Consider the following 57,376-nt stretch of genomic DNA (forward strand, 5'->3'; position numbering starts at 1 on the left):
CACTGGATATTAGATGTGAGTATGCGAGAAGATGCTTGTCAGATTTACCGAGAAAACGCGGCTGAAAACCTAGCGGGGTTAAGGCACATGGCACTGAACATGCTCAGAGCGGAGCCAACCAAGATTAGCGTGCCGATGAAACAGAAACGTTGCATGATGAAACCCGCCTTTTTGGAGCAAGTCCTTGTGGCTGGGTTTACGTCAATGGCTAAACCTTAACCATTCATGCGGACGCCCTGGAGAAGATGGCTGTTCAAAAGGAAATTACGGATGTTATTGCTTTAGAACAGACGGCTAAGTTTTATAAAGATAAAAAAGGGCGTTGTCCAAGTTCAGTATCTGCTCTAGTCGGTATTGCGATAAAACGTGAACCTGAAGATAGGGTCGGGCTTTGAGTATAAAACCGATGGAAATTGCTCATTTCAGTCGTTCAAAGGCATTACGTCTAATAGCATATAAAGCATTCAACAATAACCTGTTGACTCTCAACGCTTTGCATTAAACTTAACACCCGTTTGTTGTGTTTCGCTAAAGGAGCAGAGATGAGAAAATGTATCGCAAATTAGCATTAACAAACTGTGAATGAGCTTTAGCACTAACGTGCAAAGGGGCAAAAAACCGTCACACATTCCCTCCAGTCAATGACTTACTTTAACTTTTCTGGTTGTATTCTGGGACGTCACCTCGACCATCCTGGAGGTGTTTTTATTTTAATATCAAATGCTTAAGTCGTCATTCCCGCGAAGGCGGGAATCCATGTGGCTCGGTGCTGAGGCAATCGAAGAGGGGATGTATTCATCCAACCCTCATTTATGTTCTCCACCGTCACTGGATCCCCGCCTTCGCGGGGGATGACGGGGAGAGGCGGGATGACATTTTCTAGCTTTATATCGATGCGTTAATCAAAAAGTCACCGCAAAAAACGGATTCCATACGACTCACAATCCAAAGCTGGCATCTAAGCCAGCTTGAATCGCTGAATCATCTTCATCAGATCCGCCGACACATGCAGCAGTTCATCGCTGGCTTGGGCCATCTGGCCGGATTCGGTGGCGACCGACAGGGACATGTCCTTCAGGCTGACCACATTGCAGTTGATGTCGTTCAGGGTCAGGGTCTGTTGCTCTGTGGCGGTGGCGATATGCTGGTTCATGGCCTGAATGGTCTGGACTTCGCCATTGATGATATTCAGGGCTTCACCGGCTTCGATGGAGATTTTCGACGCGTTACTGGCTTTTTCTGTGCCCGTTTCCATCACTTTCACCGCATTTCCGGCGCCGTGCTGGAGTTGCTCTACAATTTTCTGGATTTCCAGTGTCGATTCCTGAGTGCGCTGCGACAGCGTCCGGACTTCATCGGCAACCACGGCAAAGCCGCGGCCTGCTTCTCCTGCACGGGCGGCTTCAATCGCGGCGTTCAGGGCCAGCAGGTTGGTCTGTTCGGCGATGCCCCGGATGACTTCCAGGACGGTATCCACGTTGCGGCTGTCGGTTGCCAATTGCTCGACCACCTGACTGGCCTGCGCGATGTTGTCAGCCAGCAGATTCGCTTCTTCGACATTCCGGTCCACAATCAGCTTTCCGTTCTTTGTGCCATTGGCCGCCGATAAACTGGCGTCGTTGGCCTCCACTGTGCGACGGCTGACTTCTTCAACCGTCGCCAGCATTTCCGTCATGGCTGCGGCCAGTTGCTCAACGTCATTCTGCTGCTGATTCAGATTATGGTCGACGGTATGAATCGACGATGAAACCTGATTCGCGGCCGCAGCCACCTGAGTCCCGGAAGTATTGATCTGCTGCAATATCGACTGGATTGAGGCGACAAACTGGTTGAAATACTTCGATAACGCCGCCAGCTCATCCCGGCCAGACTCATTCAGGCGTTGTGTCAGATCCCCCTCACCACAGGATAGCGCTTTCATTGCTTCAACGGTTTGTTTCAGGGGTGAGGTAATCGACCGGATCATCAGCGCTATCAGGACAGACAGCACAGCCAGCATGATCCCGGCATTTGTCAGTGAGATCATTTCGGCTTTCCGCACATCCGTCTGCAGCGCCTGCATATTCATGCCACTGCCCACCAGCCATTGCCACGGGCCGAACTCCAGAACATAACTGGTTTTCGGCTCTGATGTGCTGGTACTCTGGCCGCTGTGCCAGGCATAATCGACAAAGCCTCCGCCGTTTCTCGCTTCAACATACAGCTGGCGCACAAACCGGAAGCCTTCCGCATCTTCCAGATCCATCGTATTGGTGCCAATCAGCGTCTTCACACCTGCCAGCTGAATGCCGTTTCGATCATTGACAAAGATATAGTTCCCCTGATCAAAGCGCATCGCAGCAATGGCCGCAATGGCGTCTGATTTGGCCTGAGATTCGGTCAGAACACCGGACTGACTGAGTCCGTGGTAGTGTTCAATCACGCCGACAGCACTCTCGACCAGATTCACCACCCCCCGCTCATAATTTTCCCGCATGAACTCACGCGATTTGCTGGCATTTAGCACCGTATTCACCACGAGCCCGACGGCAAATAAAGCCAGCAACGTCCATATCCGAGCAGCAATACTGAAACCAGAAAACCAGGTCTTCATTTTATTTCTCCTATGGGTGTAACCAATCGCAGTCAATCACTGGTCATCCTAGCTTGTTCAAATGCTCGATAACTGCGTTAGATTTTTTGATGGTAGAAACACGACTGATCTAAAAAGTCTGCCTTGTTCTCAAACATTTCCCCTGCGCTATTTCTGATCATTGACTGACTTTGATTGGTATAACTGTCGTCTTTTTACGACCGGGAAGTCTTTAGAAACACATGAGATTGTTCTTGTCTCACCACACAGGCTGCTGTCACTCTTGGGCTTGCTGAACAGCGTCATTTGCCAGTCATCGGGCGTTTTTTGTGAATCTCATCCAATCTATGCATAGATGAGCATGGCGGGAATGAAACTCAGCGAACATGAATTTATGAGAGCGTTCAAAATTTATACAAATCATCGGATAAAATACCCCGAAAATCTGGCAATTTTCAGAACTGCTGCAAGGTAGAAAATGTCAACAAATTGACGGATATAGCCATAAAGAAGCCAGCTGTTCGACGACACAGCTGGCATGTAAAACCGCTTGAACGGCTTGTCGCGTTGGTTCTCTGCGAAACCTTGCTTTGGGCGTGTAGGTACTGCCGATTCTTTTACAGAGGCATGGGGAAATCAGGTGGCAACCTCAACCCACACCATGTCTTGTTCAATTTTCACCGGCCAGACTTTCAGGCGGACTTCAGGGATTTCCAGGCACTGCCCCGAGTGCAGACTGAAATGTTGTTTATATAGCGGCGATGCCACACAAGGCTGGCCCTGAATATCTCCCAGAATTCCCCGTGCCATCACATAGGCCTTCCCGACCGGGTCCCAGTTATCCAGCGCAAACACTTCCGGCGTCAGAGCGGTCAGGTAAAAGAGGGCAATTTGCTGGTTGCCCGCCCATGCGCCCATGCCGGATTGCGCGACCAGATCGTCGATATGACAGATTTTTTGCCAACTCATAAGCCCTCCTTCTCTGTTTCCGGCAGCCTTTGTGGTTGTGCTTCGACCCACTGGACCGGTATACGCTGACCGCGTTCACGCACCGTTATCGGAACCGTTATCGGAACCGTTACCGGAACCGTTACCGATTCCGTCTCCGACGGATTGTCATTCACAAATCGGCGAAAGCGCGCCAGTTTTTCCGGCGTCGACAAGGTGGTTTTCCATTCGCACTGATACGTGTCCACCACATGCTGCATCTGCTGTTCCAAGGCTGCATTGATGCCCAGACTATCCGCCACGACCACGCTGCGCAGATAGTCCAGTCCGCCTTCCAGATTCTGTAACCACACTGAAGTGCGCTGTAGTTTGTCGGCTGTCCGGACATAGAACATCAGCACCCGGTCGATCATGGTCACCAGGGCCTCGGTCGAGAGATCAGACACCAGCAGATCCGCATGACGCGGACGCATCCCGCCATTACCGCACACATAAAGATTCCAGCCGTTTTCGGTCGCAATCACGCCAATATCTTTGCTCTGCGCTTCGGCGCATTCCCGTGTACAGCCGGAAACAGCAAACTTGAGCTTATGCGGTGAACGCAATCCTTTGTATCGGTTCTCCAGCAGAATCGCCAGCGCCATGGAATCGTCGACACCATAACGACACCAGGTCGACCCCACGCAGGATTTTACGGTTCGCAGCGATTTCCCATAGGCATGACCGGTTTCAAACCCGGCATCAATCAGGGCCTGCCAGATATCCGGCAGCTGTTCCAGTTGCGCCCCGAACAAATCCACCCGCTGACCGCCGGTGATCTTGGTATAGAGATCGAATTGTTTAGCCACTTCCCCTAATACAATCAGTTTGTCCGGCGTAATTTCACCGCCGGGAATCCGGGGAACCACCGAGTAGCTGCCATCTTTCTGGATGTTGGCCAGAAAGGCATCGTTGGTGTCCTGCAACGGCTGATGCTGTGGGGCCAGAATGTGCTCATTCCACAGCGAGGCAAAGATCGACGCCGCGGCGGGTTTACAGACATCGCATCCAAGTCCCCGGCCATGGCGGCTGATCAGATCCGTAAAGCTTTTGATCTCTTCTACCTGAATCAGGTGAAAGAGTTCCTGACGGGTGTGGGCAAAGTGCTCACATAAGTGATGATTCACTGCCATGCCCAGAGCGGCCAATTCTTCATCCAGCACAGATTTCACCAGCGCACTGCATCCGCCACAGCCCGTGCCGGCCTTGGTGCAGCTTTTCAGTTCAGACAACGCATGCGCCCCGGCCTTGGTGCAGCTTTTCAGTTCAGACAACGCATGCGCCCCGGCCTGAACCGCCGCTGCGATATCCCCCCGGCTCACATTGTGGCAGGAGCATATCATCGCGCCGGCATCTTTGCTGCCCTGCAAAGAAGAGCAGTCGAACAGCAGTTCTGCCGGATGCGATGGCAGTGGCATTTCATTCAGATAACACTGCAGCAGGGCGGCATAGTCCTGATTATCTCCAATCAGAATCGCCCCCAGCAGTTTGTCGCCGGTCTCATTCACCACCAGTTTTTTGTAGACCCCGGCGCGCATATCCTGCAACACCATTTCCTGACAGCTTTCACCCTGCCCCAGTGAATCGCCGATGGCAGAAACATCAACCCCCATGAGTTTGAGTTTGGTGCTCATATCCGCGCCGTCAAAGGTCGCCTCCCCACCCAGAATCTGATCGGCTGCAATGCGCGCCATCCGGTAACCCGGTGCAACCAGGCCAAAAATCCGCTGCTGCCAAAGTGCACATTCACCAATGGCATAAATCGCCGGATCACTGGTCTGACAGGCATCGTTGATCACAATCCCGCCCCGCTCACCGATGGCCAGTCCGCATTGCCGGGCCAGTGTGTCCTGCGGGCGGATCCCGGCAGAAAACACGATCACATCAACTTCAAGCGGCGGATGATCCTGAAAGTTCATCCGGTGATAGGCCGTCTCGCCATCGGTGATCGCTGTGGTTGCGCGGCTGGTGTGAACCCGAACGCCCAGTTCACTCACTTTCTGTTTCAGCAATGCACTGCCCGCATCATCAATCTGAACCGGCATCAGCCGCGGCGCAAACTCCACGACGTGCGTCTCCAGCCCCAGTAAACGCAATGCGTTGGCCGCTTCGAGTCCCAGCAGTCCGCCACCGACCACAGCACCGGTTTTCGCGCCTTCACAGGCCGTTTTAATGGCAGATAAATCATCCAGCGTTCTGTAAACAAAACAGTTCGCGCGATCATTCCCCGAAACCGGCGGCACAAAAGGGTAAGACCCGGTCGCCAGCACGAGTTTGTCGTATGCAAGCTGACTGTCACTGGCCAGCGTGACACGCTGTCTGTCACGATCAATCGCGACAACCTGCTCCCCCAGCAGCAACTCAATTCCCTGCTCCTGATACCATGCCTCCTGACTCAGGAAGAGATCCTGATGATCACTGCCGGAAAACAGCGAAGACAAATGGACCCGGTCATAAGCGACAAACCGCTCCTCACCCAACACAGTGATCTGATATCGCTGCTGTGCATTTTGTGCCACCAGCTGTTCAATAAAGTGATGGCCGACCATGCCGTTTCCCACCACCAGTAATTTTTCCCGTTGCATCAACATCCTTGCTCTCCTGAATTCTGTTGTTTATCACCTGGCTCAGGCCACTTTGGGGTTCTTTTTCTGCGGGGTGATGGGCTCGACCTAGCGCTGCTTCTCATACAGGAAGCGCAACACCCGCTGGCGAAGCTGCTGATACACCGGATCATCCGCCAGTGCGACCCGGTTCCGGGGCCGCGCCAGAGGAATCTCCAGCACCTCACCAATGGTGGCCGCCGGGCCGTTACTCATCATCACAATACGATCCGAAAGCAGCACCGCTTCATCTACGTCATGGGTAATCATGATCACCGTGTTGTTCAGCTCCGACTGGATCGCCATGAGCGCATCCTGCAAATGAGCCCGGGTCAGGGCGTCCAGCGCACCGAAGGGCTCATCCATCAGCAGCACTTTGGGCTTCATCGCCAAAGCCCGGGCAATCCCGACCCGCTGCTTCATCCCGCCGGAAATTTCATCGGGCCGTTTATCATGGGCATGATCCATCTGGACCAACCGGAGGTAATGCATCACCGCATCCCGGATGGCAGCCGATGCCTTCCCCTTCTCGACCTGTTTCACGGCGAGTTCCACGTTCTGATACACCGTCAGCCAGGGCAGCAGTGCATGGTTCTGAAAAACCACCGCGCGCTCCGGGCCGGGGCCGTCGATCTCACGTCCTTCCAGAATCACCCCGCCATCGGTTGCATCATGCAACCCGGCAACCAGATTCAGCACCGTGGATTTCCCGCAGCCGGAATGGCCAATCAGCGAAATAAACTCCCCCTGCCGGATGGCAAAATTGACATCTTTCAGCGCAACAAAGTCGCCCTGTGGCGTTGGAAACCGCATCCCCAGATAACTGAGCAGGAGATAATCCCGGGACTTGGCTTGCGACGGTGGGGGATGAGCGGCTGTCTCTGCCGACGTTACAGCATTGAGTGTCACGGCTTTGGTAAACTTGGTTTTCAACAACATTGCTTTCTCCTTCACCTGAACCGCTTAACGCTGGCTCAGTTGTTGATTCCATGAAAAATGACGTTGCAGACTGAGCATCCCGCGATCCAGCAACAGTCCGATGAAGCCGATGGTCACAACGGCCACCATAATGCGTCCCAGTGAAGCCGAACTGCCATTCTGAAATTCATCCCACACGAATTTGCCCAGCCCCGGATTCTGCGCCAGCATCTCTGCCGCAATCAGCACCATCCAGGCCACCCCGAGCGACAGCCGCAATCCGGTGAACACCATAGGAATCGCCGACGGCAGAACAATGGTGCGCACATGCTGCCAGCGAGACAGCCTGAGCACGCGACTGACATTGAGCAGATCCTTGTCCACCCCGGTCACACCGACGGCGGTGTTGATCAGGGTGGGCCACAGACTGCACATCGCGACAGTCAGCAGGGAATTTAAGAAGGATTTCGCCACCAGCGGGTCATCGCTGACATACAGCGCGCTGACCACCATGGTGACAATCGGCAGCCAGGCCAGTGGAGAGACAGGTTTAAGGAGCTGAATGATCGGGTTCAGCGCCGCATAGAGATTCTGATTCAGCCCCAGCAAAATCCCGGCCGGAATTGCAATCAGTGTCCCCAGCAGAAAGCCAGCACCGACCGTCAGCAAACTGGTGCCGATCTGGTCAAAAAAAGTGGGTTTTCCGGTGTAATCGCGAACCCGGATCTCAGCCTGAGGATTCTGCGCCAGCCGTTCGGCATTCCGCGCTGCCTGACGTGCATCAAAGGCTGTTTCGCGAGCCCGTTCACGCTGATGTTCAGCCACCAGACTGGTGAACTGCTGCCAGGTCTGAACTGGTCCCGGCAGGGTGCCTAAAGACGTCTGAACCTGACTGGCCGCCAGGTGCCAGATCAGAAGAAAAATGACGATTCCTGAGGCCGGTAAGGCCAGGTTCCGGCAGTGCTGTATCACCTGTGCCGGTTTCGGCAGCACGCGAGCATTGATCATCGAAGCTATCATCTGTTGTCCTCCTTACAAGCGGTCATCGCCCTTCAGACCAATGGCGAATTTGTCGAGATACGCATTGGGCTGACGGCCGTCAAAAGTGATCTGATCAATGAAGCCATTCTGCGGGGGCCGGAACCCGTCTTCGCGGTCAAAATCCGGAAAATCCGAGGGGTTCATTTTGCCTTCGGCAATCAGGGCTTCGGCAGCCTGACGATAGATCTCCGGACGGTAAACACGCTTCGCAACAGACAGATACCAGTCATCCGGTCTGGCCTGCGGGATCTGGCCCCAGCGCCGCATTTGCGTCAGCGTCCAGACGGCATCGCTGTAATAGGGATAAGTGGCGTGATACCGAAAGAACACATTGAAATCCGGCGCCGGACGCCGATCGCCTTTTTCATACTCAAAGGTGCCTGTCATGCTGTTGGCGATCACTTTGGCATCCGCTCCGACATACTGACTGCGCGCCAGCATCTGGACAGCCTTCGACCGGTTGGCATTGTCATCGTCATCCAGCCAGTGGGCCGCGCGGATCAAGGCTTTCACCACCCGGATATGCGTGTTGGGATGGGCCTCTGCCCAGCTTTTGCTGACCCCGAACACTTTCTCCGGGTTATTACGCCAGATATCGTGATCCGTAATCACGGGCACACCAATGCCTTTCATCACCGCTTGCTGGTTCCAGGGTTCACCCACGCTGTAGCCCTGAATGGTGGCAGCCTCCAGCGTGGCGGGCATTTGCGGCGGCGGGGTGACACTCAGCAGCACATCGGCCTGACGCTGCCCGCTGTTATCTCCGTGCGCCGGATCATAAAAGCCGGGATGAATTCCGCCGGCAGCCAGCCAGTAACGCAGCTCGTAGTTATGCGTTGACACCGGGAACACCATGCCCATATTGAAGGACTTCCCTTCCGCCTGATACGACGCGATCACCGGCTTGAGCAGATCTGCCGTCACCGGATGCCGGACGCTGCCATCCGCCTGACGCTGAACATTCGGCTTCATCGCTTCCCAGACGTGATTCGCCACCGTGATCGCGTTGCCGTTGAGATCCATGCTGAAAGCGGTGATTACGTCGGCCTGAGTCCCAATGCCAATGGTGGCGCCGATAGGCTGTCCGGCGAGCATGTGCGCACCGTCCAGCTCGCCGTCAATCACCCGATCCAGTAAAACTTTCCAGTTCGCCTGTGCTTCCAAAGTGACGTACAGGCCCTCGTCTTCAAAAAAGAAGTTTTCATAGGCCACGGCCAGCGGCGCCATGTCGGTGAGTTTGATAAACCCAAACTTCAGTTCATCTTTCTCCGGTGGCCCCACGTCGGCCTGCGCCGACAGCGAGAACAGGCTGAGCGCCACCGCAACGGTAAATCCCTTTCGTTTCCCTCGTTCCATGTCTAATCCTCTTCATCAAGTCGAAACCAATGCCTGAACCCATAAAAAAACGCTGCCCTTCCCAAAGGAAGCAGCAGCGTTGCTGTGTGATTCATGGATGTCTGATTTTTGGGCCGAAAAGTCAGGTGTCGTTGCCTCACCTTTCAGCCATGTTCATTCTGCTCGTCCGGTCCTTTTAACCACGCGTCAGCCGGAACAACACGTTCTTCGCAATCTGGCCCAGCGGCTGACTGTGCTGCATCGCTGCGTTGCGAAGCATCTGATAAGCTTCGGCTTCCGCCAGACCATGCTGCTTCATCAGCAAACCTTTGGCCTGCTCCACCAGCCGCCGGTCTTCCAGGCGACGATTCAGCGTCTGAAACTCTCGCTCAATCTTGCGTTGCCGCGCCCTGACCTGTTCAGCCCTTTCCACCCAGACGCGCAGCGCCGTTGCCGAGTCGCCGGGGAGAAGGACATAACCGTCCGGTGCGGGTAAACGCTCGATATCGTGAATGTCCAGTTGCCGGATCATCACCACCAGCGGCCATTGCTGACTGCCCGCCTGAGTCACCAGCAAACGAAGTTCGGCATCCGCCCTGGCCCAGCTGATCACCAGCACCCGCGATGATGCCTGTGGGATCACCCCGGACAGCTGGCTGAACGGGCAACCAATCACATCGTCGTAATGCGCTGCCAGTTCTCGGGTCAGCCTCGCCTGTTCGCGGGTGCAGTCACTGCACACCAGGATCTGTCGGGAGGCTGCCGCCTGCTGATCACTCTGTCGCGCATCTGATTTTGTCATCCCTGTCGACTTCCCTGTCCCTGACCGTTCACGCACAACACCATCACTCAAGCAAGGAAACAGCCACAGCGGCCAGTTCAGCCAAAAAATACCTCTTTGGGGGTATCCATCGGATCAGCATCTGACGTAAGTAATTGATTCAGCGTCTCGCGGAGGCGCACCACGTCGCCAATCACCAGCAGCGCCGGTGACTGTCCCTTGAAGAGTTGCCCCAGTTTGGTGAGCTTGCCCAATGTCGACACATGCACCACTTCGTCCGGCGTGCTGCCTTTGATGACGACAGCCAGCGGGGTATCGGTGCTCAGCCCGCCCAGTGTCAGGCCGCTTTGAATTTCCCGCGCCTGTTCCAGCCCCATATAAAAAACAATGGTCTGCCCGGCGCCGATCAACTGCGCCCACGCCGGTAAAGCCCCTGACACCACATGCCCGGTCACCAGCGTGACCGAACGGGACATTTCGCGATGGGTGAGCGGAATAGATGCCGACGCCGCGCAGCCAATTGCCGCGGTGATGCCCGGCACAAACTCAAAAGGAATCCCGGCAGCGGCCAGCGCCAGCCCTTCTTCACCGCCCCGGCCAAAGATCAGCGGATCGCCCCCTTTCAAGCGCACAACATATTGCCCCGTGCCCGCCTGCTCAATCAGGAGCTGATTGATGGCTTCCTGCTTCATACTGGGCTCACCGCAGCGTTTGCCGACATGAATCCATACCGCGTTTGGATTCGCCAGCTTCAGAATCGCTTCACTGACCAGCCGGTCGTAAACCAGCACGTCTGCCCGTTCAATGGCCTTCAGTGCTTTGATCGTCAGTAATTCTGGATCCCCCGGTCCGGCTCCCACCAGACTGACTGCGGGCCGCTGCGCCATCGGTCTGATCGCTGGCATCACCGTCACCGTCTTTTCCGCAGTGTCTTTGAACGGATTCATCTCACTCATCCCTGTACTCCTTGTACTGAAGGCAAAGACTGCGCCACCCTGACCTCGGCCTTGGCGTCGCTTTCTATCCTCTGCTTTTCCTGAACATCTGGCGTCTGATTCGCCACCAGCACTGTGCGCACTTCTGCCAGACAAGACCCGCAATTGGTGCCGCATTTCAGCTGTGCCTGAAGTCCACCAAGTGTATTGATGCCGTCTTCTTCAATGGCTTTGATGATTTGCCGGTCCGTCACTCGGAAGCAACTGCACACCAGTTTTGATGGTGCCTGTCCCCGCAACATCAGCGCCAGAAATGCGGAAATTGAAAAGTCCTGCCCGAATAAGGCCGCCAGTGCCATGGCATCTGCCGTAAGTGGCTGCTGACTGACCAGACAAACTGCACCCAGTGTACTGCCCTGTTGTATCAGCCCGGCCCAGCTGTTCGGAGCCGGACACATCCCATCCAGCATCAGTGTCCGTGCCGCTTGTGGCGTCTGCGCTGTGTCGGCCCATGCTTGTTTGGACAAGGGACGCCGGGTCGTAAACCGCCAGAGACCCACGGCCTCTGTGGTCTGAAAACTCAGGTACTCGGTTGCAAATGGTGGCGGTTGATCCCCGAGCCAGAGGCCATAAGACCCGACAGGTTCAGGGGCGATCGCAACGGAAGCGGACTTGAGTGCAGGCTGGCCGGAAACCGGATCCGCATCAGCAGGAACGAGCCCATTGACCCGGCTGTCGAAGCCAAACCTGCCAGCCCAGTGCATCGACATAAACAGCTGACCCGGTGACAAGCCATCATCCAGCCCCAGCTTCGCCAGCAGTGTCTGTCCCGACTGTGGTGCCTGTCCCGACAGTGCCGTTGCGGGTTGGACATCGACTGCAGACAGCCGAATCAATTGTCCCTCATCCAACTCAAGTTGCTGCGCGGCATGCGGATGCATGTAAACGGTGGGTTCAGGTTCGCTTTCGGCCAGCCGGGCGATGTGGCCGGTGCGGGTCATGGTGTGCCATTGATCCCGTTGACGGCCGGTATTGAGCCACCAGACAGGCAAACGGCCATCTGATCCGTGGGGTTCAGCAGTCTGCCCGACAAACGTTTCGGCCGACACCGCCATGAAACGGGCACGTCCGTCATCCGTCGGAAACACGCCGTCACGGAACAGATGGGATGTCTGACCCAGCGGCCAGCGCTGTGGCTGCCAGTGTGCATAGTCCGCGTCGGACAGGTCTGCCAACGCAGACAAATCAAACAGCAGAGGCGTGCCGCGATTGATCCCACTCAATGCAGCGTGCTCGCGAAAAACATCCGCTGCACTGGGAAAATCGAACCCCGGATATCCCATCCGCTGCGCGACCTCGCACAAGGCCTGCCAGTCTGCACATGCCTGTCCCGGTGGCGGCAGAAAAGCGCGCTGACGGCTGATCATCCGCTCCGAGTTGGTCACCATGCCTTCTTTTTCTCCCCAGCCAGCGGCGGGCAGCAACACATCGGCAAAGGCGGCAGTATCGGCATCCGGTGAAATGTCCGACACCACGACAAAATCGCAGCGCGACAAAGCCGCCGCGATTCGGGCGCTGTCTGGCATCGACACAACCGGATTCGTCGCCATGATCCAGATGAACTTTATTTTGCCAGCATGCATGGCTTCAAAAAGATCGACCGCTTTGAGGCCTGGCTGAGTTGCCATGTTCGGCGCCTGCCAGAATTCCCCGACCGCAGCCACAGATTCGGCATCAAACCCGCGATGCACCGCCAGCTGATTCGCCAGCCCACCCACTTCCCGGCCCCCCATCGCATTGGGCTGACCGGTCAGCGAGAAAGGTCCAGCCCCGGGCTGACCAATACGTCCGGTCGCCAGATGGCAATTGATGATGGCGTTGGCTTTATCCGTTCCGTTGGCCGACTGATTGATCCCCTGACAAAACAGTGTCAGGGTTTGGGGCGTTTCACGGAACCAGTGAAAAAAGGTCTGCAGATCGGTCCGGCTCAGGCCCAGTGCTACTGCACAGCGTTTCAATCCATACGCCTCCCGTCGGATGATCGACCGGAGGGCTTCAAATCCCTGACAGTGCTGCGCAATAAATACGTCATCCAAAGCCTGATGATCCATCAGGAATCGCAACAGTCCGTTGAACAACAGCACATCCCCATCATTGGCTATCGGCAAATGTAAATCCGCCTGCTGCGCCGTCAGAGTTCGCCGCGGATCAATCACCACCAGCTTCAGAGACGGATTCGCTTCCCGGGCCTGCTGTATCCGCCGGAACAGCACCGGATGCGTCCACGCCGTATTGGCACCAACGATCACAATCAACCCTGCTTTTTCTATATCGTCGTAATGCACCGGAACCAGATCTTCACCAAAGGCACGGCTATGTGCAGCGACCGCTGAAGACATACAGAGGCGGGAGTTAGTATCCAGATTGGCGGAGCCGACAAAACCTTTCATCAGTTTATTGGCGACGTAATAATCTTCGGTCAGCAACTGGCCGGACACATACATCGCTACACTCTCCGGCCCATGCTCGGCCAGGGTTTGTTTGAGTCTCTCTGCGATCAGCGTTGTCGCTGAAGCCCAGTTGGACTCCCGGCCCAGAATCCGCGGATAAAGCAAACGGTTGGGGATCGTCAGGCTCTCTTTCAGCGCAGAGCCTTTCACACATAACGCGCCCTGATTTGCCGGATGTCCCGCATCTCCAGTGACTTCTGGCAAAACGGTTGACGCCCCCGATCGAGGATGCGGATTGATCTGGACGCCGCACCCCACTCCGCAATACGGGCAGGCCGATTTAATCACAGATTGTTGCTGGCATCCGGAAGTCGGAGCGGCCCTGCTACTCATATGCATCTCCTACGCGGTGCTGCCACCGCCATGTCGCAGGCATAAAAAATGCCACGCCCCCGGGAGAGGACGTGGCAGCAATGCCTAATAACCAAAGTATCAAGTGTTGAATGTCGTGTACGGAATTGACTTTGCATCTTATGTGCCAAAATCACACCCAAGACATCAATCCATTTTAAATCAATTGCTTAATGAGTTTCCTTGATATGTCCCGTCTGAGTCAGAAGATGAAAAGGTTCCGCGATAGTGCATCCCTGCACTGGCTTGGGGAGCGAATCAGCTGCGACTCAGACGAGCATGTCGCTGCCGGAACCAGATCGGACCGAAGGTATTCATCAGCATAGCCAGCACAATCAGGCTGACACCGAGCACCTTATTCCAGACCAGACTCTGTTCAAAAAAGATGATCTGCCAGAGAAAAGCGAACATCAGATTGGTGAGGATCAGCGGGGCCAGTTCGGAACCGGATTCAACCAGCCGGTACGCCTTCACCCGGAAGACCTGCGTATTCACAATACAGATAGCCAGCAGCAGCAACGCGGGCAACACCATGGACTGTGAATCAGTAAGTTGCTGCCAGCTGTCGGTCAGCATGGTGTGGTTATGCGTGAACAGTACCAGCGGGACTAACATCAGGCTGGCCAGAGTAAAACACCAGGCATTGAGGCCGAACGCTGACATCGTGCCTTGACTCACCCGGTATAAGCTGACCTGAGATCCGGCGTTAAACACACCGGCAGCAACACCCACCAGTAATTCCGGCCGCATCGTCAATCCGTCACCACTGCCCGCCATCAGCATGACACCGAGAAATGTGATGATCAGATTCGCCACGGTGAGCGACTGAATCTGAGTTTTAAATAACAGTTTTTCTAACACAGGAATAAACAGCGGCCCGGTACTGAACAACACCACGGTTTCAACCAGCGATAAGTGACTGAGTGAAAAAAGAAAACACAGTTGTGCGGCCGCCACGCAAAACGCCCGGACGGCCAGCGATTGCCAGAGTTTCCGGTTGTCTGGCACGGCCCACTGCGTTAAAGACATCAGCCACATCAATAACAATGCAGGTAAGGCAAACCGTAACAGACTCAAGAGTTCAATACTGATCTGATCACTGAGCAACTTAGACACCAGGCCGTTGACAGACAGGCTGAACGTGGAAGCCAGCATAAAAAAGAGGGGGCGAAAATCTGAGGTCATGCAATACTCCTTAGCTGGCGAGGAGTCTAGCCGGGTTACAAATGATAAAAAAGCGAATAATATTAACCAAACCCGTAAGAAAAACTTACAGATGAGAAAATTCATTCCCCTGAAGTCTATTTATGCTTTTGTCGCCGTCGCGGAAACCGGCAGTATGACCGACGCTGCCGATGTGCTCAGTGTGAGCCATTCGGCCATCAGTCAGGCGATTAAGTCGCTGGAGGGGCAATTAGGCTTGCCGCTGTTCCAGCGGGTTGGCCGACGGGTTGAGCTCAACCGGAACGGTCGCAAGTATTACCGCCAGGTTGCACCGGCACTGGAACAAATTGTTGAGGCCGGTGAATCCTTACAGCAACAGAACCAGCAGCGGATCACCCTGAATATGGTGAATTCGCTGGCCCTACACTGGTGGATTCCCCGGGTGCCGGAATTCCAGGCGATGGCGCCTCAGATTGATATCCGGATCTCCACCCTGACTCATGTGTTCGATCTCGATAAAGAGGGCGTGGATGTCGCCTTGATTCATGGCCGTCCCGACGACTGGAAAAATTATCACTGTGAAAAACTGGGCGATGATGAACTGATTCTGGTGTGTTCCCCCCGCTTATTGTCAGAATCAACTGCCAATACGCCGGAACAACTCCTGCTGCACCATTCCCCGGTCTTCGTCACCAATCCCAGAAGGCAGAATGACTGGCATCTCTGGTGTCAGGCCAATCAGTACCGAGTGCCCGCACAGCAACGGAACTTATGTTTCACAACGTCGGCGCATGCTGTTCAGGCCACCCTGCGCGGGCTGGGCGTGCTGGTAACCCATCGATTATTTGTCCGGGACGATATCCGGCAAGGGTTGCTGGCCGAGGTCGGGCCTGCGGTGCTCAATCCGCAGCAGGCTTATTTTCTCGTGTGCCACCGCGACAAATTAAAACAGGAAAGTGTGATGACCCTGCGGGCCTGGCTCCGCATTGAATTCAGCCAGCTCAGTGAATAAGTCAGGATTTTTTACACCTTTCTCCGTCGAAAGACCGCGCTGGCTGCGATTCCTGAGAAAAGGTGTCAGCATTTTTTACATCTGGCGGCAGGCTCAACCAAAAGATGACGAGAAATTAATGCTTTAGCATGATGGCACCGAAATTGCTCATCCCTTACGACCAACTCAGTTGGGTGTTCACCCCCGATTCTGTCGTACGTGAGGAGTAGTTCAATGTCATTGTCGATTAAAAAAGCTTTGATTCCGGTTGCACTGGCCGCAACGCTGGGCACCAGCATGCAGGCTAACGCGGATGTTTTAGAACTGGCCCTGTTAATTGATGGTTCAGGCAGTATAGGTTCCACGGATTTTGCCAATCAAATCAGTGGCTATACCAACATTTTAAATTCAGCTGGCTTTTACAACACCTTCATCGATCCAAGCCCTTATACCGAGGTTTACGTCAGTGCATGGACCTTCTCTGGCACCGCCGTGCAGGTCGTCGACTGGACACTGCTCGACAGTGATGCCGCAGCGGCCGGCTTTGCAACCGACCTGACCAATGGCGCGACTTACGCCGGTGGGTTGACCAACACACAAGATGCGATTCTGGATGCGATGGCTGCGTTCTCAATCGGCTCACAGGATTACAAGTTCGTGATTGATATCTCCACGGACGGTGTGCCAACGTCCGACAATGATCCGGGCGATCCCAGTACGAATGCGCTGATTGCTGCCAATGCCGCCCGTGATTTGGGGATCACCATAAACGCACTGGGCGTCGGTGGCGTTGATCAGACCTTCCTTGAAGCTTTAGTCGGGATCAATCCGGCAGACACACCATTAGGTTTTTATCTGGAAGCCAGTAACTTTGGTTCAGACTTTCAGGATGCACTGGTCCGTAAGTTTGGTCGAGAGATCACTGATATGCCGGAGCCAACCTCCATGGCGTTTCTAGGACTCGGCGTTCTCGGACTGGGCCTTCTTCGCCGCCGCCAGAAACAATAACCGGTATCCCTTCTTCCTCTCCCTAGTAACAGAAAGCCCCTGACAACAGGGGCTTTCCATCATCCTCGGTGCACCATCGATTCCCGGTGACACGCATTTACAGACTTTCACCTTCAGCGATCGCGGCAGTTTTCATGGCCTGCTCTTTGGCGACGCGGATAAATTCCTCGAATTCTTGCTGCATTCCGGCAATATCCATGGGCACAACCGTTTCCCAGTGCTCTCCGAAGTCAGCCGTGCGCACAACCTGCCCCTGATCACACAAAAAATACAGCATATTTTTATCAGTCAGCTCAGGCAACATGGTTTCACAACCGGCTTTTGATGCACCATGATGCTGCCATGCCTGTTGATCACTGAGCCGATCCCTTTTTGCGGAAATCAGTTTCAGCGCACTGTCGCCATTGCTAGCAACAACACGACCCAGAGAAACCACAACGCCATCGGCTGTCATTGCAGGCAGGCTTCGCTCTGTCTTACCGTCACCCAAAAAATACAGGTGGCGCTGAATCGTCTGCCATGTATCTCCATCATTGAAGCTGATGATCTGATCCCTACACATCCCAGCCAGCAACGAACGGAAGACCTCCCGATCTCATTCCCCCAAAGGCAACAGGACATGATCGGTAAACAGAAAGTTCCCCAGTAAGGCTGTGCGTTGCTGACTGCTATCCGAATAATCGACGAGAAAACGAACCAGCAGATATCCCGGTGTGTCCCCTTGCCCCAAATCCAGAATGTTCACCGGTACTTCCAGGGCTTTCTCTCGCTCTGGCTGAATCACAACCGGATCGGCGAGAGTAACAGATTCATCAATGTCTGGCCCAAGGCTAATTCCCGGTGCTTGCAATGTGACCCGGGGCGGCAACTGCTCTCCAAGATAGCCCGCCTGCGCGGATGGGAAGACCACAAAAATCCGTTCACTGCGTACACGGGTCAGGGTTGCATCTCTGGCCCCACGATTTGAAAAGGTAAAACGCAAGGTAGGTTGCAGCGTCGGATTCACCACCTCCTCCACATAGGCGATCGGCTGAGGCATCTCACTCAACGGTCTATTGATGAGTTTGCCCGCGGTGTCGTACCGATAATAATGAGGCACACCATCGTCGTGTTCATAGATATCCAACCGGGAAATCAGGCTGCCTTCAGCCTCGGGATCTCGTTCGATCCGGTAAACAGACACCATTGACTGCAAGGCATTCGCACTGAGGCTGCCCGCTGCGATTAATTGATTAGGCGCTTTAAACTGCGCCTGTGAATCGGTATTCAGCAAATAACCGGGTGTTTCACAGAGTAACCAGGACGGCAGTACTTCCGCCCAGCGCTGGCATTCACCGGCAAGTGTCTGTTCTGCGTCTGGCGACGTTGCCGCGACCATGGCGCGGTATTCCGGCTGGCTGATCGCGAGCAGTTCAGGCTTCAGTAACCCTGATTTTTCATCTGAAAACGGGGCCAGATCCACGCCCGTCAGACTGAGCTCTGCGGGCCGTGTGTGATAGGTATAAAATTTCAGCACCACAGCCCCCAGCACCATCGCCAGCAACAGAGGCAAGATAAACCGCAACAGCAGATTCTTCTTGGTCATTGTCATTCCTCAGCGGTCAGCACTGCTGCTAAGTATAGCTGTCGCAACCCTCGCTATATTCAGTTAAAAGAGACGAGAAATCAGAATGAACCGACTTGTCATTTTTTTCATCGAATTCAATGTGTTTTAATTCTCAGGCCAATATCACAAAACAGGACTTCAACCACAAAAAATCGACCTGTCTCTATGAGTTCAAAGGCATACTCTGTCGCCCAATTGCCTTATATTAGGTTTTGTTGACCCGAGAATGGTCAATGCAGACCCGGGATAAAGACGCTTTATCCCCCGCTGTTCGCTGCGAAGCTGACCTGAAATCAGGAACTTCACAAGCAGGGATCAGTCAAATGTCTGGAAATAGCAATCTGCAGCGCTGCACGCGCTGCCGAATGACTCTTGAAATTGTTTTTTTAATCAAAGGATGCTGACTATGTGGCAACTTTCCGATCTGGCTCCCCTGCTGTCTGAGCATGACGGCTGGCAAGTCGAATTACAGGGTCAGGCACTGCTGATCCGCAATGAAGACAACATTGAAGCCTTTCTGGCGGTTTCAGGCGAACAGATTCTGGTTGAAGTCGTGTTGTTCGATGCCGCTCAGGTCAAAGATACCGATGCACTGAACCGCGAAGTTCTGCGTACACACAAGCTGTTCCCGCTGTCGACCATTGGCCTGAACACAATCAATGACAATGATTACTACATTGCCTTTGGTTCCCTGTCGTCTCAGTCCAAAGCTGAGAGTGTTGTCATTGAAGTCGCGACGCTATTCCGTAACGTTGAAGCCTTTATCGATCTGTATCAGGACCACTTCAAGGAGCAAACAGCATGAGTGTGTGGAAAAAACTGTTCACCGCAGTCCGTGGCGGTGCAAACGAAGCCGCTGAAGCCGTCGTCGACAGCCAGGCCCTGCGTATCCTTGATCAGGAAATTCGTGAAGCAAAGGAAGAGCTGCGCCGGTCAGACGAAGCGCTGGTTAAAATTGTCGCCAAGCGCAAAATGTCCCAGCAAAAAGTCGAAAGCTTTAATCTGGGCATTACCGAGTATGAAGCCTATGCCCGCAATGCGATGGACAAAGGTCAGCAGGATCTGGCGCTGGAGTGCGCTCAGAAAGTGGCAAACCTGCGGAATGAGCAGCAAACCGAACAAACGTACCTCGATCAGTTCAACAAGTCTGAGCAGAGCCTGCGTTCCAACATCGCACAGGCGAAAGACAAACTGCGTCAACTGGAACAACAGGTTGATGTGGTGAAAGCAACAGAAGCCGTGCAGAAAGCACAGTCTGCCGTTTCGGCCAGTCAGGTGGGTGCAAACACCAAGATGCACACAGCGGCGTCTTCTCTGGAACGCATCAAACAGCGTCAGGCCGAAAAAGCGGCGCAATTGGAAGCGTCTGCAGAAATGGCGGAAGAGCAGTCCGGTTCTGCGCTGGACAAAAAGCTTGCGGATGCTGGCCTCAAAAGTGGTGGCCAAGCCTCTGCTGAAGATGAACTGGCACGTATTCTCGGTCGCTAAGCAGGCGCCATGCCTCTGAAGGATTGAGGAGAAAGGCATGACAATCTGGTTGTGGGTCCGTCGCTGGGCCCATCAACAATTCAATCAGCTCAATGGCCGTAACCTGCTCATGACCCTGGTGATCTATGTCGGGTTGAGCTGGATACTGCTTGAATTGGCGGGTGAGCAAGATCTGACTCACTCAGCAAGCCGCTTCATTTATTACCTTGTGGTGACTGCCTCGACCGTCGGCTATGGTGATTTTTCACCGCAAACCATCGCCGGTCAGTGGGTCGTTTCCCTTTTTGTGATTCCGGGCGGTCTGGGATTATTCGCCATTGGGATTGGCCGTCTGGCCACCGTGTTTATCGGCTACTGGAAAAGCAGCCTGCTTGGCAAACGGAGAATCAACGTGGAGAACCATATTCTGGTACTCGGCTGGAATCACCAGCGAACCCTGCATCTGATCAAAATGCTGCAACATGAAGAGCGAACCCGTCGCCACATTGTGTTGTGTGTTCGTCCTGAGATGGAAAACCCGCTGCCGGGTGAAATCGACTTTGTGCGTGTGGTCAGTTTTACCGACACAGCAAGCATGGACAGAGCCGGGATTAGCAGTGCCAGTTGCATCATCATCGATAACGAAGAAGACGACGTGACTCTGGCTGCAGCGTTGTACTGTACCAGTCGGAATCCGCAGGCACACCTGCTGGCTTACTTTCATGATGAAGCGCTAAGCGATCTGCTGAAAAACCATTGCCCGAATGCGGAGTGCATTCCGTCTGTGGCCGTGGAAATGCTGGCCAAAGCAGCGGTTGACCCTGGCTCAAGTGGCTTACACCACGAATTACTGAGTACCCACCATGGCATGACTCAGTACGCGGTACGTTTTCCTGTCAATGGTGTGAGCACGCCGATCAGTCAGCTGTTTACGCTGTTTAAGGCTGAGCATGATGCCACATTAATCGGTATTGACCGGGGTCAGGGGATTGAACTCAACCCAGCGCTGGATCTGGAAGTCACGCCGGGCACCAATATTTTCTATATCGCGGATGAGCGAGTAGACCATTTCAACTGGCCTTCCTGAGCCAACGAGGAGCATAGATGTTTGACTGGTTTAAAAAACGCAATCAGCCGCAAGAGACGGGTCCGAAAGCTCCGGAAATCCTTGGTCTGAGACTAGGTGGAGCGTTCGAGCTGGATGATCTGAAGCTGCGTCTGACCGAACCCTCGCTGATCATCGAAGGGGCCGCGCGCACGCATCTGATTCAGGCGGTCGGAGAAGTCCTGCTGGATGAACAGACTCGCCTGATTCGGTACTACACCGACGACGACGGCTTTGTTCAGGTCCTGACTCACGGCGAATCTGATGCCGATGTCAGTGAGGTGAAACTGTTCTATTTCTACGACAGCAAACCCATTGACACGGACAGCGAGTGGCAACATCAGCTGGACCATCAGATCGTCAAAAGCCAGTGGACTCTGGAAGAATTCAGCTTCGACAAACTCTGGGATAACAGCCACCCGGTGGCGATGACGGAAACCACCTGGCTGCAAAATGGCACCACCAGCAGAACGGATCAGTTCGTCATGCTTTACGAACGGGAAGCCGCACCGTCTACGACCGAAGTACTGCTGGTTGCCGCCGAAGAAAAGATTTTCAATAACCGGGCCGAACGAAGCCTGGTCTTGAGCACCGGATTTGATCTCAGCCCAACCGATTTTAAACTCATCGGCTGAATCAGATAACACGAAAACTATCATTTTTTAGGGATTTACATGGAATTACTAACACAATCACTCGCAGGGTTAGGCTCATTTGCAATCTATTTTTCGATTTCGATTCTGTTTCTGATGCTGTTCAAGATCATTTTCGTACGGGTCACCCCTTACGATGAATGGAAATTGGTGAAAGAAGAGAAAAATACAGCAGCAGCGATCACGCTGTCCGGTTCTATCGTGGGTTACTCTCTGGCGGTTGCGGGTGCTGCAAGCAACTCTGTGAATTTCGTGGATTTCGCTATCTGGGGCGTCGTGGCTTTACTGGCACAGATGCTGGCTTATGTCATTGTACGTATTGGTTTCATGCCTAAAATTGCCGAGCGCATTGAAGCTGGCGAGATCCCTGCGGGTCTGCTGATGGCTGCAACCTCGGTATCCGTTGGCCTGCTGAACGCAGCCTGCATGACCTACTGAGGGGAAGTGCGATGAAACGGACCAAAGAAGTCAATCTGCCTGGCATGCGAAAGCAATGGCGCTCTTTTGCGGTTGCACCGGTCACCGCAGCAATTTCAGCAGGATTGCTGGCTGGGTGTAGTGAAACCAAAGAAGACGCGCGGCTTTACCATACTCTCAACGACTGTAAAAGTGATAACCCAGGCTACGCCACTCAGTGTGAAATGGCCTATGAAGATGCGTTGAAAGAGGCTGCCCGCACCGCACCCAAATTCTCAACCCGCCGTGACTGTACGGAAGAATTTGGTATGAACAGCTGTGTGGAGGCGCCGAACAACAACTGGTTTATGCCAGCCATGGCTGGTTTTATGTTTGCCCGCCTGATCGATAACCATCGTGGCTACTACAGCCAGCCCATGTTCAGTTCTTCGTATCCGAGCAGCCGCTATTATGGCCGTTGGATGACAGCCGACGGTTACGATTACGGTTCCTATCGCTATAAGAAAGCGAAAGTGCTCATCGGCAAAGAGCAGATGAAGCCCAAACCAACCGTGACCCGAACCATCTCCCGGGGTGGCTTTGGCTCCAGTGCAGCAGCGAAATCCAGTTGGAGCAGTTCTTCCAGCTCCAGCCGAAGCTGGGGTGGCTAAGCCTCAGTCGGTTTTCATGACAAAAAGAGCGCTGAATGCGCTCTTTTTATTTCTGTTCTGATGATTCAATTGCAGATTAGTGACTGGCCCACGGTCCAGCGGGAATCGATAGTCATAGGATTCGCTTTCAACAAAAGCGAACGGGTCCTCGAAAGGCATTGGTATGCAAAATCTCGTCAATCCTGCGCAAAAACTTACAACTCAAAACAATCGGGCTCAAATTTATTCCATCATCTCAGAAATGTTGATAGATGTTTAAAAACAACAAATTACCGTGATATCGACTCATTTTCACAAAAATTCTAACCAGATCACACTTTGAACACTAATCAATTTGTTGTTAATATCTTGCCGGTTTCGTGCAGGTAGAAAATGTTGAAACTCTGCCTGACAAAAGGTCAAGCTGCATAATTTTGCTTCACAAGCAGTCAACGATGCCGTCCGATTCATTGATCTGCATCAATTTTTGCTTTGACCAGCGCGATTACGATAGCGCCCCCTTAATCGGACATATTGCACCGTAAAGTTTGAAGGATTTATGGAATTTAAGTCAGATTTAAATAAACCGGTATTTTTTACCTCAGCAATTTTCATTGCTGTCTTGTCATTCATTGGCGTCGTGTGGCCACAAGCCATGGAAGCCTATTTCAAAAACATTCAAAGCTGGGTCATTACACAGGCGAGCTGGATTTACATTCTGGCCGTTGCAATCTTTCTGATCTTTCTCATCTTCGTGATGTTCAGCCGTTTGGGTGATATCAAATTAGGTCCGGATCACTCCGAACCGGACTACACCTATACCTCCTGGCTGGCCATGCTGTTCTCCGCAGGGATGGGGATTGGTCTGATGTTCTTTGGTGTCGCTGAGCCCGTGATGCACTTTACGTCACCACCGGTGGGCGATCCGCAAAGTGTCGAAGCGGCCCGGGAAGCGATGAAAATCACGTTCTTCCACTGGGGACTGCATGCCTGGGGCATTTACGCGCTGGTCGCACTGGCCATGGCGTACTTTGCTTATCGTCACAAGCTGCCTTTACTGCCGCGTTCAGCACTGTACCCGCTGATTGGTGACAAGATCTACGGCCCGATTGGTCATGTGATCGATATCTTTGCCGTCATCGGTACGCTGTTCGGTGTCGCCACCTCACTGGGTTTTGGTGTGGTTCAGGTGAACGCAGGTTTCAACTATCTGTTTGACATGCCACAAACCACAGGCGTGCAGGTTGGGTTGATTGCTGCCATTACCCTGATTGCAACCGCTTCGGTCGTGATGGGTCTGGACGGGGGCATCAAACGCCTGTCGAACATCAATATGTTCCTGGCGGTACTGCTGCTGGCTGTCGTCATCATTGCTGGCCCGACCGCATTGATCATGAAGTCTTTTGTTCAGAACACAGGCTCTTACCTGAGTGACATCGTGAACAAAACGTTCAACCTGTACGCCTACGAGCCTAAAGAAGACTGGATCGGCGGTTGGACGCTGTTGTACTGGGGCTGGTGGGTTTCCTGGTCACCGTTTGTCGGAATGTTCATTGCCCGTATTTCACGCGGCCGGACCATTCGTGAATTCCTGGTGGGTGTCTTGCTGATCCCATCCCTGTTTGGCTTCCTGTGGTTCACTGCGTTCGGTAACACCGCCATTGATGCCATCATGAACCATGGCGCAGCTTATCTGAGTCAGGCCGTCAGCGAGAATGTCCCGGTTGCCCTGTTTAAGTTCTTTGAACATATGCCAATGTCGTCAGTCTTGTCCGTCATTGGTGTGGCACTGGTTATTACCTTCTTTGTCAGCTCTTCAGATTCCGGATCGCTGGTCATTGATACCCTGACATCTGGCGGCGCTTCTGAGCCACCCGTCTGGCAGCGTGTCTTCTGGGCCGTCATTGAAGGGATTGTGGCTGCAGCATTGCTGGCGGCTGGCGGCTTGTCTGCCTTGCAGACAATGACCATCGCCAGTGCGTTCCCAATCATGATTCTGATGCTGCTGTTCTGCTACTGTCTGTTCAAAGCCCTGCGCAATGACTACATGCTGCAAAACAGTATTCAGAACCACAATACAACGCTGCAGTACACACAAACCAGTGTCAGCTGGAAAACCCGGATTTCTGCGCTGGTCAGTCATCCGAAGCAGGAAGAAGCAGAGAAGTTCATCAAGACGACCGCTTTTCCAGCACTCGAAACCCTGATGAATGAAATGAAAGCACAGGGACTGGCAGCGAAACTGGAGGTTCTGGATGATGAATCCCGTGTTCGTCTGGTGGTTGAGAAAGAAGACGTTGAAGATTTTGCCTACGGTATTCGTCTGCGTCACTTCGTCCTGCCAGCTTACGCGAATGAATCTTACGACGACTACTATCGCGCGGAAGTTTTCCTGCTTCAGGGCGGCCAGCAATATGATGTGATGGGTTACACCAAAGACCAGATTATTGCGGATGCTGTGAGCCAGTATGAGCGCCACATGCACTTCCTGCATCTGGCCACCTCGGAAAATATTGTCGAAGAAGCGGTCGTTTCATAACCTACCGTTTCCGCACACGCCAAAAGCCAGCATTCTGCTGGCTTTTTTACGTTTGAACTGAGTCACGATGAACCGGTATGGCTTCTCGCCCGGATAATAATAGCGAGGTGCTTTCATCCGTTTTTTCCGGCTGTTGCTGGTTCTTGAGCTGGTACAGCGCCACACCAATCTGATCCCCAGTAGAGAGATGCGCAATCCGAAAACGACGCCAGCCTGCGCCAAACAGGTTGGACCCGGCAAGCGATGCAGACCAGATAACCCGATACGCCCAAATCTGGAATTCACACTTACACAACAAAGCGCATATTCGCACCTATACTCCTACCGACGATGATGCTCATTCACAGGACGTACAATCTCGGCAGGAGGCACTTCTATGCAGCAATCCAATACCATACACGCACGGACACAACTGACCTTTTTAATCATTCTGCTTTTCTGCAGCTTGCAGGCTCAGGGGGCAACGGTCCAATTACCCGCCTTAAATGCAAAGGCCGATCAAACCTCGATTTCCGGCCTCTCGTCCGGTGGTTTCATGGCAGCCCAGTTTCACGTCGCTTTTTCTGAATCCCTGATGGGTGTTGGCATTGTGGCCGGGGGACCCTGGAATTGCGCCGGGAATAATCCGTTTGTGAACCCAGTCGTCAATGCCACCACAACTTGTATGAATCCCTGTGCAAACACCTTGGGTGTCTGTCCCTCAACCCTGTTTCCCAACAGCGGTTATCTTTCTGAGCTGGCGAGAGTGACCGCCAGAAACGGCCGGATTGATAATCCGGACAACCTGAAAGACGACCAAATTTATCTGTTCTCCGGTCGTCTGGACGAAACCGTCGTCACCGGCGTCGTTGATACCGCGACGACGTTTTATCAAAAGCTGGACGTGCCGGATGCGCAAATCCATTACGACAAAAGCATTGATGCCGGACACGCATTTATTACCGATGATCCGGCTGACACCGCCTGTGATATCACTCAGTCGCCTTATATCAATCACTGCGAACACCACCAGGCGCAGCGTATCCTCGAACATATTTACGGCCCATTGAAACCGGAAGCGGACAGCCTGAGCGGGGAGTTGGTGGCTTTTGATCAGGGTGAATTTTTCAGCTCGTCACTCTCCAGTATGGATGACACGGCTTATGTGTATATTCCCAAAGGCTGCCGCAGCGAATCCTGCAAAATTCACGTTGCCGTTCATGGCTGCCGTCAGGGGATATCCGTGATTGGCACCACTTTTGTGACAGAAACCGGTTATCTAGAAATTGCAGACACCAACAACATCATCGTGCTGTTTCCACAGGTGAAAAAGTCCGAATTTGTACCTTACAACCCGCGGGGTTGCTGGGATTTTTGGGGCTATGGCAGCATGGGGCAACCGCCCTTCAACTACCACACCAAAGATGCCCCGCAAATGCAGGCCATTCAACGTATGATTTCTCGCTTAACCCGCGCTGCCATTTAATGGCTTACTCCCGGCATGCGGAATCATGATTTAATCCAGAGCCGGGTTGGGTATTTTCATCACGCCGTCCATACTGAATCCATCCTGTGCCGTCCGCTGTCTGCGGCCGGTGCAGTCTCAACCTGTGATGGAGAAGTGATATGAATATTCAGGTTCGCGTGATTCCGGTTATCTCATTCGCCATAAGTCTGTGGTTCCTTCTGGGTTCTTTCGCCGCTTCTGCTGACGACATTCGAACCGAGCGGGTTCAGTTCAAACAAGGGGCCAGCAGCGCCACCGTGGAAGGAAGTATCAAAGGCTATCAGATTGTCGACTATGTACTGAATGCCAAAGAAGGCCAGCAGATGAATGTCAGCATGGTCACCCAAAATACATCTGCTTATTTCAACATCCTCGCACCGGGAGAGAATGAAGCGGCGATGTTTATCGGCTCCGTCAATGGCAATCAGTATGAAGGCCAGCTCCCGGCCAGTGGCGATTATAAAGTCCGGGTCTACATGATGCGCGCAGCCGCCCGTCGGGATGAAGTCGCAGATTATCGCCTTGAAATGAACATCGCCCCCGACAATTAAACCGCAAATCCCTTGATTCCCTTCGCTCAGTTCAAAGAGGCATGCCACTCTGGCCTGCCTCTGATTTTCATGCATTTCTATGGTCCTGCTCCACAAGTCTGTCCATCTTTTTTGGCGCGGTCGGCTCTGCCTTCTACGATAAATCGAATCCACTTGCAGTTCGTGGCACATCACCCGTTCATTTTTTACCTATTGCAGAGGGCTACAGGGATGAAATTCGCAACGTTTAACCTTTATCAATTTTTGGAACCGGGAAACTGGTGGTACGAGAAAACGGCTCAAAATACTTATTCTCAGGCACTTTGGGATCAGAAAACCGGTTGGATCCAAGACACATTGCGTGCAATTGATGCCGATGTCGTTGGATTTCAGGAGGTATTCAGTAAAAACGCGTTGCAGGCGCTGTGCAACGCGGCAGGCTTCGAGCACTTTGCCGTGGTTGGTCGTGCCGGGCAGGACGAGCAGGATCCGCAAGTCTTCACCCGGCCAGTCGTCGCGCTGGCTTCCAAACATCCGATTGTATCCCTGTCTGAAGTGGGCGTTTCCGGAGAAGTTGCGGCAAACCTGCCCCTGGCCAATGGCTTTGCATTCAGCCGGACACCCATCAAAGCGGTGTTGAATACGCCAGAATTTGGCCTGATTCAGGTATACGTCACCCACCTGAAAAGTAAGCGACCTTTATATCAAACCCAGTACTCGCCTGCAGACGATCTGGAAGATAAAGTTTTTGAGGAAGTGCTGGGGCAAGCTCAGGGGAAAATCGCGGCACTGTTACAACGTGGCGCCGAAGCCGCGTTGCTGGCCGCTGATGTCGCCAAAGACCAGCGCTATTCAAAAATGCCTTCCGTGGTTCTGGGCGACATGAACTGCGACTATACCAGCGTTGAATATGACGCCCTCAGTCCATCAAACTACATGCCGGACATTCCGAAAGCCAATGGCAGTGAAGAGGACAGACATGCTGTCAAAGCTTATGCCAATCAGCTTTGGCTGGACAGCAGCTATCTCCGGGCCGAACAAAAAGACAACGCCCCGACGTACTACTACCACGGTAAAGGCAGCTCGCTGGATTATATTTTCTTAACGGAAAGTTTCCTGAATGCTGGTGGCCGGGTCGCCCGACATCAGGTCTGGGATGACCACCTGCTCGACCGTGACACCGGTAAACCTCACGGTAATCAGGCCCAAAAGAAAGTCTCCAGTGATCACGCCATTGTCAGTGTAGAAATTATTGCTGGTTAGTGAACCTGTCATCAGCTCAGCGGGAATCCAGAATGACTCCCGCTGACCATCCAGGCAGAAACGCCACAAAACAGGGGCGACGGTACATGGCACTCCATCGATTCAAATTTGATCATTTAGCGTTTTCTTTTCTTCTTAATCACTCAAAACTCCTGAGTAAATCCATAGTTCTGTCTGGTCGCACGTCAAACTTGCCGCTTCAGCCAAAGGCCTTCTCAAACGTAAGCAATTCATAAAATTATTTTTTCTTAAAATCAATAAAAATTAAGACATCCAGTCCAAAACATCACTCAATTCAGATCAAATTTTTATATGCATTTTAAACACGTCGCCTATTCACCGTTATCATACTGTATTAAAGCATATAAACTTTCACTTAAAGTCAATAAATAAGGAAGTACGGTGACCAAATCAGAAGTGTATAAAACACCCAACATGGGTCTGTTTGTTATTCAGGGATTGATTATTTCAAATATCGCGGGTATATGTTTATTAATGAACTCAGTTTTATTTTTCGAGTTAGCTCTTGGTATAAACAATGATATGCCACCAGCCTTGGCTGCTACATTCGGAACGGGTATCATTCTCACAACATTTATCATTGAACGAAATAGAAAAGCACTTAAAACGACAAGTTTAAAAGGTCTTTTCTTGCCGACACTCCTCATGTGTGCTTCAGTGATCCATATGGAATATTTCATTTTGAGCCAATTCCATGAGCTTAGAAAAATAATTAAACACTATGTCATGGTCCAGTATATCTCAATCATAGTCGTCTTCGTTATCCAGTATTTTCACTATCAAAAAACTATCCAAAACAAATGTTACAAATAAAGAATCAAGTAATAAATCATTAAAATTCAGTTTCAAACACAGGCAGTTCTGGCAGAAAAACCCTCGGTTGCCTGTCAATCTAACAATTCAAAAATCCGTGACATTGGAACGCTAACCGAAGCATTCTACGGTAACCATGCAGTCCGATACCCAATCTCTCACGGGTCTGCCAGCGAGTCATGAGCAAACAGCGCGGCGTGTAGAATTCAGATACAAGAATGAAACACCTGCTTTCAATGACAGTAGTGGTCAATCTTGTCTTCACAAGCAGCGTTTAGTTGTTCTGACCTTCAGACAAACTGCCACAACCAATCTCTCATTTTCATTACCTGGTCATTCACAGAAAGATAAATCGACGTCCTCTAGGATCATGTTTTCAGGGTTGTTTTTCATTCGATATGTACTAAGATTTAATGAAATTTTTTCTTATTACGATAACGTATAAAAAACAATCTTCACTGGTTTATATTTATACTCTAAAAACTATCGGATTGGCACTAATGACTATATTATCTTTTTAAGCTACCAAACACTCTTGTTTTTTACTTTATTTTCTATATTTCAATCGACGAACAAATTTTAAAAAAAATCATTCCCTGGCAGAATATCACCAAATAAATATATTCATTATTGTTTTATTGCATTTTTAACAAAAAATATAAACTCAGATCCCTAACCTCACTAAATAAATCTAATCAGAAAAATTAAATTCACGTCTGTTCTATTGTTACCACTGCGAAAACAGTTGGCTTTAACATCATTCGCATCATTCAATCTATTGAATGAATTCATGACTATAAAACAGGAATAATCACTATGAAACGTACAGTAGCGTTCGTCGCAATTGTAGCTATCAGTATCACGGCCGCACATGCAAGCGAACTCAACCACTTTGTAAAAATGAATGAAAAGGCAACCTTTATTGAAGGTGTCGATGTTGTTCAAGTACCCACAACCACAGAATATTCGCTTCAGCAAGAATACTCTGTCGCCGAAGATGCCGCAGCCATGAGTGCCTTTGCAGTATCTTCCGATGGGACACAATACAAATCAGAAATATCTGAAGAGTCGTTGTCACTGTTGAGAAATGCTATCCAAACCCTGCGGGAACAAGGCCTGGATTCGAGTATTTTCAGTAGTGGTGCTCAGTCACCAACGAAAGAAGCTGCTGTGAACGATTCGGTCTCTTCATTACAGGTCATTGTGTTTCGAACGGTGCAGGGAGTTGGTATAAATCTCTGAACTTTACCACAGCTCAAAATGGCTCATATAAACCTTGGGGAACTGCGACCTGGAAAAAAGCGATCACCACTTCGGGCTGGCATAACAATGGGAACACAAACTATGATTACGCATTGATTGTACTTCATAGTGCTCCTCATGGTGGCCATTCCGGGTGGGGCGTCTATTCAGGTGGCACGCATAGCCTGACAGGCTACCCCAGTGATAAACCCAAAGGAACAATGTGGACAGATAGTGGTTCAACTTACGCCGCATCATCGAAGCGTATTTGTTACACTTTAGATACTGCTCGCGGCCAAAGCGGAAGTGGCATTAAAGATTCCAATAATTATGTCAGAGGGGTTCATACCACTGGCTCGCCCACGAGAAATTGTGGGACTCGCATGACAAGCACCGTATTTAATGTGCTCAAAAGTTGGATTAGCAATAATCCTTAGGAGAAATATATCAGCTGTTCTGGATGAAGCCCTGCTCAATTCAGGGCTTCATCTGGCCAGAAGAAACCATGAGAATATTCCGATGAAACTGATGATTACGATGATACTTCTCTCGGCAATTCAAGCATGTTCGGCATCCAACGACTGGAGAAGAGTGATGATTCTGGGAAGCGCTGAAGTGAATGATCCGGTCCTGAATCAAGTCAGAATGCTTGAAAAAACAGGTCAAGTGAAAGATGTTACCGTTCTTGAATCTTTCCCAGTTCAAATATGGCTAACCGCGTCAGAGAAAACCATTGAATCTCTGGAAAAGATTCCGCGAAAGACGTCACCGGATTTTAAATAAGCACATGATCTTATCTCGCAACGTCCACGACAGCTTTACTGATTCATTTGGATCAGTTTTGCAAACTGGCTGAGTGCTTGCTTCCCTTCAGCATTCGCATAAGGCATCGCTGCTTCGGGTGTCAGGAAAAACTCCCGCTCACAACCATCACCGATGGCTCTTTCCCAGAACTGAAGTCCATTCTGTTTCAGTGAAATCTGGTAATAGCCCGGATCTAAATCATCGCAATCCGGAAAGTTGATGTCTTCAGCGGCTTCCTGTGACGCAATATCTTCAGGTGTTTCTGCCATTTTCTGCTCAAACTTATCTCGCATGATTTGAGGCAACGGGTTTGAGTAGGGATTATCATATTTGTCTTGTTTTTCCGGTAGGGTGATAAACCAAGTCCAGGGATTCACGGCTTCACCCGTCGCCAGCGAAAAATAACGCGTGTAATAGTTGATCCCCCGCGCGCCTGTCCCTACAGCCCATTCATAAAACCGAATGCCCAGCCACAGACCATTCAGGAAAACTGGGGTCACTGCCGTTTCATCGTACTTGGATGAACGCGAATGTTCTAAAGCATCAGCAAGCGTATCCAATTGCCGTTCTATTCTGTCTTCAGAGGTGAGATGTGCACGAAGCGTTGCATTGATCGCCAAACTGTTAGGAAATTGAGGGGACAGCGCCATAGAAGTATCACCACCGTATTTCACCTCCCGATATTGCCAGCCGAACCAGTCTTGCCATGCTCCTTTTTGCCAAATCAGCGATTTGAGGTGCGGTGAGAGAAATGCTTCTGTGGCACAGTTTTGATCAAGGCCACGGTAATCGAACGTCAGTGACAGCGATAGAGCTTTCTCGCCCGAAACTGTGGTCCACTGCCCTTTCATCTGATTGCCGTGTTGCTCTGTCAGCATCCAGCGCCCTGTTTGTTCCTTTTCTACCCAGAAGCCATCTTGTAATGTCATTGGAATTGGCATTTGATAGCGCTGGTAATAATAAATCGCCTGCTGGCCTGATTCTTGAAAACACACGGTAATCGGCGATTGACCAATGGTGCCAGACCACACACCCACTGGGGTTGGTGTTGTTGCTGAAACCGTTGTAGAAAAGCTCACAAGAAGCGGCATCGAAAGAAGAAAGCGTTTTTTCACACAAGTTACCTGCTGTCCGGAAAAAGGCGACAGACTGAAACAATGCAAGAGACTCGGCTTGGTTCATGTCCAGTGTCATATCAAACCACTGTCATCAATGTTTCAGCACGGGTTGCAAATGATAACAAGCTGATTTCTTTATCTGTATTCCAATCTTGGTATCCCACACTCTCCCTGTGTATGGTTCAACACATTAATGAAATACAACTCAAAAAGATTGTAATATCGCTGATCAATCAACTATCACTCAACCAAAACAGGACATCAGGCACGGTGAGCAAGCGGCAGAGATCATGCCGAATGTAATCCTGAATCGCATCCCGCAAGCGGGTTATTTCGAGTATCCCATGACCCACTCAGCTTCGCCTGTATGCTCATCTGTACTTTCAGACGTGACCTGAAACCCCTGTGAGCGATAAAAGCGATAGCTGTTTTCGTTCCGCTGGTAAACATTCAGTGTCAGCGAAGCGCGCTGTGCTTTAGCATGAGCCATCAAAGCTTTGCCCAACCCCTGCCCTTGCGCATCCGGCGCCACGAAAATAGCAGCAAGCATGGTCTCGTATAACGCGTAAAAACCTTTGACTTGATCATTGTGTTCATACACATAGACCTCGGATGCCGGAATATACATCGTTCGCATATTCTCTACCTGAGATTGCCAGTATTCTGCCGCAATAAAATCATGCGCTTTCAAAGATGCGGTCAGCCAGATATTTAGTACGGGTTCCATATCTGAGGATTTAAATTTCCTGATCATTGTTTATCGTCCTGATTGTTCTGAGGCAGGTGAAATTGTCGCTGCCTGAATTTCCTGTTGCTGACGGATAAATGCTCTGGCCTCTGCCGGGCTGCGTAATTGAATCATTTTCAAATGTGCATAGGCGGGATCCGCCATAACTTTCAGATATCGTTCCCGGTTAGAGCGATAGGTTTTAATCGTCCACCAGACCACTGAGTTACGGCTTAAGAAAGTATTCCGAAATTTTTCTGTATTCCCAGTACCAGGCCATAGTTCTTCCTGGCTGAGGCAACGTTTGATGGCACGCCGAATAGCCTGAACAAGCGTTCGCGGAAAGGAGTAATCAATCCAGATGAGCGTATCAGCCTCCCGCCATTTGATGGGTACTGTCCTGTGGTAGTTGCCGTCCAATACCCATGCTGGGGGAGTTAATGCTTTTTCTAAGGCCGCAAAAAACTCATCGTCCGTTGACTCCCCCCAATTCCGCTTCCAGAACAAAGCGTCCATTTCAATATGCGGTACATGTAAAACCTCGGCCAGATTCCTGCTGAATGTTGATTTACCACTGCCACTGGTTCCGATGACATTTATCCGTCGCATCTTCATTACCTTTTGTGATGTAGGTTTAATTTTAATGCCAGACCGAATCAAGGTTATTTATTTTTTCTAATCTGAAATCCCAACGTCATTGAGAACCTTTCTGTCAGCGTGTGCCTCTTTTATTTAATTGTCTCTCAATATAAAACTTTGAAAAGGTTCGGGAGTATACAGAGAGCAGCATTGAAATCAAGTGAAAGCGATAAAACATTCCAATGAAAAACAGAGATTTAATTCTATTTTCATCCATTTCCTGCTTGGTATCACATAAGCCAATTCACTGAATCCGGTATGGCGATTGAATGCATTACTTTGCTTTTCAAACACTGGAAATCAAATTTGTACGCACAGATTCGCTGAACTAGCTTCGATAAGCCAGAAGCGCATTTAACATTTAGTCAACTTAATTGGGAGGTTGCTGTCCCCGATATCAAAAAGGAAACCTCATGTCTGACCTGCCACCACGTATCATGCGTGATTATCTCTACGATGCACTCAATCAACTGAATATCCGCCAAATATTTGGCGTCCCCGGAACCAACGAAATTCCGATTATCGATGGCACCGCTTATCCGGAAAACAATGTGGAATACGTGGAATGTTTACATGAAAACATTGCCATGGGTGCTGCCATGGGTGCAGCACGAATGACAGGAGAGCCCGGTGTGCTGGTGGTACATATCACACCCGGGATTGCCCATGGCATTGGTAACTTATTTAATGCGTATCGCTCCCATACCCCGCTGGTGATTTTGTGTTGCCAGCAACAAAATGAGCTGGTCACTCAGGAACCATTGCTGTCTTCAAATATTGCCGAACTTGCCAAACAGTATTGTAAGTGGTCCCACGAACTGCGAACCCCTTATGAATTTCCCATGGTGTTACAACGGGCATTCAAGGAAGCCAAAGCACCGGCTTGCGGCCCGGTCTTTATCTCTATTCCCTGGGAATTCATGATGGTCAGCCCACTGCCCAACCAGCCTGAAAAGCTGCCGGGCATTACCCGGATTCCAACCAATTTTTGTGGGGATGTCGACGAAATTCAGCGATTGGCCAAACGATTCTCTGAAGCTAAAAATCCAATCATCATCGCCGGTGACGGCGTCGGTTACGACAACGCTGCCGAACAGCTGGGGATTCTGGCACAGACTGTCGGCGCACCGGTATCACTGCAAACGTTCAGCAGTCTGGCGAATTTCCCCAACGATGATATTCACTGGCAGGGCGAGTTACCCGGCAATCAGGCCATGCTGCAGGCACTGTTTCAAACCCACGACGTCGCTTTTCTGGTCGGCTGGAGCAATCAGGCGCAGGTCACGGTATTCAATTATGCCGATGGCCCGCTGATCCCCCCTTCTGTAGATATTCTTTATCTGTCGAATAACACCTGGGATATCGGGAAAAACTACTATGGCAGTCATGCTGTGCTGGGTGGCATCCGGGCCAGTCTGGAAAAACTGAACGAGGTCATGGCCGGTTTACCCGTCACACCGGAACAGCAGCAGGCCAGAGATGCGCGGAATCAATTGTTAAGCCAGCTGAGCCAGCAACGTCGTCAGGACTGGGATGCATATCTGCATCAGGCGGAACAGACCCCGGCCGATGGAATCAATCCAGCACTGATCCCGCACTATCTAGCGCAGGCCATTACAGAACAGGGACTCGCAAACCAGTTTGTTTATGTTCATGAAGCCGTCTCCGACAGCCCGAGCTTCCAGTATCTGATGCCGCTGAACCGGGAAATGAGCCGCCCTGTCAGTTATTACTGTGTCTCCGGGGGTTCACTCGGGTGGTCAATGCCCGCCTCGCTGGGGATCAAAAAACAGCAAACCGCCATTCAGGGCGTGACCCCTAAGTTAGTGATCAATGCCGTGGGGGATGGTTCATCCCTCTTTTATCCTCAGGTCTGGTGGACTGCAGCCAAATTTCAGCTGGCCGTGCTCTACATCATTACCAATAACCGGGAATACCACACGCTGCAAAACGGTCTGGAGGAAGTCATAGACTCGTACGACTGGGAGCCAAAGAAAAAGCCGGTTGAGCCCAATCCCACCGACAATGCTGATTATCACAATTACGAAGTGGACTATCTGTCGCTTCAGCATCCGGCGCTGAACTTCAAGCAAATCGCCGATGCGATGGGCGCAGGTGTGCAGGGTCAGGTCGTCGAACAAACCGAAGATCTGAACGCAGCCCTGAAAGCTGCGATCGCCTTTGTGCTGACGGAGAACAAGCCATTCGTGCTGGATATCCGCACCGCAAGAGATCCGGCAGCCGTTCAGTCCAGTGCAAACATGAAGACATCCGAAAGGCCCCTGCGCCGCCCGTCTTTAAATTATTTCCACAAGGACCTGCTGGATGAGATCAATCCGAATCATTTCAGCACCTTGTCTTAAATCATCAACGAATCACAAGGAAGCGACCCATGAGTGAACATTATGATGTTGCCATTATCGGCGCCGGCGTCTCCGGCGTGTACAGCGCCTGGAAACTGAAGAAGAATTTTCCCGGCAAGCGCATTGCTGTTTTTGAGGGCAGTGATCGCGTCGGCGGCCGTTTATTGTCCGTCAAAGCCCCGGACGTGAGCAATATGGTGGCAGAACTGGGCGGGATGCGGATTCTGGATGCCCAGCGTCAACCCCTGATTCACGCGCTGCTGAATGAAATCAATCAGTTTAACTCACTGGCAGATCCCATTGAGTTTTACCCGTTCCCGGTCGATACACCGGTCAATATCGCCTTCCTTCGGGATGTCCGGCTCAGACTTCAGGACTATCAGAACAACCCGCATGCCATCCCGTATAACACCAGCCCGGACACTTTTGCCAAAACGCCGGGGGCCGTGATGATTGAAGCCTTGGATGCCATTGTGCCCGGAATCACCAATCCGGATCTGACCGAAAAACAGCGTCGTGAAATGACGATGACTGCAGAATTCAACGGCAAAATGCTTTACGAGCAAGGCTTCTGGAATGTCCTTCAAGTGGTCATGACCAGTGAGGACTATCATTACTGCCTGGATGCAGGCGGCTATAACTCCACGATGTCGAACTGGAATGCCGCGGATGCCATTCCCTGGTTCCTGACAGATTTTGGCGATAATGTCGAATACTTCGGCTTCAAACAAGGGTTCCAGTCGGTCCCACTGGCATTGGCTGAAGAGTTCCAGGCGATTGGTGGCGAGCTCCTGATGGGGCACAAACTCAGCAGCTTTGAGCAGGTGAACGGCAATTTTGGCCTGAAATTCACAACAGAGCTGGATGTCACGACTTATGATGAGATTCAGTGTACGGCATCGCATATCGTGCTTGCGATGCCAAGACGGTCGCTGGATTTACTGGAGCCCAGTTGCCCGGTGTTGCAGCAGCCCGCGGTGAAAACGCTGACTGGCAGCGTCACACCCAGACCGCTGTTTAAACTGTTCACGACATACCAGTCGCCCTGGTGGGTCGAAGAATCCGGAATTGAGTCCGGGCGAAGTGTAACTGACATGCCCGTCCGTCAGACCTATTACTGGCCGACCAATGAGGGACAACCGGCACTGGAGGGCCCTGCAATTCTGATGGCCAGTTATGATGACGGGGTCAATATCGGTTTCTGGGACGGCTACCGCCAAAAACGCGGCCTGGCCTGGAAGCAGCAACTCGAAGTTTTACCCTTCACTGAAAAACGGGCATTTACGGGCCGACTGCTGAAACAGCAAAACGTCGATCCACAGTGGGCGGAACATGAAGCGCCCGCCGCCATGGTGACCGAGGTGACTCGCCAGATTAACCTGATGCATGATGTGCCACTCTCTGAAACCGCCCAAACGCAGCCTTTACAGGCCGCGTTCCGCGACTGGGGGGATGACCCGTACGGCGGCGGCTGGAACAGCTGGAACATTGGTGTCCAGAGCGATAACGTGGCGAACCAGATCGTACAGCCGCTGCCACAAACGCATCTGTATATCTGTGGTGAAGCGTATTCCCATAGTCAGGGCTGGGTCGAAGGTGCGTTGCAAACCGCAGACCTGATGCTGGTGAAACTGGAATCTCAGCTCGGCGCATAGCGCTCAACGACGGGCTTTGATAGCAAGGCCCGTCATGTTTTATCCTCGGTTCAGGCGGTTTTCGCCATCGCCTTTACCGCTTTCTTTACTTTCTTCATCGCCATCTGACGCTTCAGCGGCGACAGATAATCAATGAACAGATTCCCGCTCAAATGATCAATTTCGTGCTGCATGACAATCGCCAGAAAATCATCGCGCTCGATGGTGATCGGATTCCCGTGTCGATCCAGGGCTGAAACAACCACGGAGCGGTATCGCTCAACATCCGCGTAATAATCCGGCACCGATAAACATCCTTCCTGCCCCATCACCTTATCTGCTCCGCGAGTCACGACAGGATTGACCAGAATCAGGGGTTCGTCCCGTGTTTCGGAGATATCGATAACGACGACAGCTTCTTCCCGGCCCACTTGCGTTGCAGCAAGACCAATCCCATTGCTGGTGGCATAAAGCGTCTGCAGCATGTCATCAATCAATGTCTGTACAGACTCGACATCTGTTACAGGGACAGATTGCTCTTTCAGGCGCGGATCCGGGGCCGTAAGTATGGTTAAAATCGCCATCAGGGTAAAATTATCCTCTGTTGAATCAAATTGATAAAAATAATTGAAGGGGAATAAATATTCCTGCTCGCAGCAAACGCGATCAATCCCTCCCCCTTTTCAAGGGGGAGATTACCATGCACCACCGCCAAATCCACGCACGCTTGTCGAACCCCACCCTGGCCCTCCCCTTGCCTAGGGGAGGGGAAACGCAAGACTTACCCCAAACGCGATCAATCCCTGAAACAATCTGATGAATTCAAATATGTTCCCGGCGCTATTGATGAAAAGTCAGATTGATTTGCTCGGCAGTATTTTTCCGACCGCTTGCCCAAAGCCAACTCGATACGTTGCGGCTTGACTGAAACCGGAAAGGATCAGCGTATCGTTATCTTCGATAAATGTTCTTTGAGAGCCGTCGGTTAATGTTATTGGGTCTCGGCCGTTCCAGGTCATCTCCAACAGCGAACCACAAGAATCAGACGTTGGACCAGAGATTGTCCCCGAGCCGAGCAAATCTCCAGTGCGCATTGCACAACCACTGGACGCATGATGCGTAAGCTGCTGCGCACAAGACCAGTACATCTCTTTGAAGTTGGTGTTGCTGAGTAATGTACTCTGTGTGGCACCCTCCGGTAATAGCTCTACCGACAACTGAATATCGAAGTTTTGTGCCTCTCTCTGCTGAAGATATTCCAGTGGTTCTGGTTCCTGTGCTGGCCCTGGCACTCTAAAAGGCTCGAGTGCTTCTTGAGTCACCACCCAAGGCGAGATAGTACTGGCAAATACTTTGGCCTGAAACGGACCAAGAGGCTGGTATTCCCATACCTGAATATCTCGCGCCGACCAATCATTCAGCAGTACATAACCGAAGATCATATCGTTTGCTTGAGAGGTAGTGATCGAGCTCCCCATCTCGTTACCAAAACCCACGACCGCACCAATTTCGAGTTCAATATCCAGCTTTCTTGACGGCGCGAATATCGGAGCTTTGGCGTCTGGTGCTTTAAGCTGACCAACCGGACGATGAATATCCGTACCGCTGACCACCACTGTGCTCGCGCGGCCATTATAACCAATTGGGATATGAAGCCAATTCGGCATCAGCGCGTTTTCTGGATCGCGGAACATGCAGCCGACATTGGTCGCGTGCTCTCGAGACGCATAAAAGTCGGTGTATTCCATGACTTCAAATGGCAGATGCATGGTGGCTTCTGATTGCAACACCAACGCACGGCTCCGTAGTTGCGCGTCATCGCGTAACACACCATTCCCTATATTGAGTAAGTTAGAAACATCGCGACGCACTCGAGACCAGGCCGCCTTACCTAGCCCCATCAATGGATTCAGTTTACATTGATTGAACACCTGATGTTCCAATGACAACAGCCCTGCCTTTTCAATCAAAGTTAAGTCGAGGATATAGTCACCAATCGCAATGCCAACATGCGGTTGCTGAAGATGCTCTATCGAGAACACGCCAAAAGGCAAATTCTGAATCGGAAACGGACATTCGGGCACATTGGCGCTTTCAACCCATGATTTCAAGCCACTATCGTGTGTTTCGTTTAAGTTCATATGTTGTTCCATCAGGCTGACTTAGTGTGGAAATAATCGGTCACAATCTGTAATTGTTTGGATGGACGATCCGGTGTAGCAATCAGATGAAGTACACGCAAGCTGGCATTATTGAAAGGTGCCGTCATGCATCCAACGTACATGTCCCGGTGCGCGTTTCGTCTCCGCCCACTCATTCAACATGTCCCACTTCGCTTCATCAATCATCCGATTCATCTCATCGGTCGCCGTGTTCACCGCAAGCTCCAGGCGATGACCTGATGGATCGAAGAAATACACCGACTTAAATAGAGTGTGATCTGTCACGCCAACCACTTCAATGCCATCCGCTTCAAGTTTGGCTTTGACAGCCAGCAGCTCTTCTATTGTTTCCAGCTCCAATGCTAAGTGTTGACACCATTCAGGCGTATTCTCATCACGTCCCATTTCCGGGCTGTTTGGTAGCTCGAAAAACGCGAGAATATTGCCAGCACCCGCATCAAGAAAAACGTGCATGTATGGATCAGGTTCTCTTGTCGATGGCACTTCATCCTCTGCGATCGCAGCGAGAAAGTTCATGTTGAGATATTTTCCGTACCACTCCACTGTTTCTTTTGCATCAATACAACGATAAGCGACGTGGTGAATTTTCTGAACATTCATGGTTAACCTCTGTCATTACTCTATTTCGTATACTTTACTTGTGCACAACAGATGCTTTTTTCTATGCGTGCACCGTCATACCGATTTCTCTGGGCTTGCATTGGCGAAAGCGGCTAACGCCAGGCAATTTTGCTCGATCTCGACCATTCTTGGATAAGGTGTTAAATCAAATTCAAAACGGCGCGCATTAAAAAGCTGTGGGACAATACAAACATCAGCCATCGTTGGCTCTGACCCAAAACAGAACGGGGAATCACCCTGGGCAAGTTTGATTTCAATTGCTGTAAACCCCTCTTTTAACCAGTGGTGGTACCAAGCCAACTTTTCTCGCTCGCTGTGACCGAGCGTCGAAGTTAAATGCTTTAACACTCGCAAATTGTTGAGTGGATGAATGTCACACGCGATATCCAACGCAAATGCACGACATTCTGCTTTTCGTATCGGATCGGCAGGGTAAAGCGCAGGCTCAGGATACTGCTCTTCCAAATATTCAATGATTGCTAAAGATTGAGTGATAACTCCCCCGCCTATTTGCAATGAAGGGACTAAACCAGCCGGATTAACATTGATGTATTCCGCACTGTGTTGTGCATCATGCACTAACGAAACGGGTAAAGACTGGTAGGTCAATTGTTTTAGATTCAACGCGATTCTCACGCGGTACGCCGCTGTTGAGCGCATGTAGTCATACAACCTGATTTCCGTTCTTTCACTCATTCCAGTCGCCTTTCACGATGAATTCGCATGCAAAACCATGCAGTAAGTTAGTTTCAACTGAAACCAACTTATACACAAGCAAATCACAAAACGCAAACATTTACACATCATTTGCAACAAAGCGGTTACATTATTGTTGTTTTAATTCAGCCAATGTGCTTTGATTTGCGGGTCACAATGAAATAACGAACCGAAGAACCAAGCAAGTATCACAAACACTCAACAAATAAAGTTACAAAAGTAACAGATGGGGTTGAAAATGAAGAAGCTAGTTTTGACTTTGATTGCTGCCGCTTCAACATACTTTGGAACCACGACTTCCGCCTTCGCAGCTGAAAAAACATTAATCATTAGTTCTTGGGGTTCACCCAACCATGGAATAAATACTTTGGTTTGGCCAACCTGGGGCAAATGGGTTCACGAAGCCACGGAAGGAAGAGTTGATATCCGGATTGAGCACAATATGGCACCACCACCAGCACAAGCGGATATGATCACGGATGGCGTTGCAGACGTCACATGGTACTTTCATGGTTTTAAACCCGGACGTTTTCAATTGACGACGCTCCCGGAAATCCCAACTTTTTCTAACACCCTCTCATCTGAGCAAGCTTCAGCAGCTTACTGGCGTGTATTTGATAAGTATCTGAAAAGTGGTAAAGAACACCGTGGCACTGTGGTACTCGGCGTTGGGGTTCATGGTCCGGGCACGATCATTACCCGTGAAAAAGTAAACTCATTTGAGGATTTAGACGGGAAGAAAATGCGCATCGCGGGTGAAGTGATGTCTGTGCTCGGTAAGAAAATAGGCGTCGCTCCGGTTGCACTTCCTCCCACTAAAGTTTACGAAGCCCTATCCCAAGGTGTGGTGGATGGCGCATTCCTGACTCTAGAAGCGTTAAAAAGCTTCCGTCTGAATGAAGTCGCCCCAAACGTCATCACCTTCCCGGGAGGTTTGTACCGCGGGAGCTTCAGTATCTTGATGAACCCGGATACGCTGGATAATTTATCCGAGAAAGATCGCGCAGCCGTACTGGCGGTGTCAGGTGAAAAGCTGTCTCGTCTATTTGGTCAAATGATGGACCAAGCTGACCAGGCCGGTGTAGAAGATACACTGGCGAAAAACGGCAATATCCGAGAAGCATCACCCGAGATGATCTCTCAAGCGAAACGCTACGCAGAAGGGTTAGAACAAGCGTGGTTAAAAACTGCAAAAAAACGCCGCATCAGCAACCCAGAAAAAGCCTTGGCGTACTATCACGAGCAAGTTGAGCTCCTTGGAGCAGAGTAATGAACCCGACCTTTTCTGTTCTTAAACGATTACGCCAGTTACTGGGCGTAATCGCTTCATTAACACTCTTTAGTATGCTTGTGCTCACGGTCATAGATGTGGTCGGTCGCTATTTCTTTCATCGTCCTTTTCCCGGTGGCGTCGAACTGATTGAGATGATGTTGGCCATTGTTGTCTTTTCCGCATTTTCGTTAATCACATGGAGCGAAGAACACATCTGTGTCGACTTGTTGGATGACTGGTTTCCGGTATCACTGACAAATCTGCGCCAAGCATTCATCAACCTATGCAGTGCGTTCGCACTCGGTTTAATCGCTTGGAAAATATGGGGGCTAGGTGTGCGTTCACTTTCTTATGGTGAAACCACCGATGTGCTCGAAATTCCTATCGGCTATGTCATATGTTTTATCTCGTTCATCGGCTGGATTTCGATGGTTATCGCTTTGGCATTGGCATACCAATACTTGTTTAGCGATGCACCCGTTCGCAATACCACTCAGGAAAATGACTCATGACGGTAACTTTAGTGGGATTTACAGCCCTCCTTATACTGGTTTTATTTCGTATTCCGTTAGCCTACGCGATGGGGATCGTCGGTTTTGTTGGCTTTGGCTTTCTGGTCGATTTTAACTGGTCTGCGACATTATCAATGGCGGCACGACGGATCATAGACACCGGACAAGATTACAGTCTGTCTGTGATTCCATTGTTTGTATTGATGGGCAATTTGGTCAACCGAGCGGGGATTTCACATGAGCTTTACGCTGCCAGCAACGCTTTTGTTGGCCATCGTAAAGGCGGATTATCCATGGCAACTATCCTCGCTTGCGGCGGCTTCTCAGCGATTTGTGGCTCTAGCCTGGCAACAGCCGCCACCATGTCGAAAGTTGCAATGCCACCAATGCGTCAATACGGCTACCAAGACAGCTTGGCTGCCGCATCTATTGCTGCAGGTGGTACGCTCGGGATCCTGATTCCACCAAGCGTCATGTTGGTCGTATACGGGCTTCTCACTGAAACCAGCATTCGTGAACTGTTTGCTGCCGGATTAGTACCCGGTCTCTTGGGCGTGGTGTTGTACTTGGTCGCGGTTCGCTGGACAGTGCACCGTCAGCCAACCATGGCGCCCCCCATGGAGAGAGTGCCCTGGCCACAGCGCCTCATTGCGCTAAAAGGCGTGTTTTCAACCATCGCCCTATTCATTCTGGTGATGGGGGGTATTTACGCTGGTGCGTTTACGCCTACCGAAGCGGCGGGCATCGGTGCTGCGGGTGCATTACTGATCGCCATGGTGAAGCGCGCGATCACCATCAAAGTGCTGCATGAAATCCTGCTCGACTCTGCTAAAACGACTGGTGTGCTGTTTAGCGTGGTGATTTCAGCATTAATCTTTTCTAACTTTATCAACCGCTCTGGGTTTACCAACCAACTGTTGGAACTGATTACCAGTATGAACATGGCACCATTTATGGTGATCATCGCGATTATCTGTGTCTACATTGTTCTGGGTTGCATCTTTGAAAGTATGTCTATGCTGCTGTTAACCGTACCGATCTTCTTCCCACTGGTGGAAAGCATGGGCTACGACCTTGTTTGGTTTGGGATTCTTGTGGTTGTCGTGACAGAGATCAGCTTGATCACGCCACCTGTCGGAATGAATGTTTTTGTCCTCTCTGGTGTGGTGAAAGATATAAAGACGAAGATAATCTTTAAAGGTATCATCCCATTTTGGACAGTAGATATGATTCGATTAGTACTCGTTGCACTGATTCCAGCATTATCATTAGCTTTACCACAGTGGCTTTACAGCGGTTAATTGAGGGAACATGGGACAATTTGCATTTTCACTGGACAACTTCTTACCTTACAAACTGATACAGACCTCCGAGCAAGTCTCAGAAAGTCTTGCAACGCTGTACAAGAGAGAATTTGATATTACCCGCTCAGAGTGGAGAATCATCGCTAACTTAGCGGCACGTGAAAATGTGATTGCCCGTGACTTATCCGAAATAACAAACCTTGATAAAGTAAAAGTGTCACGCACATTAATCAATCTCGAAGACAAAAAGCTGATTCAGCGCGCCAAATCAGAAAACGATTTGCGCGCGTCTAACATTAAGCTAACCAAGGAGGGGTTAAGCCTTTACCAGCGCATCGTTCCGCTAGCAATCGCATGGGAATCCCAGATTCTTGATGGCTTAACCGCGACGCAGTATCGCGATCTTTGCCAAACGTTGGATGCACTGAGTAAATCAGTTGCGACGTTAACTCAACTGAATTCAGAATAATCGGCCACGCATTTGGCCCAGGTTGCCCGCGGACGTCATTCAAAAATGGACCTTGCATCTGCGGCAACCGCCTTTCTAATCAAAAACGACATCTATATTCCTTTCATTCAATCGATTCACGCTTGTCGAACCCCACCCCTTACCAAGGAGAGGGAAAGCGCAAGACTTACAACAAATTCGATCTGTCCCTCCCCCTTTTCAAGGGGGAGGGGGAATTCAAAGCGTTGAAAGCAAAGATTTTTCCATCGGGATGCAGGCCAGCTGCAAACCGCCCGGCGATTCATACACCGAAATCTCATCACCCACAAAGCCGCAACGCCGATAAAACGCCGCTGCATTCAAGGTTGAATCCAGCTTCATCGCTGGCAAACCCGCTTCACGCGCAAGTTGTTCAAGATGACGCAGCATGGCCTGTGCCACGCCCTGTCCCATGAACTCAGGCACCACAAAAATAGCATCGACCATCCCGTCGTCCACATTGATCATGCCGCTGGCAATCACACGCTGCTCTGATTCAGCGACAAAAAATGCCCGCTCGACGTCGGCGATAAATCGCGCCGACATTTCCCCTTGTGTCCAGAGCGCCAACTGCGCTTGAGAATAATCAGCCGCACATTTGGTCCAGATTGCCCGCTGTCGTAATTCAAAAATGGACCTTGCATCTGCGGCAACCGCCTTTCTAATCAAAAACGACATCTATATTCCTTTCATTCAATCGATTCACGCAACCAAGCCCCATTCAGACGGATACTTTCCCGGTCAAAATCGATTTCAACCTCAGCACCAAGTGGCACCGTTAACATGGGGTGTGTATGACAACTATCGAAACCGGCCAGAATCGGGACCGACTGCCCATTCAGAATTTCCTGTAAGACATCAAGCGGTGTTCTGCCTGTCCCTTTATCATTGAACAGCTCATGTTTCCCCAAAATGATGGCCGATACTGTATCGAATACACCGCATAGTTTCAGATGCGCAAAGGCGCGTTCGACCGTCTCGATCCCCTTCAGACTGTCTTCAATCAGCAGAATATCGCCGGGCTGAAGGTCTGGCATAAACGGGCTGCCCCAGATCCCGGCCATGGTGTTGAGATTCCCGCCAATCAAACGCCCCTTGGTGACCCCTTCGCCCAAAAACGCCCACCGATTCGGACGGCAAGTTTTCGGTTCAGACTGTGTTTCCCAGTCCAGCATTTGATCCGTCCAGACCGGTGGCATCTGATATTGATAGGCCGACTTACCCGACTGACACAGCACCTCAAAAAATGAATCGTAAGTTTGCTCCACCAAAGGCGGCAATTCACCAAAAGAAGCCACCAGCGCAGGTCCGTAAAAAGTGATCAATCCGGTTTGGGCATAAATCCCCATCAGCAATGCGGTGACATCTGAATAGCCGATAATGATTTTCGGATCCCGCTTCAGGGCTTCGTAATCAAGATAAGGCAGCAGCGCATTGCTGTTATTGCCCCCAATCGTCGACATCACACACCGGACTTCGGGATCACGAATCAGGGTGTTCAGCTCTTCTGCCCGAGCCTGAACAGAGCCGGAGCGATAGTGATCCGAATGCCCGGTCAGACTGCCGGCTTGCAGACGAAACCCTTTTGACGCCAGAAATTGCTTCGCTCGTTCATACCGCTGCGGCGCAAACACGGTGACGGGTGAAGACGGCGAGAAAAAGCCAATTTTATCCCCCGGCTTTAAAGGTGATGGGAATAGGGTTTCCATGCAGTAATATCTGTCCTTGTTTTGTATCGCCAATCACACCGATCAGCGATCCTATTTTTCTTTGTTCAGTGCACCATTGAGCAATGTTGTTTCATTGCGCGTCATTCGTGACATCTTTCTTTCAGAGCGCTGGGGGGGAGCCAACTGCTGGGCCTGCCATTCCCGAAACAGATCATGGCGCCGCTTTGGATAACGCTGATCCAGCAGCATCGCCTGGCGGATTCTGTCGGTCCGAAAATGGCGAAAATCCTGCCGGGATTCACACCAGGCCGCCAGAATCCGGCCGTCCTGAAAATACCCGATTGCAAACGGCCAGATCACCCGGTTAGTCGACTGACCGCTTTGGTCCTGATACGTAATCGCCAACTGGCGTTCCAGTTGAATGGCTTTGCGCAGCAAAGATAAATCTTCATCTTGCAGTTTTACGGGCGGGCCGACCCGCAAAGGCACTTCATTGGCCCCCGGCATCACATCCGAAGGCAATACAGCAGTCACTTTTGCCAAAGCTTCCTGAGCCGCGGCCGCTAAGGGCTGATCGGCAAAGGTAGAGACCCACCGCATCCCCAGCATCAGTGCTGCCACTTCCTGCTCTTTCAGCATCAATGGCGGCAGAAAAAAACCGGGTTTCAGGACATAGCCAATGCCGGGCTCTCCTTCAATCTGCGCCCCCTGCGCCTGCAACGTGGCAATGTCCCGATACAGTGTTCGGATACTGACATTCAGCGCTTCCGCCAGAAACTGACCGCTCACAGGATGCCGATGCTGGCGGAGAATTTGCAGAAGCTGAAGTAAACGTTCGGTTCGCATATGCACTCAGATTAAAAGACCTTAACATACTGCCATTTTCTGACAGTGTCACGGGTTAATCTGAGTTCATTCCCAACCCACAGACACAAGAAAGGAAAGTTATGTTGACACCTAACCTATTGTTATTTTATGTAAAAAGTCCTGAAACCAGCGCCCAGTTCTATCAGACACTCTTCGATTGCAAACCTTCAGCCGTGCTGCCGACCTACGCAGCATTCGATTTCGAGAATGGACTCAGCCTGGGACTCTGGTCTGAAGAAGCCAGAAACTTTGTATCCGGAGGAAACGGACACCGCAGTGAGCTCTCGCTTATGGTGCCGGAAGACAATGAAGTGATCCGATTATATGAACAGTGGCAGCAACTGAATGTCACCATTGAGCAGCCTTTGCATGAAGCGGTGTTCGGCCTCACCTTTGTGGCTCTGGACCCCGACGGGCACCGGATTCGGGTATGTACACCGGACGATTGATGCACAAAGCACTAAAAATCATGGTCACTCCGGTGGCCATGGATTGTTTTCCACAACCCGTTGTTCGAGACAGCGCAGACATCTGAAGCAACCCTTCACGGATGCGATTGAAAAAACGCATGCTTGCCTGCAAAACGCGTCGCTTGCGCCTGAAAGGTGGTGACCTGACGAATCCCGGTCTGCAGTTCATCCAGACTGACGGCCGATGCAGAACGGCTCATGGCTTTTAAAGCGGCATAACGCACCACATTCACAATCTCTGCGCCAGTCAACGGATACTGGCTGGCCAGCTCGCTTAAATCGACATCCGCCCCGCGCTTTGTTGCCGGGAGTGCGTGTTCCCATAATGTCAGACGTACAGACGCATCTGGCAGTGGGAAATGTACCGTCGTTTCGAAACGGCGGAAAAAGGCACTGTCCAGATTTTCCTGCAGATTGGTGGCCAGAATAATGATCCCGGTGAACGATTCAATCCGCTGAAGCAGATACGCCACATTCTGATTTGCAAACTGATCGTTCGCCCCCGCGGTTTGTACCCGTTGGCCAAACAGCGCATCCGCTTCATCGAAAAACAGAATCCAGCCCTGCTGCTCTGCTTGCTGAAACAGTCGCGATAAGTTTTTTTCTGTCTCCCCGATGTATTTAGACACCACCGCAGAAATATCGACCCGGTAAACGGGCCGTTCATGCTTTTTACCCAAAAGTGCCGCCGTCATCGATTTACCGGTTCCGGGGGGACCGTAAAACAGTGCCCGAAATCCTGACCTGATTTTTCCGGCCAACTGCCATTCAGATTCAAGCGCATGCCCGAAACAAAGCCAGAGTTCAATTTCATCCAGAGCGCCCAAGACCGCCGACGGCAAAACCAGTGCCTCCCACGTCAGCGGAGTGGTGAGTAAACTGGCATACCGCACGGGTTCCTTCTGTGGCAGGGGTGCATCCGAACAGAGACATGCAGCGACCACGTCCTCCTTCAGCCGGAGTTTTTGCCACAGGCGAGACTCGCCTTCTTCTGAACTTTCCACCACAAACAGCGGCAATACATCGGTTTGAAACTGTCCCGACAGCACCTGCAACGCCAACCGCCGGCTCTGTATTGGATCGTCTCCCAGCAAAGAAGCGAGCGTTTGACCCGTCGGCCACAAGGTGCCCTGAAATTCGGCAAATCCCAGTTCACTGAATGGCAGTTCCTTCTCTTCATAAGATTGCAGAAGATGTTCCAGCATCTGAGGCAGCACAATGGGCACCAAACCCAGACAAACGACCAATCGGGACTGCGCCGAGAATTGGCAGGATCGGATGAAATCCGCGTAAGGCCCTGAATAAATTGAAAGATCCGGTGCAGATAAACTCGAATGAGCCGGTTTGTCATCCAGTCGCGCCTGAAACAGTGCCTGACACCAGGCGAGTTCAGCGCGCAACCCCTCATCCTGCGGGTGAGGCCGGGATAGTGAGATCGGAAATTGTTGAAGTGATGTCATCATATCTTTGCCTGTTCCCTGGCCAGAAAAGTTGGAGTGCTGAAAAAGAAAGCCAGCGCCATTCCCCTGTTGATCGCAATTCCAGGATGAGGCTTTACTTTTTTCAGCACTCCGGATCAAGACGTCTGAAATGCAAACAATCAAAAGTCATCCCGTCCGTCGGAGATTATTTTTTGATGCCATAGGTGTCGTAATCGATCTGTATATCCACCGCATCTCTGGGAATCGTGCCGTTGTTTTTCAGAATGGCAATCACTTGACTGGTGTAATCGACCTTGCCTTTGGGATGGCTTTTGGTGGTCACGATAACAGTGTCACCTTTACTGGCTTCCCGAAAATAAAAATCGATTTTTTCTGGATTATTGCCCAGTCGATAAGTCCCCTCTGCAGACTTCAGACAGACATCCGTTCTCTGACGCTGAGCAACCCCTGGCACCTGTTGACTTTGATTCAAGCCTACCCGCCCCAAATTTATCCACGAATTGGGTCGGTTTCCTGTATTCAATACCCGAGTACCCGCCATTTTTACAGGCTTCATTTCACTCGCAGACTTGAACCCTGAAGTCCGCTCGGTTCGATTCATTGTTGCAAACATCGTCATTTCTCCTTTCACTTATCATGAATGATTCAAACAAAACCTTGACTGTAAAATCTCAATTTTCAATTAAATAAAAATGGGTGATCGTTCATTTCCCCCAGGCTGTAATCCGCCAGTAAATCTTTTTCTCTCTTGATGCATTCCCGGCATTCCCAGTACGGCTTCTAGTCTTGCGACGCCATCATGTAAAGAATTCGCAATATTTGGGTTATATGGCATATCAAAATATTTCCCGCCACCATCCCCGGTCGAATGATCGGCGATGAATAAGTTTCCGCCATACATGGCAATACCATGAATTAATCGATCAACCGCATTGTTATAGTCATACAGGCTATGACCGACTTGGTTCAAACTTGGCGTTCCTAAGGCTTGCGCAATTTGATTTATCTTCAATAAAGCCATATTCCGGTTTTGCTCATTTTTCATGATTGATATCAGGCGGTCCCGAATCCAGTTATATGGCATACAATGTTTCAGTGTTCGATTGCTTGCATTTCTCTCTATATTTCCATCAGGAATGGCCGAACTTGGAACATTTGAGCCACGATCAATTTGTACATCAATGATTTGGGATTGTGATTCATAATTATGATCATTCACAGTTTGTGTGGCAGCTAAACACTGCGCAACACCCTGATTTGAGTTTCGATATCTTTTCAAATGTGACTTTGGGGTTTGATTTGCCTTTTTAGGAGATTTCGTCTCATAAACATACATGTTGTCTTCCTCTTGATTCATTCAGAGACCCATGCGATGTGATGCTGAAATGACATCACTCACGCGCTCGGGCCGCCATAACCCGCGCGTACCGCCTGTTCGCCAAGCCAGGTCGCATGGGCTTCCAGGGCTGGGTCATCATTCACAGCCACCCCATTCACCTGCATGGTGGGCTGAACCATTCCCTTGGCTTGCTGAATAATATGTCCCAATTCATGAGGCAGGTGATGTTCCTGCCCCGGGGCCAGATATATATTCCAGCCCTGAGCATAAGCATGGGCTTGTAACTGACCGGGTTTATCCGAGTGATAAAACACGCGAACTTGTTTCAGATTGATACCAGTTATTTTTTCCATGCCACGTCTGAGTCGCGCAGGTAATGGGTAAACGCAGACCGATTTCATTTTTTTTGAATCACATTTTCCTGGAATCGATTGGGAGAACATAGCCACTGTTTCCTTCATTGATTGTCGGCACTGAATTGAATGTAGTTTTCTCTGAATGTAAAAACCCGGACATTCAGCGGTATTATTCAGCCGGAATTATCAATGGATTCACTTTCCTGACTTTCACTTAAAAATAACGGGATTCCCCCGAATGTTTCACCGGGTTCAGTTTTATGCTGAAAAGACACCCGCCACTTCAGAAAGGAATATCCAATGTCTGCAACCGAACAGCAACAATCTCAGCATGCGGATCCATCCCAGGCCCAACATCCGGCACACCCAGAGATGCCTCATGCAGCACCTGGACCAGCGCCACAACCGCCCTTGCAGCGCGCAGAAGTTGACACGGCACCCGCACCGCCGGAAGTGCCCTCTCCAAGTTTCGAGCCTGTTTATGTGGCCGGAAAATTACGGGTCGAGTTTCCAAACAAGGGCCTGGAAAAAGAATGTGAAGCGGCCGCACAGGAAATATCAGCCAAAGAGAATCGCAACGTCGCCCCCTATCAATACGGCACGATTTTTGGCTATATCGACAAACAACCCGGTTCAGAACAGCGCACCAAACCCTACCGTTATCTGGCAGAAAATGTGAATTGGATTCTGTCAGTGGATGAGCAGGAAGCCTATATTATTCAACCACACAGTATTGTCGAACTGAATGAATTTATCAGCTATCTGCGCAAACTTGAGCAAGAGCAGGCCGATCAATCCACAGAATTGCTCTGTGTCATCGTCGGCGTGAAAGAGTCCTCGAGTCCTGTGGATGCAGGCGAGGAAATCTGGCTGCCTGTAGTGCAGTGCAACCATATTTTTGATTTTGACCCGAATCCAGCCGTCATCTTGCGAAAACTGGGCCAGAGCGGGGAGAACACCACCACCAAGGCCATCGCGAATCTGCTGAATTTGCTTCGAGTACGCCAGAATCTCGGCGCCAGTGATTTTGAACGGGCCCAGAACTTTCTGGCTTTCCGTTATCCGGATATTTATGAAACCCGGACTTCCGGCATGCTGGTGTCTGGCGAAGGCAACCACACCATTCAAAAAGACACCGAAGCATTTCTGCTCAGTATTGAAACGCAATATTCGCCCAGCGCAGCGGAAACCACCCTTGTGGATGTGATCTTCAACTATCAGCGCACCATCAGTGGCAGACAATTCAGTTACTTTGCATCCGTCGATGTATCCAGCCTGTATCCCTTTCTGCAATCACCGCTGAGTGATTACATTCCCACGCATGGTTGAGGAGATATTCTATGCTGAGCACCCACTTCACTCCCTTGCCAAGCATCGCTGCGAATGCTTGTTACATGCCAGTTCAGCGCACCACTGGGGATCTCCCATTCACGGTCGACGCATTAGCGACGGATGTTTATGCCGTTGGCAAACTGATGGCAAGATGGCCCGACAAGAGCATTGAACGAGAATTTCGCTGCGCTTATGCCGTAATTGAACAGTACGGCAGCAGCGGAGACATGCAAGCGTATCGCACCCAGTTTGCCCCCTTCTGGCCCGATTGTCTGCCCAAACAGCCTGCGCCCATGTCGCTGCAACAGGCGCAGGCCAAGGCCCTGCACATCATCAATACGGTGCTGGCTTCCCGCGATTACCGCTATCTGGCCAAAATGCTGGACTGGCAGTTGCAGGATATCTACGGCAATCCGATGTACCGTCTCGTGCCCAGTGAATACAACATGCAGATGCTGATCGACACCCTGGCCCGCAGTGAACAAAACAAGGACAGCGAGCGAGACACAGTCAATGCGCTGATTGTGGGCCCATTGCTCCCGGACTCGGGGGATCTCAGCCTGTTACGCATCAATAAATTTCATGACGTCAACGCCCGTGCCATGGCGCGCCAGGGTTCCGCTTCCGGACGACCGAACTCCGGCGCTGACGACGGCTTGGTACAGATGATAGAATCCTACCTGCTGCTGGCCCGATGTACTGGCATGACGGATGAAGCCAGAGCCCTGAATTATCTGCTTTGCTATGGTGAAACCTTCTACCGGAAACTGTACCGGCAACGCAGCCAGAGCTACAGCCAGCTGATTCACCTGATCAGTATTGATGCCAACATCCAGTATGTCGGCGAACGGACACTCGTCAGTGTGATCTTTCACTATCAGGACAGCAAAACCAGTGCTGTGGAGTCCTGGGCATCCACAATTGATGTCACGGACGAATTTCCATTCACCGTGAATCCGTTTGAACCTTATGTGGCTGTATTCTCCTGATGTCACCCCGTTGTCCCGGCCGTTCAGGTGATCCCATCACCTGAACGATGCCGGATTTCACGACATCTTGCCTCTGAGTTGATCCCACTTTCATCATACCGCCTGTAAACCGCCGCAGTTTGCACGATTCTTCCGGCTCAGTTTCCCGCACGATAAACACTCTGTACCTGATAGAGTGAGTCACGTTATGAGCAATCCATCGGAACTTGGCCATCTGCTCAGCAGACAGGTCACCACATCCTATCAACAACTGTTTCCCTATCTGAACATCGCCCCCGTGCCTTCGGTCAGTCCTTTCTATCTCGATAATGCTTTCTTTACAGTCCCTCCCAACGTCACGGCTACTGAGGACTATCAAACGCTGGCGAGCCTGAAAACACAGGGCGAGCGCATCGCGATGGAGCAATGGGCGGCCAGCTATATTTCAGGCACCCCTTTCACGCCGCCATCAGAGGGGGCACAGCCTGTGGCTGACAGCTCAACCCAGGCAGCATACCTCAGCCATCCTGGCGAGTTGCCGCCGCCGTTTCGTTTGATAGACGAATCGCAGATCGATGCGCATGCTTCCCCGTCTGATATTCAGAGTTTCATCGAATCCAACCCGACCTTGATGGCGCAGCTTGATCAAGCCAGTATTTCCGTCTGGCTGAGTGTCATCGCCCTGAACATTCAGACCGATTATGAGCTCGCCTGGCTTGATTTTTTAATCGCCCTCTTACGAAAAGTCCATGTGATCCAGCGAGCAGCACAACAACTTCAAAAACACGAGGAAATCAGCGATCACCTGCTTGAAATATGGTGGCAAGCCAGCCTGAATCTGCCCGTCGCCATTTTTCCGCTACCTCCTGTCAGCCCACCCACCGGCACGCCATCCTCCAGTGCCCGGTACTATGCGTTGGGCACGCTGCATATGATTCAGTACAAACTGTCGGGCTACAGCTTGGGTGAACTCCAGAAAGTCGAAACCGTCCTGCAGGGAGAAACCCGGGAGCGGCGTTCCCGGCAGAGACACTTGGAAAAGACCCAGAATCAGACGCAAACGAATTCCCGGCAGGATCAGGGAACAACACAGCAGTTGTGGGATAAAGATCTCAGCAGCTATGTGGCACAGGTCCTCGCAGAAAGAACCCAGACCACCAGCTTTCAGGATTATCAGACCAATTATTCAGGCGCGGCTCCGAACACAACCACCACGGGCGGCTGGACCATTGTCGAAAGCCCCACAGGTGACGAAGGAAAGAACCAGCAGCAATTTATCAGAAAAGTATTAGATGAAGCGCAGGTAAAAGCGAGCCAGACCGTGGATGAGATGCGGCAGAATCGCGGAGAGCAGGAGCTGGAACAGACTGAAATCAACCGATTTCAAAATCATTCAGACAGCGCAATCAACGGGTTTTACTACTGGCTCAACAAAAAATATGAGGTGATCGCTTCAGACAGCCAGAAACGGCTACTGATCGAAATTGACTGTCCAATGCTGGCCAGCGACATCGATATTCTTGCCGAGTTACAGACCTTGCTGAATTTTCAGAAACCCCAAACGCTCGCTCAGTTGGGAATTTCGTCTTATACCGACATCAGCGGCAATCTCAGCGAGCCCAGCAGCTATCTCAACCTGGCTGCGCAATATCAGCTTCCAGAGGTGCCGCCGCCGCCCGTATCGCCGTATGCCGTTTCGGCCAGCCTGAAGAGCACGCAAGCGGTGTCTGCACTCAATCTTGCGCTACCGCCTGGCTATGTCCTGCAAAGCGTTTCCGTCAGCGTTCAGTCGGCTGTCGCTCAGTCGTATACAGTGACCGTCGCGGATCAGAGCCAGCAAATCACTGCGGACACCACGCAGCCTGTCACCTTCGACTTCTCTGCCGCGCAAGGGAGCGCTCCAACCGCTTCCGACACTCAAACCACAACACCCGCACTCAGCAGCGAATTCAACCTTGCTGTCATCGCGACTCCATCGCAGCCACAGGATGCGTCCACCCCCTCAGAGAACCTGAGTTATACCGTGAGCGTGGTGGCGACGCTGGTTTGTACGGAGGCACATTTCAGCCAATGGCAATATGACGTTTATCAACTACTCAACCGCGGATACCACACGCAATTTTCGACCTATCTGAACCAGCTCAGCGAGATCCAGCACTGGCTCGACAAGCACTGCACCCCCAAAACGTTTGCCCTGTTGAAGCTGTATCTGATCAAACAAGGCATGCAGGCGCTCTATCTGCAGGCGATGTCCCATGTCCAGTCTGATCCCAGTTATCCGCAAGAGAAACTGCCCTTCTATCAGTATGCGGAAGAGGCGTTAGACTGGGATCATCTCAACCTCAGAATCATCACCACGCGGGCGGACGATCAGTCCCGAATGATGTCTCAGCTCCTGTCGAACTTAGATCTGCACCTGTATCTTCAGAACCTGCTGGTCGCGGACCGGGTGAAATTACTCTTGCCGGTCAAAGTCGATTATGTGCTGCGGTTTCTCTACTTTCTCGACACGGGCAAAATCTGGCATGGAGAGGAGACGCTGACGCCCATCAATGCACCATCGCTGGCGATTGTCAGTGATTATAAGAAGCTGCTTCGCATGCCGGACGAGCGCCAGCAAACCGAGACCTGGACCATGACACTGCCCACCGCAATGACCGTGGTTTCTGATGAAGATTTACGGGATATCGGAGGTCATCTTGATGATTAAACTGCCACACATTCAGACCAGTGCATCCGCGCAGGCCGCTCCGCTGCGCGGCCTGATTGTGCCTGAGCCCCCCGAGCATCCTTCACCGGGACAACTGACAACCCTGGGCATGCCGGTTGGCTCAGTGATTGCCTTTGCCGGTGAAATCAGCCAGCAGCCCGGTCCGCATCAGACCAATCTGATGATGTTTGACTGGCTGCTGTGCGACGGCACTTTGGTGAACATCGCGCAGTATCCGGAATTATTCGGCGCTTTAGGCGTCCGCTATGGCGGAAACGAATCGCAGGGGCAATTCCAGTTGCCGGATTACCAGGGCACGTTCTTACGCGGGGTCGACAGCCAGAACAAACAGTCTGGCAGCACAGAAAACCGGACCGCACCAGCAGGAGGCAACGCCAGCGAGGTCGGCTCCACGCAGGATTACGCCATGCGTGAACACCAGCACAATTACCAGTTCCGGCAAACAGGCACGGCGACGCCGACCGATCCACCGACCGCCTTTACACTAAGCGCCACCACGCTGGCAAAACAAACCACAGATCACCCTGATGTGGCTGCCGTCAACGTCAGTTCGAATGAAACCCGCCCCGTGAACACCTTTGTCTATTGGCTGATCAAAGCCAGGCCAGACCGACATTAACCCAGCGCGCCCTGTGCCAGCAGGGCGTTTCCTCAACCGGCAACACTCAATTTCGTCATTTGCGCTTCTCCCCCGTCATTTCCGCGCAGGTTTGACATGAGTGGCAGAAAAAGGAATCGTGACTCAAACTTCATATAATTCATACAATTACCGTCATCCCGCGAAGGCGGGAATCCATAAAGCGCCGGGTTAAAAGCACGCGAGCATCAGAATTGAACAAATAAACTCACAAC

At 51.3% G+C, this 57,376-nt stretch carries 54 protein-coding genes and 1 pseudogene; 28 read left to right on the forward strand and 27 right to left on the reverse strand.

Annotation, left to right across the window (positions count from 1 at the left end; translation table 11 throughout):
- Positions 1-219, forward strand: a 219-nt coding sequence (locus Q4579_RS18890) for a transposase (RefSeq protein ID WP_368502006.1), incomplete at its 5' end; no start/stop codon positions are given.
- A 26-nt stretch (positions 220-245) separates the two neighbouring features.
- Positions 246-395 carry a hypothetical protein gene (locus Q4579_RS18895; RefSeq protein WP_303566285.1) on the forward strand — a complete coding sequence of 50 codons (150 nt, stop codon included), beginning with the start codon at positions 246-248 and terminating at the stop codon, positions 393-395.
- Positions 396-958: 563 nt separating this feature from the next.
- Here Q4579_RS18895 and Q4579_RS18900 read toward each other — a convergent pair.
- The 10 genes from Q4579_RS18900 to Q4579_RS18945 form a co-directional block, all read right to left on the reverse strand.
- Positions 959-2,593: a methyl-accepting chemotaxis protein gene (locus Q4579_RS18900; RefSeq protein WP_303566286.1), complete on the reverse strand. Its 1,635-nt coding sequence runs from the start codon at positions 2,591-2,593 to the stop codon at positions 959-961.
- 615 nt (positions 2,594-3,208) lie between these two features.
- Complete coding sequence (nirD, locus tag Q4579_RS18905; protein WP_303566288.1) at positions 3,209-3,541, reverse strand: nitrite reductase small subunit NirD; 333 nt, start codon at positions 3,539-3,541, stop codon at positions 3,209-3,211.
- Positions 3,538-6,144, reverse strand: coding sequence for an FAD-dependent oxidoreductase (locus Q4579_RS18910; RefSeq protein ID WP_303566346.1), 2,607 nt, complete (start codon positions 6,142-6,144; stop codon positions 3,538-3,540). The genes nirD and Q4579_RS18910 overlap by 4 nt, the downstream gene beginning before the upstream one ends.
- Positions 6,145-6,231: 87 nt before the next feature.
- On the reverse strand, positions 6,232-6,975 hold the full coding sequence (locus Q4579_RS18915; protein ID WP_303566347.1) for an ABC transporter ATP-binding protein: 744 nt from the start codon (positions 6,973-6,975) through the stop codon (positions 6,232-6,234).
- A gap of 150 nt (positions 6,976-7,125) precedes the next feature.
- Complete coding sequence (locus tag Q4579_RS18920) at positions 7,126-8,100, reverse strand: ABC transporter permease (protein WP_303566289.1); 975 nt, start codon at positions 8,098-8,100, stop codon at positions 7,126-7,128.
- 12 nt (positions 8,101-8,112) lie between these two features.
- Positions 8,113-9,477 carry a CmpA/NrtA family ABC transporter substrate-binding protein gene (locus Q4579_RS18925; protein WP_303566290.1) on the reverse strand — a complete coding sequence of 455 codons (1,365 nt, stop codon included), beginning with the start codon at positions 9,475-9,477 and terminating at the stop codon, positions 8,113-8,115.
- A gap of 175 nt (positions 9,478-9,652) precedes the next feature.
- Complete coding sequence (locus tag Q4579_RS18930; protein WP_303566291.1) at positions 9,653-10,258, reverse strand: ANTAR domain-containing response regulator; 606 nt, start codon at positions 10,256-10,258, stop codon at positions 9,653-9,655.
- Between the two features lie 77 nt (positions 10,259-10,335).
- Entirely contained in the window at positions 10,336-11,142 is an 807-nt protein-coding gene (cobA, locus tag Q4579_RS18935) for a uroporphyrinogen-III C-methyltransferase (protein ID WP_303566348.1), read from the reverse strand.
- Between the two features lie 47 nt (positions 11,143-11,189).
- On the reverse strand, positions 11,190-14,015 hold the full coding sequence (locus tag Q4579_RS18940) for a nitrate reductase (protein ID WP_303566292.1): 2,826 nt from the start codon (positions 14,013-14,015) through the stop codon (positions 11,190-11,192).
- A 276-nt stretch (positions 14,016-14,291) separates the two neighbouring features.
- Positions 14,292-15,218, reverse strand: coding sequence for a DMT family transporter (locus tag Q4579_RS18945; RefSeq protein WP_303566293.1), 927 nt, complete (start codon positions 15,216-15,218; stop codon positions 14,292-14,294).
- A gap of 91 nt (positions 15,219-15,309) precedes the next feature.
- Between Q4579_RS18945 and Q4579_RS18950 the strand changes: the two genes are divergently transcribed.
- The gene (locus tag Q4579_RS18950; RefSeq protein ID WP_303566294.1) at positions 15,310-16,209 is read left to right on the forward strand and encodes a LysR substrate-binding domain-containing protein; all 900 of its coding nucleotides are present in this window, start codon (positions 15,310-15,312) and stop codon (positions 16,207-16,209) included.
- Positions 16,210-16,422: 213 nt separating this feature from the next.
- Complete coding sequence (locus Q4579_RS18955; protein ID WP_303566295.1) at positions 16,423-17,196, forward strand: DUF1194 domain-containing protein; 774 nt, start codon at positions 16,423-16,425, stop codon at positions 17,194-17,196.
- A gap of 97 nt (positions 17,197-17,293) precedes the next feature.
- On the opposite strand, the gene Q4579_RS18960 is transcribed toward Q4579_RS18955, so the two are convergent.
- Both Q4579_RS18960 and Q4579_RS18965 read right to left on the reverse strand, forming a co-directional pair.
- Complete coding sequence (locus Q4579_RS18960; RefSeq protein WP_303566296.1) at positions 17,294-17,758, reverse strand: hypothetical protein; 465 nt, start codon at positions 17,756-17,758, stop codon at positions 17,294-17,296.
- A 33-nt stretch (positions 17,759-17,791) separates the two neighbouring features.
- Positions 17,792-18,781, reverse strand: coding sequence for a hypothetical protein (locus Q4579_RS18965; protein WP_303566297.1), 990 nt, complete (start codon positions 18,779-18,781; stop codon positions 17,792-17,794).
- A gap of 427 nt (positions 18,782-19,208) precedes the next feature.
- On the opposite strand from Q4579_RS18965, the gene Q4579_RS18970 reads away from it, so the two are divergent.
- From Q4579_RS18970 to Q4579_RS19000, 7 genes are all read left to right on the forward strand, one after another.
- Positions 19,209-19,607 (forward strand): DUF2170 family protein, encoded by a 399-nt coding sequence (locus tag Q4579_RS18970; RefSeq protein ID WP_249199377.1) that lies wholly within the window; start codon positions 19,209-19,211, stop codon positions 19,605-19,607.
- Complete coding sequence (locus tag Q4579_RS18975) at positions 19,604-20,290, forward strand: PspA/IM30 family protein (RefSeq protein WP_303566298.1); 687 nt, start codon at positions 19,604-19,606, stop codon at positions 20,288-20,290. The genes Q4579_RS18970 and Q4579_RS18975 overlap by 4 nt, the downstream gene beginning before the upstream one ends.
- A gap of 37 nt (positions 20,291-20,327) precedes the next feature.
- Positions 20,328-21,356 carry an ion channel gene (locus tag Q4579_RS18980; RefSeq protein ID WP_303566299.1) on the forward strand — a complete coding sequence of 343 codons (1,029 nt, stop codon included), beginning with the start codon at positions 20,328-20,330 and terminating at the stop codon, positions 21,354-21,356.
- 17 nt (positions 21,357-21,373) lie between these two features.
- Entirely contained in the window at positions 21,374-22,009 is a 636-nt protein-coding gene (locus tag Q4579_RS18985; protein ID WP_303566300.1) for a YjfK family protein, read from the forward strand.
- Positions 22,010-22,048: 39 nt separating this feature from the next.
- Complete coding sequence (locus Q4579_RS18990) at positions 22,049-22,465, forward strand: DUF350 domain-containing protein (RefSeq protein WP_211650891.1); 417 nt, start codon at positions 22,049-22,051, stop codon at positions 22,463-22,465.
- An 11-nt stretch (positions 22,466-22,476) separates the two neighbouring features.
- On the forward strand, positions 22,477-23,094 hold the full coding sequence (locus tag Q4579_RS18995; protein WP_303566301.1) for a DUF1190 family protein: 618 nt from the start codon (positions 22,477-22,479) through the stop codon (positions 23,092-23,094).
- Positions 23,095-23,632: 538 nt separating this feature from the next.
- A complete protein-coding gene (locus tag Q4579_RS19000; RefSeq protein WP_303566302.1) occupies positions 23,633-25,612 on the forward strand; it encodes a BCCT family transporter in 1,980 nt (659 codons plus the stop codon).
- Positions 25,613-25,678: 66 nt separating this feature from the next.
- Here Q4579_RS19000 and Q4579_RS19005 read toward each other — a convergent pair.
- A pseudogene (locus Q4579_RS19005) lies at positions 25,679-25,844 on the reverse strand (glyoxalase); the annotation flags it as partial.
- 144 nt (positions 25,845-25,988) lie between these two features.
- Between Q4579_RS19005 and Q4579_RS19010 the strand changes: the two are divergent.
- From Q4579_RS19010 to Q4579_RS19035, 6 genes are all read left to right on the forward strand, one after another.
- Positions 25,989-27,077: a poly(3-hydroxybutyrate) depolymerase gene (locus tag Q4579_RS19010; RefSeq protein ID WP_303566303.1), complete on the forward strand. Its 1,089-nt coding sequence runs from the start codon at positions 25,989-25,991 to the stop codon at positions 27,075-27,077.
- Between the two features lie 140 nt (positions 27,078-27,217).
- On the forward strand, positions 27,218-27,649 hold the full coding sequence (locus Q4579_RS19015) for a hypothetical protein (RefSeq protein WP_303566304.1): 432 nt from the start codon (positions 27,218-27,220) through the stop codon (positions 27,647-27,649).
- 210 nt (positions 27,650-27,859) lie between these two features.
- On the forward strand, positions 27,860-28,891 hold the full coding sequence (locus Q4579_RS19020; RefSeq protein WP_303566305.1) for an endonuclease/exonuclease/phosphatase family protein: 1,032 nt from the start codon (positions 27,860-27,862) through the stop codon (positions 28,889-28,891).
- A 402-nt stretch (positions 28,892-29,293) separates the two neighbouring features.
- On the forward strand, positions 29,294-29,725 hold the full coding sequence (locus Q4579_RS19025) for a hypothetical protein (protein WP_303566306.1): 432 nt from the start codon (positions 29,294-29,296) through the stop codon (positions 29,723-29,725).
- Positions 29,726-30,541: 816 nt separating this feature from the next.
- Positions 30,542-30,967: a hypothetical protein gene (locus tag Q4579_RS19030; RefSeq protein WP_303566307.1), complete on the forward strand. Its 426-nt coding sequence runs from the start codon at positions 30,542-30,544 to the stop codon at positions 30,965-30,967.
- Positions 30,968-31,486: 519 nt separating this feature from the next.
- Positions 31,487-31,750 (forward strand): hypothetical protein, encoded by a 264-nt coding sequence (locus tag Q4579_RS19035; RefSeq protein ID WP_303566308.1) that lies wholly within the window; start codon positions 31,487-31,489, stop codon positions 31,748-31,750.
- A 35-nt stretch (positions 31,751-31,785) separates the two neighbouring features.
- On the opposite strand, the gene Q4579_RS19040 is transcribed toward Q4579_RS19035, so the two are convergent.
- The 3 genes from Q4579_RS19040 to Q4579_RS19050 all read right to left on the reverse strand — a co-directional run bounded on the left by Q4579_RS19040 (position 31,786) and on the right by Q4579_RS19050 (position 34,225).
- Entirely contained in the window at positions 31,786-32,886 is a 1,101-nt protein-coding gene (locus Q4579_RS19040) for a hypothetical protein (RefSeq protein WP_303566310.1), read from the reverse strand.
- 331 nt (positions 32,887-33,217) lie between these two features.
- Positions 33,218-33,643: an N-acetyltransferase gene (locus Q4579_RS19045; RefSeq protein ID WP_303566312.1), complete on the reverse strand. Its 426-nt coding sequence runs from the start codon at positions 33,641-33,643 to the stop codon at positions 33,218-33,220.
- 3 nt (positions 33,644-33,646) lie between these two features.
- The gene (locus Q4579_RS19050) at positions 33,647-34,225 is read right to left on the reverse strand and encodes an adenylate kinase (RefSeq protein WP_303566314.1); all 579 of its coding nucleotides are present in this window, start codon (positions 34,223-34,225) and stop codon (positions 33,647-33,649) included.
- Positions 34,226-34,668: 443 nt separating this feature from the next.
- Between Q4579_RS19050 and Q4579_RS19055 the strand changes: the two genes are divergently transcribed.
- Positions 34,669-36,618: a thiamine pyrophosphate-binding protein gene (locus Q4579_RS19055; protein ID WP_303566316.1), complete on the forward strand. Its 1,950-nt coding sequence runs from the start codon at positions 34,669-34,671 to the stop codon at positions 36,616-36,618.
- 29 nt (positions 36,619-36,647) lie between these two features.
- The gene (locus tag Q4579_RS19060) at positions 36,648-38,273 is read left to right on the forward strand and encodes an FAD-dependent oxidoreductase (RefSeq protein ID WP_303566318.1); all 1,626 of its coding nucleotides are present in this window, start codon (positions 36,648-36,650) and stop codon (positions 38,271-38,273) included.
- Between the two features lie 50 nt (positions 38,274-38,323).
- Here the strand turns inward: Q4579_RS19060 and def are convergent, their stop codons facing one another.
- From def to maiA, 4 genes are all read right to left on the reverse strand, one after another.
- Positions 38,324-38,836 carry a peptide deformylase gene (gene def / locus Q4579_RS19065; RefSeq protein WP_303566319.1) on the reverse strand — a complete coding sequence of 171 codons (513 nt, stop codon included), beginning with the start codon at positions 38,834-38,836 and terminating at the stop codon, positions 38,324-38,326.
- A gap of 270 nt (positions 38,837-39,106) precedes the next feature.
- Positions 39,107-40,393, reverse strand: a complete 1,287-nt coding sequence (gene fahA, locus Q4579_RS19070) for a fumarylacetoacetase (protein WP_303566321.1) — start codon at positions 40,391-40,393, stop codon at positions 39,107-39,109.
- 108 nt (positions 40,394-40,501) lie between these two features.
- Complete coding sequence (locus tag Q4579_RS19075; RefSeq protein ID WP_303566323.1) at positions 40,502-41,035, reverse strand: VOC family protein; 534 nt, start codon at positions 41,033-41,035, stop codon at positions 40,502-40,504.
- A 75-nt stretch (positions 41,036-41,110) separates the two neighbouring features.
- Positions 41,111-41,734 (reverse strand): maleylacetoacetate isomerase, encoded by a 624-nt coding sequence (gene maiA, locus Q4579_RS19080; RefSeq protein ID WP_303566349.1) that lies wholly within the window; start codon positions 41,732-41,734, stop codon positions 41,111-41,113.
- A gap of 277 nt (positions 41,735-42,011) precedes the next feature.
- On the opposite strand from maiA, the gene Q4579_RS19085 reads away from it, so the two are divergent.
- From Q4579_RS19085 to Q4579_RS19100, 4 genes are read left to right on the forward strand one after another with little or no spacing between them, the layout of a single operon-like run.
- Positions 42,012-43,043: a TRAP transporter substrate-binding protein gene (locus Q4579_RS19085; RefSeq protein ID WP_303566324.1), complete on the forward strand. Its 1,032-nt coding sequence runs from the start codon at positions 42,012-42,014 to the stop codon at positions 43,041-43,043.
- On the forward strand, positions 43,043-43,558 hold the full coding sequence (locus Q4579_RS19090) for a TRAP transporter small permease (RefSeq protein ID WP_303566325.1): 516 nt from the start codon (positions 43,043-43,045) through the stop codon (positions 43,556-43,558). Before Q4579_RS19085 ends, Q4579_RS19090 begins: the two co-directional genes overlap by 1 nt.
- Positions 43,555-44,859, forward strand: a complete 1,305-nt coding sequence (locus Q4579_RS19095; RefSeq protein ID WP_303566326.1) for a TRAP transporter large permease — start codon at positions 43,555-43,557, stop codon at positions 44,857-44,859. Before Q4579_RS19090 ends, Q4579_RS19095 begins: the two co-directional genes overlap by 4 nt.
- Positions 44,860-44,869: 10 nt before the next feature.
- Positions 44,870-45,331, forward strand: coding sequence for a MarR family winged helix-turn-helix transcriptional regulator (locus Q4579_RS19100; RefSeq protein ID WP_303566328.1), 462 nt, complete (start codon positions 44,870-44,872; stop codon positions 45,329-45,331).
- 216 nt (positions 45,332-45,547) lie between these two features.
- Here Q4579_RS19100 and Q4579_RS19105 read toward each other — a convergent pair whose 3' ends face one another.
- From Q4579_RS19105 to Q4579_RS19115, 3 genes are read right to left on the reverse strand one after another with little or no spacing between them, the layout of a single operon-like run.
- A complete protein-coding gene (locus Q4579_RS19105) occupies positions 45,548-46,027 on the reverse strand; it encodes a GNAT family N-acetyltransferase (RefSeq protein ID WP_303566329.1) in 480 nt (159 codons plus the stop codon).
- An 11-nt stretch (positions 46,028-46,038) separates the two neighbouring features.
- A complete protein-coding gene (locus Q4579_RS19110; RefSeq protein ID WP_303566330.1) occupies positions 46,039-47,058 on the reverse strand; it encodes a S66 peptidase family protein in 1,020 nt (339 codons plus the stop codon).
- 51 nt (positions 47,059-47,109) lie between these two features.
- Positions 47,110-47,865, reverse strand: a complete 756-nt coding sequence (locus tag Q4579_RS19115; RefSeq protein WP_303566332.1) for a YafY family protein — start codon at positions 47,863-47,865, stop codon at positions 47,110-47,112.
- A 101-nt stretch (positions 47,866-47,966) separates the two neighbouring features.
- Here Q4579_RS19115 and Q4579_RS19120 point away from each other — a divergent pair, with 101 nt between their 5' ends.
- Entirely contained in the window at positions 47,967-48,335 is a 369-nt protein-coding gene (locus tag Q4579_RS19120) for a VOC family protein (RefSeq protein WP_303566334.1), read from the forward strand.
- 95 nt (positions 48,336-48,430) lie between these two features.
- Here the strand turns inward: Q4579_RS19120 and Q4579_RS19125 are convergent, their stop codons facing one another.
- From Q4579_RS19125 to Q4579_RS19140, 4 genes are all read right to left on the reverse strand, one after another.
- Complete coding sequence (locus Q4579_RS19125) at positions 48,431-49,819, reverse strand: ATP-binding protein (RefSeq protein ID WP_303566336.1); 1,389 nt, start codon at positions 49,817-49,819, stop codon at positions 48,431-48,433.
- A gap of 163 nt (positions 49,820-49,982) precedes the next feature.
- On the reverse strand, positions 49,983-50,270 hold the full coding sequence (locus Q4579_RS19130) for a hypothetical protein (RefSeq protein WP_303566337.1): 288 nt from the start codon (positions 50,268-50,270) through the stop codon (positions 49,983-49,985).
- A gap of 210 nt (positions 50,271-50,480) precedes the next feature.
- Positions 50,481-51,155, reverse strand: coding sequence for a hypothetical protein (locus tag Q4579_RS19135; protein ID WP_303566338.1), 675 nt, complete (start codon positions 51,153-51,155; stop codon positions 50,481-50,483).
- Between the two features lie 38 nt (positions 51,156-51,193).
- Positions 51,194-51,598 carry a DUF4157 domain-containing protein gene (locus tag Q4579_RS19140; RefSeq protein WP_368502007.1) on the reverse strand — a complete coding sequence of 135 codons (405 nt, stop codon included), beginning with the start codon at positions 51,596-51,598 and terminating at the stop codon, positions 51,194-51,196.
- Positions 51,599-51,793: 195 nt separating this feature from the next.
- Here Q4579_RS19140 and Q4579_RS19145 point away from each other — a divergent pair, with 195 nt between their 5' ends.
- The 4 genes from Q4579_RS19145 (at position 51,794) to Q4579_RS19160 (ending at position 57,143) form a co-directional block, all read left to right on the forward strand.
- A complete protein-coding gene (locus tag Q4579_RS19145) occupies positions 51,794-52,822 on the forward strand; it encodes a hypothetical protein (RefSeq protein WP_303566340.1) in 1,029 nt (342 codons plus the stop codon).
- A gap of 11 nt (positions 52,823-52,833) precedes the next feature.
- The gene (locus Q4579_RS19150; RefSeq protein ID WP_303566342.1) at positions 52,834-53,814 is read left to right on the forward strand and encodes a hypothetical protein; all 981 of its coding nucleotides are present in this window, start codon (positions 52,834-52,836) and stop codon (positions 53,812-53,814) included.
- A 187-nt stretch (positions 53,815-54,001) separates the two neighbouring features.
- Positions 54,002-56,503, forward strand: coding sequence for a hypothetical protein (locus Q4579_RS19155; RefSeq protein WP_303566344.1), 2,502 nt, complete (start codon positions 54,002-54,004; stop codon positions 56,501-56,503).
- Positions 56,496-57,143: a phage tail protein gene (locus Q4579_RS19160; protein WP_303566345.1), complete on the forward strand. Its 648-nt coding sequence runs from the start codon at positions 56,496-56,498 to the stop codon at positions 57,141-57,143. Before Q4579_RS19155 ends, Q4579_RS19160 begins: the two co-directional genes overlap by 8 nt.
- Positions 57,144-57,376: the final 233 nt, after the last annotated feature.

The sequence above is a fragment of the Photobacterium sp. 1_MG-2023 genome, assembly GCF_030547945.1.
In the GTDB taxonomy this organism is placed as follows: domain Bacteria; phylum Pseudomonadota; class Gammaproteobacteria; order Enterobacterales; family Vibrionaceae; genus Photobacterium.

Excerpts from the sequence above, each read along its gene's own strand:
- Q4579_RS18915 (WP_303566347.1), bottom strand. The coding sequence starts at position 6,975 with ATGCGGTTTCCAACGCCACAGGGCGACTTTGTTGCGCTGAAAGATGTC.
- Q4579_RS19050 (WP_303566314.1), bottom strand. The coding sequence starts at position 34,225 with ATGCGACGGATAAATGTCATCGGAACCAGTGGCAGTGGTAAATCAACA.
- Q4579_RS19075 (WP_303566323.1), bottom strand. The coding sequence starts at position 41,035 with ATGAATGTTCAGAAAATTCACCACGTCGCTTATCGTTGTATTGATGCA.
- Q4579_RS19125 (WP_303566336.1), bottom strand. The coding sequence starts at position 49,819 with ATGATGACATCACTTCAACAATTTCCGATCTCACTATCCCGGCCTCAC.
- Q4579_RS18975 (WP_303566298.1), top strand. The coding sequence starts at position 19,604 with ATGAGTGTGTGGAAAAAACTGTTCACCGCAGTCCGTGGCGGTGCAAAC.
- Q4579_RS19015 (WP_303566304.1), top strand. The coding sequence starts at position 27,218 with ATGAATATTCAGGTTCGCGTGATTCCGGTTATCTCATTCGCCATAAGT.
- def (WP_303566319.1), bottom strand. The coding sequence starts at position 38,836 with ATGGCGATTTTAACCATACTTACGGCCCCGGATCCGCGCCTGAAAGAG.
- Q4579_RS19020 (WP_303566305.1), top strand. The coding sequence starts at position 27,860 with ATGAAATTCGCAACGTTTAACCTTTATCAATTTTTGGAACCGGGAAAC.
- Q4579_RS19035 (WP_303566308.1), top strand. The coding sequence starts at position 31,487 with ATGAAACTGATGATTACGATGATACTTCTCTCGGCAATTCAAGCATGT.
- Q4579_RS19095 (WP_303566326.1), top strand. The coding sequence starts at position 43,555 with ATGACGGTAACTTTAGTGGGATTTACAGCCCTCCTTATACTGGTTTTA.
- Q4579_RS18925 (WP_303566290.1), bottom strand. The coding sequence starts at position 9,477 with ATGGAACGAGGGAAACGAAAGGGATTTACCGTTGCGGTGGCGCTCAGC.
- Q4579_RS19135 (WP_303566338.1), bottom strand. The coding sequence starts at position 51,155 with ATGAATCAAGAGGAAGACAACATGTATGTTTATGAGACGAAATCTCCT.
- Q4579_RS18900 (WP_303566286.1), bottom strand. The coding sequence starts at position 2,593 with ATGAAGACCTGGTTTTCTGGTTTCAGTATTGCTGCTCGGATATGGACG.
- Q4579_RS19100 (WP_303566328.1), top strand. The coding sequence starts at position 44,870 with ATGGGACAATTTGCATTTTCACTGGACAACTTCTTACCTTACAAACTG.
- Q4579_RS18940 (WP_303566292.1), bottom strand. The coding sequence starts at position 14,015 with ATGAGTAGCAGGGCCGCTCCGACTTCCGGATGCCAGCAACAATCTGTG.
- Q4579_RS18990 (WP_211650891.1), top strand. The coding sequence starts at position 22,049 with ATGGAATTACTAACACAATCACTCGCAGGGTTAGGCTCATTTGCAATC.
- Q4579_RS18910 (WP_303566346.1), bottom strand. The coding sequence starts at position 6,144 with ATGCAACGGGAAAAATTACTGGTGGTGGGAAACGGCATGGTCGGCCAT.
- Q4579_RS19030 (WP_303566307.1), top strand. The coding sequence starts at position 30,542 with ATGAAACGTACAGTAGCGTTCGTCGCAATTGTAGCTATCAGTATCACG.
- Q4579_RS18950 (WP_303566294.1), top strand. The coding sequence starts at position 15,310 with ATGAGAAAATTCATTCCCCTGAAGTCTATTTATGCTTTTGTCGCCGTC.
- Q4579_RS19090 (WP_303566325.1), top strand. The coding sequence starts at position 43,043 with ATGAACCCGACCTTTTCTGTTCTTAAACGATTACGCCAGTTACTGGGC.
- Q4579_RS19160 (WP_303566345.1), top strand. The coding sequence starts at position 56,496 with ATGATTAAACTGCCACACATTCAGACCAGTGCATCCGCGCAGGCCGCT.
- Q4579_RS18930 (WP_303566291.1), bottom strand. The coding sequence starts at position 10,258 with ATGACAAAATCAGATGCGCGACAGAGTGATCAGCAGGCGGCAGCCTCC.
- Q4579_RS19000 (WP_303566302.1), top strand. The coding sequence starts at position 23,633 with ATGGAATTTAAGTCAGATTTAAATAAACCGGTATTTTTTACCTCAGCA.
- Q4579_RS18965 (WP_303566297.1), bottom strand. The coding sequence starts at position 18,781 with ATGACCAAGAAGAATCTGCTGTTGCGGTTTATCTTGCCTCTGTTGCTG.
- Q4579_RS19150 (WP_303566342.1), top strand. The coding sequence starts at position 52,834 with ATGCTGAGCACCCACTTCACTCCCTTGCCAAGCATCGCTGCGAATGCT.
- Q4579_RS18955 (WP_303566295.1), top strand. The coding sequence starts at position 16,423 with ATGTCATTGTCGATTAAAAAAGCTTTGATTCCGGTTGCACTGGCCGCA.
- Q4579_RS19055 (WP_303566316.1), top strand. The coding sequence starts at position 34,669 with ATGTCTGACCTGCCACCACGTATCATGCGTGATTATCTCTACGATGCA.
- Q4579_RS19110 (WP_303566330.1), bottom strand. The coding sequence starts at position 47,058 with ATGGAAACCCTATTCCCATCACCTTTAAAGCCGGGGGATAAAATTGGC.
- Q4579_RS18970 (WP_249199377.1), top strand. The coding sequence starts at position 19,209 with ATGTGGCAACTTTCCGATCTGGCTCCCCTGCTGTCTGAGCATGACGGC.
- Q4579_RS19105 (WP_303566329.1), bottom strand. The coding sequence starts at position 46,027 with ATGTCGTTTTTGATTAGAAAGGCGGTTGCCGCAGATGCAAGGTCCATT.
- fahA (WP_303566321.1), bottom strand. The coding sequence starts at position 40,393 with ATGAACTTAAACGAAACACACGATAGTGGCTTGAAATCATGGGTTGAA.
- Q4579_RS19085 (WP_303566324.1), top strand. The coding sequence starts at position 42,012 with ATGAAGAAGCTAGTTTTGACTTTGATTGCTGCCGCTTCAACATACTTT.
- Q4579_RS18920 (WP_303566289.1), bottom strand. The coding sequence starts at position 8,100 with ATGATAGCTTCGATGATCAATGCTCGCGTGCTGCCGAAACCGGCACAG.
- nirD (WP_303566288.1), bottom strand. The coding sequence starts at position 3,541 with ATGAGTTGGCAAAAAATCTGTCATATCGACGATCTGGTCGCGCAATCC.
- Q4579_RS18945 (WP_303566293.1), bottom strand. The coding sequence starts at position 15,218 with ATGACCTCAGATTTTCGCCCCCTCTTTTTTATGCTGGCTTCCACGTTC.
- Q4579_RS18895 (WP_303566285.1), top strand. The coding sequence starts at position 246 with ATGGCTGTTCAAAAGGAAATTACGGATGTTATTGCTTTAGAACAGACG.
- Q4579_RS19140 (WP_368502007.1), bottom strand. The coding sequence starts at position 51,598 with ATGAAGGAAACAGTGGCTATGTTCTCCCAATCGATTCCAGGAAAATGT.
- Q4579_RS19045 (WP_303566312.1), bottom strand. The coding sequence starts at position 33,643 with ATGATCAGGAAATTTAAATCCTCAGATATGGAACCCGTACTAAATATC.
- Q4579_RS18960 (WP_303566296.1), bottom strand. The coding sequence starts at position 17,758 with ATGTGTAGGGATCAGATCATCAGCTTCAATGATGGAGATACATGGCAG.
- Q4579_RS19120 (WP_303566334.1), top strand. The coding sequence starts at position 47,967 with ATGTTGACACCTAACCTATTGTTATTTTATGTAAAAAGTCCTGAAACC.
- Q4579_RS19155 (WP_303566344.1), top strand. The coding sequence starts at position 54,002 with ATGAGCAATCCATCGGAACTTGGCCATCTGCTCAGCAGACAGGTCACC.
- Q4579_RS18980 (WP_303566299.1), top strand. The coding sequence starts at position 20,328 with ATGACAATCTGGTTGTGGGTCCGTCGCTGGGCCCATCAACAATTCAAT.
- Q4579_RS19010 (WP_303566303.1), top strand. The coding sequence starts at position 25,989 with ATGCAGCAATCCAATACCATACACGCACGGACACAACTGACCTTTTTA.
- cobA (WP_303566348.1), bottom strand. The coding sequence starts at position 11,142 with ATGCCAGCGATCAGACCGATGGCGCAGCGGCCCGCAGTCAGTCTGGTG.
- Q4579_RS19060 (WP_303566318.1), top strand. The coding sequence starts at position 36,648 with ATGAGTGAACATTATGATGTTGCCATTATCGGCGCCGGCGTCTCCGGC.
- Q4579_RS19145 (WP_303566340.1), top strand. The coding sequence starts at position 51,794 with ATGTCTGCAACCGAACAGCAACAATCTCAGCATGCGGATCCATCCCAG.
- Q4579_RS18995 (WP_303566301.1), top strand. The coding sequence starts at position 22,477 with ATGAAACGGACCAAAGAAGTCAATCTGCCTGGCATGCGAAAGCAATGG.
- Q4579_RS19115 (WP_303566332.1), bottom strand. The coding sequence starts at position 47,865 with ATGCGAACCGAACGTTTACTTCAGCTTCTGCAAATTCTCCGCCAGCAT.
- Q4579_RS18985 (WP_303566300.1), top strand. The coding sequence starts at position 21,374 with ATGTTTGACTGGTTTAAAAAACGCAATCAGCCGCAAGAGACGGGTCCG.